Annotated in this window: 58 protein-coding genes, 3 tRNA genes and 1 other RNA gene (2 of these 62 only partly in view); 43 read left to right on the forward strand and 19 right to left on the reverse strand. The window is 60.2% G+C overall.

All coding sequences use genetic code 11. The features are described 5' to 3' along the window. On the reverse strand, positions 1-38 hold the 5' end (the start) of the coding sequence (locus J4E08_RS09405; RefSeq protein ID WP_349538247.1) for a PHA/PHB synthase family protein. It extends 1,774 nt beyond the left edge of the window; the window shows 38 of its 1,812 coding nt (coding positions 1-38); its start codon is at positions 36-38; the stop codon falls past the left edge of the window. 133 nt (positions 39-171) lie between these two features. Here J4E08_RS09405 and phaZ point away from each other — a divergent pair, with 133 nt between their 5' ends. Both phaZ and J4E08_RS09415 read left to right on the forward strand, forming a co-directional pair. Beyond that, positions 172-1,446, forward strand: coding sequence for a polyhydroxyalkanoate depolymerase (gene phaZ, locus J4E08_RS09410; RefSeq protein WP_349538248.1), 1,275 nt, complete (start codon positions 172-174; stop codon positions 1,444-1,446). Positions 1,447-1,677: 231 nt separating this feature from the next. Further along, the gene (locus J4E08_RS09415) at positions 1,678-3,036 is read left to right on the forward strand and encodes a dicarboxylate/amino acid:cation symporter (protein WP_349538249.1); all 1,359 of its coding nucleotides are present in this window, start codon (positions 1,678-1,680) and stop codon (positions 3,034-3,036) included. Between the two features lie 229 nt (positions 3,037-3,265). Here the strand turns inward: J4E08_RS09415 and J4E08_RS09420 are convergent, their stop codons facing one another. The 3 genes from J4E08_RS09420 to J4E08_RS09430 are packed head-to-tail and all read right to left on the reverse strand — an operon-like array spanning position 3,266 to position 5,460. Beyond that, entirely contained in the window at positions 3,266-3,892 is a 627-nt protein-coding gene (locus J4E08_RS09420; RefSeq protein WP_349538250.1) for a LysE family translocator, read from the reverse strand. 4 nt (positions 3,893-3,896) lie between these two features. Next, positions 3,897-4,580, reverse strand: coding sequence for a DUF2927 domain-containing protein (locus J4E08_RS09425; RefSeq protein WP_349538251.1), 684 nt, complete (start codon positions 4,578-4,580; stop codon positions 3,897-3,899). A gap of 10 nt (positions 4,581-4,590) precedes the next feature. Further along, the gene (locus J4E08_RS09430) at positions 4,591-5,460 is read right to left on the reverse strand and encodes an S-methyl-5'-thioadenosine phosphorylase (RefSeq protein WP_349538252.1); all 870 of its coding nucleotides are present in this window, start codon (positions 5,458-5,460) and stop codon (positions 4,591-4,593) included. Between the two features lie 189 nt (positions 5,461-5,649). Here J4E08_RS09430 and J4E08_RS09435 point away from each other — a divergent pair, with 189 nt between their 5' ends. After that, a complete protein-coding gene (locus J4E08_RS09435) occupies positions 5,650-7,278 on the forward strand; it encodes a SulP family inorganic anion transporter (RefSeq protein WP_349538253.1) in 1,629 nt (542 codons plus the stop codon). Positions 7,279-7,350: 72 nt separating this feature from the next. On the opposite strand, the gene J4E08_RS09440 is transcribed toward J4E08_RS09435, so the two are convergent. Both J4E08_RS09440 and J4E08_RS09445 read right to left on the reverse strand, forming a co-directional pair. After that, positions 7,351-8,028 (reverse strand): CatB-related O-acetyltransferase, encoded by a 678-nt coding sequence (locus J4E08_RS09440; protein ID WP_349538254.1) that lies wholly within the window; start codon positions 8,026-8,028, stop codon positions 7,351-7,353. Between the two features lie 145 nt (positions 8,029-8,173). After that, the gene (locus tag J4E08_RS09445; protein ID WP_183963348.1) at positions 8,174-8,779 is read right to left on the reverse strand and encodes a flavin reductase family protein; all 606 of its coding nucleotides are present in this window, start codon (positions 8,777-8,779) and stop codon (positions 8,174-8,176) included. Positions 8,780-8,916: 137 nt separating this feature from the next. Here J4E08_RS09445 and J4E08_RS09450 point away from each other — a divergent pair, with 137 nt between their 5' ends. Beyond that, positions 8,917-9,402 (forward strand): GNAT family N-acetyltransferase, encoded by a 486-nt coding sequence (locus tag J4E08_RS09450; RefSeq protein WP_183963340.1) that lies wholly within the window; start codon positions 8,917-8,919, stop codon positions 9,400-9,402. 44 nt (positions 9,403-9,446) lie between these two features. Next, positions 9,447-10,208 (forward strand): EcsC family protein, encoded by a 762-nt coding sequence (locus J4E08_RS09455; RefSeq protein WP_183963338.1) that lies wholly within the window; start codon positions 9,447-9,449, stop codon positions 10,206-10,208. 315 nt (positions 10,209-10,523) lie between these two features. Here the strand turns inward: J4E08_RS09455 and ptsP are convergent, their stop codons facing one another. After that, complete coding sequence (gene ptsP / locus J4E08_RS09460) at positions 10,524-12,764, reverse strand: phosphoenolpyruvate--protein phosphotransferase (RefSeq protein ID WP_349538255.1); 2,241 nt, start codon at positions 12,762-12,764, stop codon at positions 10,524-10,526. A 553-nt stretch (positions 12,765-13,317) separates the two neighbouring features. On the opposite strand from ptsP, the gene J4E08_RS09465 reads away from it, so the two are divergent. From J4E08_RS09465 to J4E08_RS09480, 4 genes are all read left to right on the forward strand, one after another. Continuing rightward, positions 13,318-14,502: a 3-deoxy-D-manno-octulosonic acid transferase gene (locus tag J4E08_RS09465; protein ID WP_349538256.1), complete on the forward strand. Its 1,185-nt coding sequence runs from the start codon at positions 13,318-13,320 to the stop codon at positions 14,500-14,502. 48 nt (positions 14,503-14,550) lie between these two features. Then, on the forward strand, positions 14,551-14,979 hold the full coding sequence (locus J4E08_RS09470) for a DUF1178 family protein (protein ID WP_349538257.1): 429 nt from the start codon (positions 14,551-14,553) through the stop codon (positions 14,977-14,979). Between the two features lie 57 nt (positions 14,980-15,036). After that, the gene (locus J4E08_RS09475; RefSeq protein ID WP_349538258.1) at positions 15,037-15,681 is read left to right on the forward strand and encodes an SDR family NAD(P)-dependent oxidoreductase; all 645 of its coding nucleotides are present in this window, start codon (positions 15,037-15,039) and stop codon (positions 15,679-15,681) included. Between the two features lie 105 nt (positions 15,682-15,786). After that, a complete protein-coding gene (locus J4E08_RS09480; RefSeq protein WP_183963328.1) occupies positions 15,787-17,022 on the forward strand; it encodes an aspartate kinase in 1,236 nt (411 codons plus the stop codon). A gap of 71 nt (positions 17,023-17,093) precedes the next feature. Here J4E08_RS09480 and J4E08_RS09485 read toward each other — a convergent pair whose 3' ends face one another. Further along, positions 17,094-19,685, reverse strand: coding sequence for a M10 family metallopeptidase (locus tag J4E08_RS09485; protein WP_349538259.1), 2,592 nt, complete (start codon positions 19,683-19,685; stop codon positions 17,094-17,096). A gap of 1,117 nt (positions 19,686-20,802) precedes the next feature. Further along, positions 20,803-20,877, reverse strand: a tRNA-Thr gene (locus J4E08_RS09490). A 246-nt stretch (positions 20,878-21,123) separates the two neighbouring features. Between J4E08_RS09490 and J4E08_RS09495 the strand changes: the two genes are divergently transcribed. From J4E08_RS09495 to J4E08_RS09575, 17 genes are all read left to right on the forward strand, one after another. Next, positions 21,124-21,297 carry a hypothetical protein gene (locus J4E08_RS09495; protein ID WP_349538260.1) on the forward strand — a complete coding sequence of 58 codons (174 nt, stop codon included), beginning with the start codon at positions 21,124-21,126 and terminating at the stop codon, positions 21,295-21,297. 13 nt (positions 21,298-21,310) lie between these two features. Beyond that, positions 21,311-22,582: a UDP-N-acetylglucosamine 1-carboxyvinyltransferase gene (gene murA / locus J4E08_RS09500; RefSeq protein WP_349538261.1), complete on the forward strand. Its 1,272-nt coding sequence runs from the start codon at positions 21,311-21,313 to the stop codon at positions 22,580-22,582. Next, positions 22,579-23,058, forward strand: coding sequence for a DUF2948 family protein (locus J4E08_RS09505; RefSeq protein WP_349538262.1), 480 nt, complete (start codon positions 22,579-22,581; stop codon positions 23,056-23,058). The genes murA and J4E08_RS09505 overlap by 4 nt, the downstream gene beginning before the upstream one ends. A 229-nt stretch (positions 23,059-23,287) precedes the next feature. After that, on the forward strand, positions 23,288-24,589 hold the full coding sequence (gene hisD, locus J4E08_RS09510) for a histidinol dehydrogenase (RefSeq protein WP_349538263.1): 1,302 nt from the start codon (positions 23,288-23,290) through the stop codon (positions 24,587-24,589). A 163-nt stretch (positions 24,590-24,752) separates the two neighbouring features. Further along, positions 24,753-25,232 carry a UPF0262 family protein gene (locus tag J4E08_RS09515; RefSeq protein ID WP_183963318.1) on the forward strand — a complete coding sequence of 160 codons (480 nt, stop codon included), beginning with the start codon at positions 24,753-24,755 and terminating at the stop codon, positions 25,230-25,232. Between the two features lies 1 nt (position 25,233). After that, positions 25,234-25,677 carry an arsenate-mycothiol transferase ArsC gene (locus J4E08_RS09520; RefSeq protein ID WP_349538264.1) on the forward strand — a complete coding sequence of 148 codons (444 nt, stop codon included), beginning with the start codon at positions 25,234-25,236 and terminating at the stop codon, positions 25,675-25,677. Positions 25,678-25,783: 106 nt separating this feature from the next. Next, positions 25,784-26,179: a ketosteroid isomerase-related protein gene (locus tag J4E08_RS09525; RefSeq protein ID WP_349538265.1), complete on the forward strand. Its 396-nt coding sequence runs from the start codon at positions 25,784-25,786 to the stop codon at positions 26,177-26,179. A 19-nt stretch (positions 26,180-26,198) separates the two neighbouring features. Continuing rightward, positions 26,199-26,780 (forward strand): GNAT family N-acetyltransferase, encoded by a 582-nt coding sequence (locus J4E08_RS09530; protein WP_349538266.1) that lies wholly within the window; start codon positions 26,199-26,201, stop codon positions 26,778-26,780. A gap of 15 nt (positions 26,781-26,795) precedes the next feature. Next, positions 26,796-27,674 carry a carbon-nitrogen hydrolase family protein gene (locus J4E08_RS09535; RefSeq protein WP_349538267.1) on the forward strand — a complete coding sequence of 293 codons (879 nt, stop codon included), beginning with the start codon at positions 26,796-26,798 and terminating at the stop codon, positions 27,672-27,674. A gap of 99 nt (positions 27,675-27,773) precedes the next feature. After that, positions 27,774-27,992: a translation initiation factor IF-1 gene (infA, locus tag J4E08_RS09540; RefSeq protein ID WP_023849011.1), complete on the forward strand. Its 219-nt coding sequence runs from the start codon at positions 27,774-27,776 to the stop codon at positions 27,990-27,992. A gap of 272 nt (positions 27,993-28,264) precedes the next feature. Beyond that, entirely contained in the window at positions 28,265-28,852 is a 588-nt protein-coding gene (locus J4E08_RS09545) for a Maf family protein (protein ID WP_349538268.1), read from the forward strand. Then, positions 28,849-29,880: a ribonuclease E/G gene (locus J4E08_RS09550; protein WP_349538269.1), complete on the forward strand. Its 1,032-nt coding sequence runs from the start codon at positions 28,849-28,851 to the stop codon at positions 29,878-29,880. The genes J4E08_RS09545 and J4E08_RS09550 overlap by 4 nt, the downstream gene beginning before the upstream one ends. Beyond that, on the forward strand, positions 29,877-30,077 hold the full coding sequence (locus tag J4E08_RS09555; RefSeq protein WP_183963308.1) for a DNA gyrase inhibitor YacG: 201 nt from the start codon (positions 29,877-29,879) through the stop codon (positions 30,075-30,077). Before J4E08_RS09550 ends, J4E08_RS09555 begins: the two co-directional genes overlap by 4 nt. A 73-nt stretch (positions 30,078-30,150) precedes the next feature. After that, on the forward strand, positions 30,151-31,395 hold the full coding sequence (locus tag J4E08_RS09560; RefSeq protein WP_349538270.1) for an aminotransferase class V-fold PLP-dependent enzyme: 1,245 nt from the start codon (positions 30,151-30,153) through the stop codon (positions 31,393-31,395). A 75-nt stretch (positions 31,396-31,470) separates the two neighbouring features. Further along, positions 31,471-32,190: a 5-oxoprolinase subunit B family protein gene (locus J4E08_RS09565; RefSeq protein ID WP_349538271.1), complete on the forward strand. Its 720-nt coding sequence runs from the start codon at positions 31,471-31,473 to the stop codon at positions 32,188-32,190. Beyond that, positions 32,187-33,191: a 5-oxoprolinase subunit C family protein gene (locus J4E08_RS09570; protein WP_349538272.1), complete on the forward strand. Its 1,005-nt coding sequence runs from the start codon at positions 32,187-32,189 to the stop codon at positions 33,189-33,191. The genes J4E08_RS09565 and J4E08_RS09570 overlap by 4 nt, the downstream gene beginning before the upstream one ends. Next, on the forward strand, positions 33,188-33,964 hold the full coding sequence (locus J4E08_RS09575; protein WP_349538273.1) for a LamB/YcsF family protein: 777 nt from the start codon (positions 33,188-33,190) through the stop codon (positions 33,962-33,964). Before J4E08_RS09570 ends, J4E08_RS09575 begins: the two co-directional genes overlap by 4 nt. 13 nt (positions 33,965-33,977) lie before the next feature. Here J4E08_RS09575 and J4E08_RS09580 read toward each other — a convergent pair whose 3' ends face one another. Beyond that, on the reverse strand, positions 33,978-34,985 hold the full coding sequence (locus J4E08_RS09580) for a zinc ABC transporter substrate-binding protein (RefSeq protein WP_349538274.1): 1,008 nt from the start codon (positions 34,983-34,985) through the stop codon (positions 33,978-33,980). 84 nt (positions 34,986-35,069) lie between these two features. Between J4E08_RS09580 and J4E08_RS09585 the strand changes: the two genes are divergently transcribed. From J4E08_RS09585 to J4E08_RS09595, 3 genes are read left to right on the forward strand one after another with little or no spacing between them, the layout of a single operon-like run. Next, positions 35,070-35,555, forward strand: a complete 486-nt coding sequence (locus tag J4E08_RS09585; protein ID WP_183963299.1) for a Fur family transcriptional regulator — start codon at positions 35,070-35,072, stop codon at positions 35,553-35,555. Next, positions 35,552-36,313, forward strand: coding sequence for an ATP-binding cassette domain-containing protein (locus J4E08_RS09590; RefSeq protein ID WP_349538275.1), 762 nt, complete (start codon positions 35,552-35,554; stop codon positions 36,311-36,313). The genes J4E08_RS09585 and J4E08_RS09590 overlap by 4 nt, the downstream gene beginning before the upstream one ends. Further along, positions 36,313-37,101 carry a metal ABC transporter permease gene (locus J4E08_RS09595; RefSeq protein ID WP_349538277.1) on the forward strand — a complete coding sequence of 263 codons (789 nt, stop codon included), beginning with the start codon at positions 36,313-36,315 and terminating at the stop codon, positions 37,099-37,101. The genes J4E08_RS09590 and J4E08_RS09595 overlap by 1 nt, the downstream gene beginning before the upstream one ends. Before the next feature lie 800 nt (positions 37,102-37,901). Here the strand turns inward: J4E08_RS09595 and J4E08_RS09600 are convergent. Beyond that, positions 37,902-37,985 (reverse strand) — tRNA-Tyr (locus tag J4E08_RS09600). Between the two features lie 137 nt (positions 37,986-38,122). On the opposite strand from J4E08_RS09600, the gene rlmB reads away from it, so the two are divergent. After that, positions 38,123-38,899 (forward strand): 23S rRNA (guanosine(2251)-2'-O)-methyltransferase RlmB, encoded by a 777-nt coding sequence (gene rlmB / locus J4E08_RS09605; protein WP_349538278.1) that lies wholly within the window; start codon positions 38,123-38,125, stop codon positions 38,897-38,899. Positions 38,900-38,988: 89 nt separating this feature from the next. Here the strand turns inward: rlmB and J4E08_RS09610 are convergent, their stop codons facing one another. Then, positions 38,989-40,296: a short-chain fatty acid transporter gene (locus tag J4E08_RS09610; RefSeq protein WP_183963294.1), complete on the reverse strand. Its 1,308-nt coding sequence runs from the start codon at positions 40,294-40,296 to the stop codon at positions 38,989-38,991. Positions 40,297-40,522: 226 nt separating this feature from the next. On the opposite strand from J4E08_RS09610, the gene J4E08_RS09615 reads away from it, so the two are divergent. From J4E08_RS09615 to J4E08_RS09635, 5 genes are all read left to right on the forward strand, one after another. Next, positions 40,523-40,843, forward strand: a complete 321-nt coding sequence (locus J4E08_RS09615) for a hypothetical protein (RefSeq protein ID WP_183964069.1) — start codon at positions 40,523-40,525, stop codon at positions 40,841-40,843. A gap of 111 nt (positions 40,844-40,954) precedes the next feature. Then, positions 40,955-42,082 carry a 3,4-dihydroxy-2-butanone-4-phosphate synthase gene (gene ribB, locus J4E08_RS09620; RefSeq protein WP_349538279.1) on the forward strand — a complete coding sequence of 376 codons (1,128 nt, stop codon included), beginning with the start codon at positions 40,955-40,957 and terminating at the stop codon, positions 42,080-42,082. Next, the gene (locus J4E08_RS09625; RefSeq protein ID WP_349538280.1) at positions 42,082-42,630 is read left to right on the forward strand and encodes a 6,7-dimethyl-8-ribityllumazine synthase; all 549 of its coding nucleotides are present in this window, start codon (positions 42,082-42,084) and stop codon (positions 42,628-42,630) included. The genes ribB and J4E08_RS09625 overlap by 1 nt, the downstream gene beginning before the upstream one ends. Beyond that, complete coding sequence (nusB, locus tag J4E08_RS09630) at positions 42,627-43,148, forward strand: transcription antitermination factor NusB (protein ID WP_349538281.1); 522 nt, start codon at positions 42,627-42,629, stop codon at positions 43,146-43,148. Before J4E08_RS09625 ends, nusB begins: the two co-directional genes overlap by 4 nt. A 362-nt stretch (positions 43,149-43,510) precedes the next feature. Then, positions 43,511-43,834, forward strand: coding sequence for a hypothetical protein (locus tag J4E08_RS09635; RefSeq protein ID WP_183963286.1), 324 nt, complete (start codon positions 43,511-43,513; stop codon positions 43,832-43,834). Positions 43,835-43,985: 151 nt separating this feature from the next. Here the strand turns inward: J4E08_RS09635 and ssrS are convergent. From ssrS to J4E08_RS09645, 3 genes are all read right to left on the reverse strand, one after another. Then, positions 43,986-44,142: non-coding RNA, 6S RNA (ssrS, locus tag J4E08_RS24510), on the reverse strand. Positions 44,143-44,184: 42 nt separating this feature from the next. Further along, complete coding sequence (locus J4E08_RS09640) at positions 44,185-44,937, reverse strand: COG3904 family protein (protein ID WP_349538282.1); 753 nt, start codon at positions 44,935-44,937, stop codon at positions 44,185-44,187. Between the two features lie 114 nt (positions 44,938-45,051). After that, the gene (locus tag J4E08_RS09645) at positions 45,052-46,347 is read right to left on the reverse strand and encodes a hypothetical protein (protein WP_349538283.1); all 1,296 of its coding nucleotides are present in this window, start codon (positions 46,345-46,347) and stop codon (positions 45,052-45,054) included. A gap of 126 nt (positions 46,348-46,473) precedes the next feature. Here J4E08_RS09645 and J4E08_RS09650 point away from each other — a divergent pair, with 126 nt between their 5' ends. Beyond that, complete coding sequence (locus J4E08_RS09650) at positions 46,474-46,920, forward strand: MmcB family DNA repair protein (RefSeq protein WP_349538486.1); 447 nt, start codon at positions 46,474-46,476, stop codon at positions 46,918-46,920. A 13-nt stretch (positions 46,921-46,933) separates the two neighbouring features. Here J4E08_RS09650 and J4E08_RS09655 read toward each other — a convergent pair whose 3' ends face one another. Both J4E08_RS09655 and J4E08_RS09660 read right to left on the reverse strand, forming a co-directional pair. Further along, positions 46,934-47,221 carry a hypothetical protein gene (locus J4E08_RS09655; RefSeq protein WP_349538284.1) on the reverse strand — a complete coding sequence of 96 codons (288 nt, stop codon included), beginning with the start codon at positions 47,219-47,221 and terminating at the stop codon, positions 46,934-46,936. A gap of 139 nt (positions 47,222-47,360) precedes the next feature. Beyond that, entirely contained in the window at positions 47,361-47,579 is a 219-nt protein-coding gene (locus J4E08_RS09660; RefSeq protein WP_183963280.1) for a DUF6324 family protein, read from the reverse strand. A 268-nt stretch (positions 47,580-47,847) separates the two neighbouring features. On the opposite strand from J4E08_RS09660, the gene J4E08_RS09665 reads away from it, so the two are divergent. The 4 genes from J4E08_RS09665 (at position 47,848) to J4E08_RS09680 (ending at position 50,642) form a co-directional block, all read left to right on the forward strand. Then, a tRNA-His gene (locus J4E08_RS09665) sits at positions 47,848-47,924 on the forward strand. Positions 47,925-48,432: 508 nt separating this feature from the next. Next, entirely contained in the window at positions 48,433-48,861 is a 429-nt protein-coding gene (locus J4E08_RS09670; protein WP_349538285.1) for a hypothetical protein, read from the forward strand. Between the two features lie 51 nt (positions 48,862-48,912). After that, on the forward strand, positions 48,913-49,863 hold the full coding sequence (locus tag J4E08_RS09675; RefSeq protein ID WP_349538286.1) for a L,D-transpeptidase family protein: 951 nt from the start codon (positions 48,913-48,915) through the stop codon (positions 49,861-49,863). Next, the gene (locus J4E08_RS09680; RefSeq protein WP_349538287.1) at positions 49,860-50,642 is read left to right on the forward strand and encodes an extensin-like domain-containing protein; all 783 of its coding nucleotides are present in this window, start codon (positions 49,860-49,862) and stop codon (positions 50,640-50,642) included. Before J4E08_RS09675 ends, J4E08_RS09680 begins: the two co-directional genes overlap by 4 nt. 90 nt (positions 50,643-50,732) lie before the next feature. Here J4E08_RS09680 and J4E08_RS09685 read toward each other — a convergent pair whose 3' ends face one another. Next, positions 50,733-51,275, reverse strand: coding sequence for a peroxiredoxin (locus J4E08_RS09685; RefSeq protein WP_349538288.1), 543 nt, complete (start codon positions 51,273-51,275; stop codon positions 50,733-50,735). Positions 51,276-51,555: 280 nt separating this feature from the next. Between J4E08_RS09685 and J4E08_RS09690 the strand changes: the two genes are divergently transcribed. From J4E08_RS09690 to hpaH, 3 genes are read left to right on the forward strand one after another with little or no spacing between them, the layout of a single operon-like run. After that, on the forward strand, positions 51,556-52,950 hold the full coding sequence (locus tag J4E08_RS09690) for a pyridoxal phosphate-dependent decarboxylase family protein (protein ID WP_349538289.1): 1,395 nt from the start codon (positions 51,556-51,558) through the stop codon (positions 52,948-52,950). A 1-nt stretch (position 52,951) separates the two neighbouring features. After that, positions 52,952-53,806: a fumarylacetoacetate hydrolase family protein gene (locus J4E08_RS09695; RefSeq protein WP_349538290.1), complete on the forward strand. Its 855-nt coding sequence runs from the start codon at positions 52,952-52,954 to the stop codon at positions 53,804-53,806. Further along, positions 53,803-54,600, forward strand: coding sequence for a 2-oxo-hept-4-ene-1,7-dioate hydratase (gene hpaH / locus J4E08_RS09700; RefSeq protein ID WP_349538291.1), 798 nt, complete (start codon positions 53,803-53,805; stop codon positions 54,598-54,600). The genes J4E08_RS09695 and hpaH overlap by 4 nt, the downstream gene beginning before the upstream one ends. 26 nt (positions 54,601-54,626) lie before the next feature. Here hpaH and J4E08_RS09705 read toward each other — a convergent pair whose 3' ends face one another. Further along, positions 54,627-54,794 carry the 3' portion of a DUF6476 family protein gene (locus tag J4E08_RS09705; protein ID WP_349538292.1) on the reverse strand. Its footprint extends 132 nt past the window's final position, so only the last 168 of its 300 coding nucleotides appear in the window; the start codon falls outside the window, past its right edge — the gene reads right to left on this strand; the stop codon is at positions 54,627-54,629.

A 54,794-nucleotide genomic window follows, 5' to 3' on the forward strand; every position in this document is an offset into this window, starting at 1 on the left:
TCGCGGTTTTCACCTGCGACAACCGTATTTGTTGTCATTTAACTATTCCCCCCTTATGCTTTGCAGTTGCAGAATTACCGTCGCCGGGTTCGGGAGGCAAAGCGACGAATTGGCTTTGGTCCGAGGTGCCGATCACGGTGCAACGACCCCATGATAATAGGAGTGGCTGTTATGCGCTACATGGCGACGTACGATCTTATGGAAACGATGCGGAATACCAACCAATGGCTCGGGGCGACCGCACGCACCATGGCATCCTACCCGGCCCTGGCGCTGGTGCCGAACCCGGCGCTGCAGTGGGCTGCGGCATGGGGTACAGTCACGGAGCGCACGTTCGAACGCATGGTGGTCAAGCCTGATTGGGGCATCCGCACGTTCACCTGCGCCGACGGCCAGGATCATCTCATCGACATAAATACAGTTGTCGAAAAGGATTTCGGCAACCTGATCCACTTCGACGTAACGGGCCGTGAGGAAATGCCGCGCAAGATCCTGCTGGTCGCGCCGATGTCCGGGCACTACGCGACGCTGTTGCGGTCCACGGTTCTGTCGCTGATCCCCGACGCAGAGGTCTACATCACCGATTGGCACAACGCGCGGGACATTCCCGTCTCCGCCGGGTCGTTCGACGTCGAGGATTATACCCTCTACCTGATGGACTTCATGAAACATCTCGGCCCGGACAGCCACGTCATCGCAGTCTGTCAGCCCGCGCCGCTGACGCTGGCGGCAACGGCCTATCTGGCCGAGCTGGAGCCGGACGCGCAGCCGCGCACGTTGACCTTGATCGGTGGCCCGATCAATCCCGATGCCGTGCCGACGGACGTCACAGACTTTGGCGCACGCGTCACGATGGGCCAGCTCGAAGAGACGATGATCCAACGCGTGGGCTTTAGCTGCAAAGGCGTCGGCCGCATGGTCTATCCGGGCCTGCTGCAGCTTGCGTCGTTCATGTCGATGAACGCGGAGCGTCACGGCAAAGCGTTCCAGGATCAGATTCTGCGCGTGTCGCGGGGCGAAGCATCGGACCATGACGCGCATAACCGCTTTTACGACGAGTATCTCGCCGTCATGGACATGCCGGCCGAGTTCTACCTGTCGACCGTTGAGCGGATCTTCAAAAACTGCGAAATCGCCAAGAACGAATTCGTCGTGAAGGGCCACAAAGTCGATATGGGCGCCATCACCAAGGTCGCGGTCAAGACAGTCGAAGGCGCAAAAGACGACATCACGGCCCCAGGCCAGTGTATCGCGGCTCTGGACCTGTGCACCGGCCTGCCGGCGTCGAAGAAGGCCAGCCACGTCGAACCCGGCGCGGGTCACTACGGGATCTTCGCGGGCAAAAGCTGGCGGAACAACATCCGTCCATTGGTTCTGGAGTTCATTGACGCCAACGCGAGCGACGCACAGACGGATGACGGCAACGTGGTTCCGATGAACGCATGAACACACGGCGGGCGCTGTCCCGCCGCATCGATTGAGACAGGCGTCGAGGGAAACCTCGGCGCTTTTTTCGTGAGCAGCTCTGCAGAGGTTTACGAAAAGCTTTGGTTTCCGCCTCTTGATTGTGCAGACTTCGTTGTATTCGCGTTTTTCGGGCGGCCCTGCTGATGTTGCCAATGGCGGTACATTACCGGTGCAACGCAACATAGGGGTCTGACAGAAGGAGACACCGTCATGGGCGCCACTCAGACACAGAGCGACGGCAAGATGTCGTTAACGACAAAAATCATGATCGCCATGGGCGCGGGCCTCGTGGTGGGTGTTTTGTTCAACACCATCGGAAATGAGTTCATCAACACGCACATCGTCGGCGGTCTGTTCTACATGATCGGGCGCATGTTCGTGAACGCATTGCAGATGCTGGTGGTGCCGCTGGTGTTTTTCTCGCTGATTTGTGGGGTCGCAGGCATCGGCGATATTCGTATTCTCGGGCGCGTCGGGGGCAAAAGCTTTGCGTTGTACCTCGCTACCACGGCGACGGCCATCGCTGTCGCGATCCTGATCGCGCTGGTGGTCGGGCCGGGAGAAGGCTTTCAGATCGAAGGCGCGGATCTGGCGGGCGTCGCGGCAAAGGAGGCGCCCTCCGTCTGGGACACCTTCGCAAGCATTGTCCCACGCAACCCTGTCGCGGCATACGCCTCCGGCGAGATGCTTCAGATCATATTTTACACCATTATTCTGGGCGTCGCGGTGTTGATGCTGGGGGCGCGATCCACCCCGTTTGTCGAAGCCTGCGAATACATGAACGAAGTCATGATGAAGATCGTGCAGATCGTGATGGCGTTCGCGCCCTATGGCGTCTTCTGCTTGATCGCAAAGACCTTTACCGAGCAGGGGCTTGGGCTGTTCCTGCCGGTTCTGACCTATGTTCTTGTGCTGGTGGGGGCGTTGCTGCTGCACATGTTCGGGACGCTTATGCTTTTCCTGAAAGTGTTGTCGGGTCTCAACCCCTTCACTTTCATGAAAAAACTTCGCCCGGCACAGATCTTCGCCTTCTCCACCGCATCGTCGAACGCAACGATCCCGGTTACATTGCGCTGCGTGACAGAACGGATCGGGGTAAAGAACTCGGTGGCGTCCTTCACCGTGCCGTTTGGTGCGACGATCAACATGGATGGCACGGCGATCATGCAAGGCGTGGCGACTGTTTTTCTGGCGAACGTGTATGGCATTGATCTGGGCATAACCGGATACCTGACGGTTATCGCGATGGCGGTCCTGGCCTCCATCGGAACCGCCGGTGTGCCGGGCGTCGGACTGGTCATGCTGACCATGGTGCTGGGACAGGTTGGTCTGCCGATTGAAGGCATCGCGCTGATCCTAGGCGTGGATCGTCTGATGGACATGATCCGCACAGTGGTGAACATCACTGGCGATGCGGTTGTTTCAACCATTGTGGCGAAGTCGGAAGGGCAGGTGGATATGAACGTCTTCAATGATCCCAATGCCGGGGTGGTGGCGAACGACGATCTGCATATCGACCCGGCGGAAGAGGCCATGCTGGCGCAGGCTGCACATCGCCCCGCAGAATAAGTCCGATACGTGAAACGATGGCGGCGTGCTCTGTAGGGGCGCGCCGTTTGCGTTTTCGGGGTCATGAGGGGGTGCATATCCATTGGCCACCTTCGCGCTGGCTTTTGATATCATTCTTGATAGCGGATGGACGCAACGGAAGCGCCGGATAAGGGTATGGACACCTCAGCGTCGCGGGAGGTGTGGCGGTTCAACCGTCATTTCCTGAAGGAGAATAAAGCCCAGGTGCCTATGTCGCGCGGCGCAGACTGGCGGTCAAAACACCCATGCCTATAAGCGTGGCACCACCAGCCCGAGTGATCCATGTCAGCGCCGAAGGACGGGAGATCCAGCGACGCAGACGGTCAGCCGCGAGCGCATAGGCGAGGGCGTTCAGTGCGGCGAGGCTGACGAAGGTGCCCACGAGGATCGCAAACTGAGGCAGAAGCGCCGCCTGATGGTCAACAAACTGAGGCACGAAGGCGATAAAGAAGGCGATGCTTTTGGGGTTGAGCGCGGTCACGGCGGCGTTGTGCCAATAGACGCCGTTTGCGGACACGCGGACGCTGTCCGGGAGGTTTAGCCCAGCCGCTGGCGCGGTGCGGATGAGCTTTATTCCCAGCCAGATCAGATAGATCGCGCCGACCCATTTCAGCAGGGTGAACAATGCGGCGGATGTTGCCACCAGTGCACCCAGTCCGGCGAGAGACAGGCTCATGGCCAACAGATCGCCCGTCGCCACGCCGAGGGCAGAGGCCAACGCAACAGACCGCCCTTGAGACAACGCATAGGACAGCACCAGCAAAATGGTGGGGCCGGGGATCAGCAGCAGCGCGCCAGAGGCGGCGGCGAAGGTCAGCCAAGTGGTCAGGTCCATGAGGTCACTCCGAGGGGTAATGGCGGCGCAGGGCCATGCGGTCCTGATCCGAGAATTGTTTTGTGTCGTTGCTGTCCTGACTGAAGATGGACACCCCTTCGTACACCGGATTACGGATGTCGGTCAGCAGTCCCAGCGCCTGTGTCAGTTCTTCGAGCATGGCGGATTCGTAATGGCGGATGTGCAGGCGCGTGCCGAAAAGGATCGTGGCACGCTGGATCTTGTGGGTGTCTGTTCGCGACCAGACGATGACACGCGCACCTGTGACGGTCAGCCCATCTGCCCCGTCTATGCCGCTGTTTTTCAGGGGAGAATTGCCATCAGTGTCGATGAAATGGATGTTTACATCCGCTTGCGCACTGGTGGTTTGCGCGACACGAATCCCAGCTTTGGCGTTGTTGATATACTGAATGGCCCTCACGAGGGCAGCCTGCGCACGTTTGCGTTTTCCGCCCAGGAAGGCGCGGTCCATGGAGAGGATGCGCACCGTCACGGGCTGTACGGTTGGCCAATGCAGCAAAGGGCGAGCGCAAGGCGCACCGGGCGGGGCAGCGCAGGCAACCAGCCGATAAAAGTCATCATCAGACAGTACGCCGCTGCTTTCTACAAAGTCCTGCGCGCCGCTCGCCGTGCTCAGCGGAAGGCTGGCAAGTGTGGCAACCAGAAACGCTGCGCTGCGGTTTGGCATGGTGTCTCCGTCAGAGGACGCGACCGGCCACGGCATCGAGCTTGGCCAGCAGGGCGGGGTCGCGTTTGTCGGGCGCGGTCATCAGCGCGTATTCCAGCGCCCGGTCGCAGTGATGCGGGCAGGGCGCGCGGTCAGACCCGAGCAGCGCCGGCAGGCGGCGGACCATCTCGCGGCCCTTGTCGGCATTGCCGGTGAGCACCTTGATGATGTCGTTGATGTCGACTGCGCCGTGATCCGGATGCCAGCTGTCATAGTCCGTGACCATAGCAATGGACGCATAACAGAGCTCCGCCTCGCGGGCGAGCTTGGCCTCCGGCATGTTGGTCATGCCGATCACATCACAGCCCCAGCTGCGGTACATCCTGGATTCCGCAGTGGAGGAGAACTGCGGCCCCTCCATCGCGAGGTAGGTGCCGCCTGTGTGGACCGTGATTCCGGCGTCTTTGGCGGCTGTGAAACAGGCGTCGCCCAAACGCGGGCAGGTCGGGTGCGCAACGGAGACATGCGCCACCAACCCCTCGCCGAAGAACGACTTTTCGCGGGCAAAGGTGCGGTCGATGAAGTCATCCACCACCACGAAGTGACCGGGAGCCATTTCTTCGCGGAACGACCCGCAGGCGGAAACCGAAATCACATCGGTCACGCCCAGCCGTTTCAGGGCGTCGATGTTGGCACGGTAGGGGACGGTCGTCGGTGAATGGTAATGACCGCGCCCATGACGCGGGAGGAAGGCCATCTTGACCCCGTCGAGGCGGCCGGTCAGGACCTCGTCCGAGGGGGTTCCCCAAGGGGTTTCAACCGCTTGCCAGGTCGCGCCCTCCAGCCCGTCGATGTCATAAATGCCGGAGCCGCCAATGACGGCGATCATGGTGTCGGTCATACCTGTTTCCCTCGCAGAGTGTTGAGACCACTAAGCCATGGGCCTTTCAGGGGTGCAAGGCGGGCGCTGTCACATCCATGGGCCTCAAAAGGTCTTGGAACGGGCGGTTTCGCGCTAACGGGTGGCATTTTGCGCTGCAGTGCAGTAAGGGCAGGCCAAACTTCCGCGATATGATGAACAGGATACCACATGGCCAAGGCCCTATTGGCGCGATACGCCGACAGCATTACGATGCCCGATCTGAGGGTCTCTCCCACCGCTGCGCTGACACCGGGGCAAGTCAAAACTGACGTGCTCTCCGGACTGACCGTTGCGTTGGCGCTTGTCCCCGAAGCGGTCGCTTTTGCCTTTGTGGCGGGTGTGCACCCTCTGGTCGGGCTCTACGCCGCGTTTATGGTCGGGCTCGTGACAGCGATCTTTGGCGGGCGCCCGGGCATGATTTCTGGCGCAACGGGCGCGTTGGCGGTGGTCATGGTGGCGCTGGTGGCGGAACATGGGGTCGAGTATCTGTTTGCCACTGTTGTGCTGATGGGCGTTTTGCAATTGATCGCCGGCGCGTTGCACTGGGGGAAATTCATCCGACTGGTGCCGCATCCGGTCATGCTGGGCTTTGTCAACGGCCTGGCCATCGTGATCTTTCTTGCGCAAATGTCGCAGTTCAAGGTGCCCGGCACGGCGGAGGTTTCTGGCCACGGCGCGGCCGGGGGCGAATGGCTGTCCGGGCTGCCGATGGCGGTCATGCTGGGGCTTGTTGCCTTGACGATGGCCGTCGTCTGGCTGCTGCCGCGCCTGACGAAAATCGTGCCTGCGCCGTTGGCCGGTATCGCGATCACGGCCGGTGTGGTGATCCTCTTTGGCCTTGATACGCCGCGCGTGGGTGATCTGTCGTCCATCGAGGGCGGGTTTCCGCCGTTCCACATTCCTTCGGTGCCGCTCACCCTGGAGACGTTGCAGATCATCCTGCCATATGCGGTCATCCTGGCGGCGATTGGCCTGATTGAATCGTTGCTGACGCTGAACCTTGTGGGCGAGATGACCGGCCAGCGTGGAGGTGCCTCGCAGGAGTGCATGGCGCAGGGCGCGGCGAACGTTCTTACCGGGTTCTTTGGCGGCATGGGCGGCTGCGCCATGATCGGTCAGTCGATGATCAACGTGAAATCCGGCGGCCGTACGCGGATCGCAGGCATTGCCGCGGCGCTGTTTTTGCTGAGCTTCATCCTGATCGCATCGCCCTTGATTGAGCTGATCCCGCTGGCCGCGCTGGTCGGTGTCATGTTCATGGTGGTGATCGGGACATTCGCGTGGAACTCCTTGCGGATCCTGTTCAAGGTGCCGTTGACGGACGCGTTTGTCATCATCCTCGTGACCGTGGTGACAGTCTACGAAGACCTCGCGGTGGCGGTTGTGGTCGGTGTGATCGTGTCCGCACTGGCCTATGCGTGGAACAACGCCCGGCGCATTCACTCCAAGACCTATATCACGCCCGAAGGTGCCAAGGTGTATCAGGTGCAGGGGCCGCTGTTCTTTGGCTCCTCCGAAGGGTTTGCGGAAATGTTTGACGTGCCCGGTGATCCGTCGCTGGTGGTCGTGGACTTCGCTGACAGCCGCGTGGTGGACCAGTCCGCTCTGCAGGCAATCGAGGCGGTCGCAGCCAAGTATGAGGCCGTCGGCAAGCAAATCCAGCTGCGCCACCTGTCGCGTGATTGCCATAAGTTGCTGTCCAAGGCGGGCCACCTGATGGTGGATTCAGAGGATGACCCGAACTATGCATTGGCGGTGGATTACAATGTGCGCACAGGGATCCTTGGCGATCATTGAGGCGCGTTGGTCTTGTATTCAAAAAGGGCGGTCCAATGGGCCGCCCTTCTCATATCTCCGCTTCGACGGGCGTCAGCTCGGGGAGCTCGACACAGTCGCGGAGTGTTTCTGTGCATGACGGCTGAGGGCTGACACATCCCCGGCCTCTAGCAGGGGGCGGGCCGCGGCGATGACCTGCGGCGGCCAATCCCACCATGCAAGCGCGTTGAGGCTTGCGATATCCTCGTCCGAAAAGCGCATGCGGTGCACCTGCGCGGGGTTGCCTGTCACGATGGCGTAGTCGGGCACTGTGCCGCGCACCACGGCACCGGCGCCTACAATGACGCCATTGCCGATGCGCGCCCCGGGCAGGACGGTGGCACCATATCCCAGCCAGACGTCGTTGCCGATGACCGTGTCCCGGGTGTCGGGCTGATAACCGATCATTGTTTCGGGATCAAACACGGTAAACGGAAACGTGGTCAGCGCATCTGTGGCGTGATTGGCCGATGAGCCGATGAAGCGCACACCATGTGCGATTTGGCAGAACTTCCCGATGGTCAGTTGTTCCTGGCTGAAGGGGAAGAGATAGGGTGCGAGACGTGCGGCCCAGTCCTCAGGCGGATCAAAGTCCGAGGCATAGGTGAAATCGCCGATGTCCATTCGAGGATGATCGATGACAGTCTTCAGATAGACGGTGCCCGCGTGGGGCGTGCCGTCAGGCAAGGTGATGGGATGCGCCACATGCGCAGGGGGGATTTGGGCCGGCATAGGACCTCCTTTGCGTTCTGATGTTTGGTCAGGGTGTCAAAGGTGCTGGTCCATTGGTGCCTCCATTATGCCTGGACAGCCTAGCAAATCGTCAAAGGAGGCGCCATGCAATCTTCCATATAGTGCTGCATGGCGCCCATGCGGATCACTCGCCGGGGCGGTTCAAAGCGAATTTCTCGCGCACCACAGTGTAGTCGCGGTAGCCCATGCGTGAGAGCGGATTGAACGTCAGCACGTCAAAGATCCCGTCCACAAGACAATTGTCGCGAATGTGCACGCCGGTGACTTCGCCAAAAACCGCAAAGTTCGCGGCGCCGGGCAGTTCAACGATTTTCGTCAGCTTGCATTCCAGGTTTGCGGGAGCGGACGCGACGCGGGCGCAGTCGATTGTCTCGCATTGCATCTTTTCGATGCCCGCTTCGATGAATTCATCGGTGCCGGCGGGGAAAGGGGCGGAGGTGGCATTCATGGCATCGCGGGCGGCGTATTCGACGATGTTGACGCAGAATACGCCGGTGTCGCGAATCTGGGCGAGGCTGTCCTTGGTGTCGCCACGGTCGGGCTTGGCCGATGTGGAGGAAAACATAACCTGCGGCGGGACATAGGCCACGGCGTTGAAGAAGGAATAGGGGGCGAGGTTGTCCGCCCCGTCGCTGCCTCGCGTGGAAATCCAACCGATCGGTCGGGGCGAAACAATGGCGTTGAACGGGTTGTGGGGCAGATCATGGCCGTCTTCGGGGCGGTAAAACAAGGAAGCCTCCTGTTTGCAGGTGATTTTCCCGAGTGATAGGCGGTTTGCAGGGCAAGTGCACGCGTCCTGTCTTTGCAAGGACGCAAAGACATGCGCCGAACCTGCACAGCACTGGGACAGCACGAGGGGCAGGGACCTTGTACACAACTGCGGTGGAACGACCCGAGGATTGGTGGGAGGTCGAGGCGCTCTATGACAGCGCCTTTGCGCCAGGACGGTCGGCGTTGTCGTCGTACCGACTGCGCGAGGATGTAGATCCGGTTGCGCCGCTATGTAGGGTCGCACGGGACAGCTCTGGCGCGGTGGTGGCGGCGATCCGGTATTGGCCGGTGCGCGTGAATGGCCAGCGCGTTCTGCTGCTGGGGCCGATCGCGGTGCACCCTGTGACCCAAGGTGCGGGACTTGGCGGGCTGCTGATGCGGGAAACGTTGCACGCCGCGGCAGAGATGGGGTTCGAGCGGGTGTTGCTGGTTGGCGACCCTCCCTACTACCAGCGCTTCGGTTTTACGCGACTGGAGGCCGTCGAAATGCCGCCGCCGACAAACCCTGAACGGGTTCTGGGTCTGGCGCTGGTGCCGGGCGCATGGGACAACGTCGCAGGCGAGGTAACGCGCGCGGCTTGAACCGTCCGAGATCAAGGCCATCTTTAACCGCAGGAGGATCTCTGATGACCGAAATCGTGCAAGTTGTTCCCGTCGAAACCGAGATTCGTACTCTGGCGAAACGTTATAAGTCCGCAAATTCCGTAGGGATGCAGCTGCTCAATATTGTCGGTGGCCAGGCAGAGAACCTGCTGGAAAAGCTGCCAGACAGCGTAAAGGACCGGCTGGAGGTCGTGGCTGAGCGTGCGCTGGCCTCGGCACTGACGACGGCCAATCGGTCGCGTACCATCGTGCCGGATCAAAAGGGGTGGCTCAGCACGGCAATGGCGACGGCCATGGGCGCGGCGGGGGGCATCGGTGGCCTGCCCTCGGCCATGGCAGAGATGCCCGTCACGGTGACAGTGTTGATGCGTGCGATGCTGGCCATCGCGGCCGAGCACGGGTTCGATCCGGATAGCCCGGACGTGATGAAGGAATGCCTTGCGGTCTTCGCTGCGGCAGGGCCTTTGTCAGAGGAAGACGGGGCCGACATCGGCTTTCTTGCGGCGCGGGTGTCCATCAGCGGCGCGAGCGTGAATGCGCTGATTGCCAAAGTCGCGCCGAAGGTTGCAACTGTTCTTGGTCAGAAGCTGGCCGCGCAGACGGTGCCGGTCTTGGGCGCCGCAGCCGGAGCGGCCGTGAACTACGCCTATACGTCCTATTATCAGGAAATGGCGCATGTGCATTTCGGTCTGCTGCGGCTTGCAGAAGACAGTGGAAAGACGCGGCTGGAACTGTTGGATGGGCTGCGCGCCGAACTTGGTCAACCGCAGATCAACAGAAGCTGATCGAGGAAACAATCGAGGTCGCTTTAATTGAAAATCGTATTTTCGGTAACTTGTTCTTAGCAGTCCAAGTGTAGAACATCAGGCATACGGGGCGCAGAACGCTTCGCATAATCGCCCGGCCCCAGAGCCAATATGACAGGCCGCTGAGAATGAACGCGGGACCTGCGGGGAGACGGGCTTCTGTCGCGCAGAAGCGTGCACGGAGCTCTCGGCCAGAAGGTAGAGGGCAATTGAAAGACGTCGGAACCTTTTGCGCTCCGATCTGGTGCAAAACGCCCGGATCGGGGCGCTTTTTCGTTGCGCGGGGCCAATACCTCAGGAGTAATCGCGGAGATATTCCATCACGGCCTGGCGCACCGACTGCTCGCCGCGCAGCTTTGCTTCTTCGATCACATCACGGATCTCTGTCAGCGAATATCGCATAAGCAGCGATTTGACCGGTCCGATGGAGGCTGGACGCATGGACAGTGTCCGAATACCGATAGCGGCGAGGCAAAGCGCCTCGATCGGGCGGCCGGCGTCCTCGCCACAAAAGGATAGCGGGGTTTGCGTCGCCTCGCACCGCTTCACGATGCTTTCAAGAAAGGTCAGGAAAGAGACGTTCAGAGAGTCATACCGGCGGCGCACACGTTCGTTTTCGCGGTCGGCGGCAAAGAAGAACTGCTTCAGATCGTTGCCGCCGATTGACAGGAATTCCACCTCGCGGAAAAACCGTTCAGAGGCGAAGGCGAGGCTGGGGGTTTCCAGCATACAGCCGATTTCCAGCTTTTCGGGAACCGAATGGCCAAGCCGCTTTTCGCGCACGAGCACGGTATCCACCTCGGCGCGCGCACGCGCGTATTCTTCGTACTGCGCAATGAAGGGAAACATGATCGTCAGTGGGCGACCGTCGGCGGCGCGCAGAAGTGCCTGAAGTTGCATCCGCATCACTCCGGGCCTGTCCAATGCCACTCGGATCGCGCGCCAGCCCAGAGCGGGGTTCGGCTCTTCCTGCGGCTTCATGTAGGGCAGAACCTTGTCCGATCCGATGTCCAGCGTGCGAAAGATGACGCGTTTGTCCTTTGATGCGTCCAGCACGCGGGCATAAAGCGCGGCAAGCTCCATGCGGCGGGGCATCTTGTTTCGCACGAGAAATTGCAACTCGGTACGGAACAGGCCGACGCCCTCCGCGCCCGAACTTTCCAGCGAGGGCAAATCCGCCATCAAGCCAGCGTTCATCAACAGCTGCACATGCCTGCCATCGGCAGTCACGCATTTCTTGTCGCGCAGGACGGAATAGCGTTCCTGGGCTTTGGCTTGCATCGCCATCTTGTCTCGGAAAGCGCTGACCACCGTGTCATCGGGACGGAGGTGGACCACGCCCTGATCGCCGTCCACCAACACGAGGTCGCCGTTCAAAGCCTCGTTGGTGATGCGTTCTGCGTTAATGACCAGCGGGATCGCCAATGCGCGGGCGACAATGGCCGCGTGAGAGCCGACGGACCCCTCTTCGAGGACGACACCCTTGAGACTCCGCCCGTATTCGAGCAGCTCGCCCGGACCGATGTTGCGCGCGATCAGGATAGGGTTGTCGGGCAGTTTTGCCCCGGTCTCGTTGCCCTGTCCGGTCAGAATGCGAAGCAACCGGTTCGACAGGTCATCAAGGTCGTGCAGCCGTTCACGCAGATACCCGTCGGTCACCTGCGCCATGCGCGCACGTGCCTGGGACTGCTCCTTTTCCACGGCCGCCTCGGCAGAGAGGCCGCGATCGATGTCCTCCTCCATCCGCTTTAGCCAGCCTTTGGAATTTGCGAACATTCGGTAGGCTTCCAGCACCTCGACCTGATCCTGATCTCCCACAGCGCGCGAGACCATTTCGTCAACGGAGATACGCAGCTTGCCGACGGAGTCCTGCAGACGTGTGCGTTCGGTGTCGGGATCGTCGCCAACGAGGTTGGTCACGACGACGCGCGGCTCGTGCAGCCAAGCCTGACCCATGGCGGTGCCTTCCTGACCGGTGCCGCACCGGAACAGCACCGCTTGCGTGTGGCGCTGTTTCAGCGCAGCCCCTTCGCCGACAAACGCGCCAAGCTCTGCCATTTCGGCAAGGACCATGGCGACCACTTCGAGTGCGTAGACCTCATCCTCGGAAAACAATCGGCGGGTCTTGGATTGCACCACCAGAACGCCGAGTTTCTCGCCCAGACGCTGGATCGGTACACCGAGGAAGCTGGAGTAAATTTCTTCGCCTGTTTCGGGCATGTAGCGGAAGCCACGCTCTGACGGCGCGTCGGCTGTGTTGATCATTTTGCCGCTGCGCGCCACACGTCCAACAAGACCTTCGCCCATCTTCATGCGCGTGTGGTGAACGGCTTCTTCCTTCAGACCTTGGGTTGCGCACAATTCCAATGTCTCGGGATCGCGGAACAAATAGATCGAGCAGACCTCTGTTTTCATGCTGTCTGCTGTCAGGTAAGTGATTTTGTCGAGGCGCGCCTGACCGGCGGCATCCTCTGCCATCGTATCCCTGAGCCGGCCTAGAAGCTTGCGGCTTTCCGATTCTGAATTGGGCGCCATGTTTTGCCGAACTCCCCTGAGCTGCGGTGTGAAGAGATAGAACATCACGAGCGGTTTGGGAAATGGCTTTTCCGAATGCATGTAGAAATTTTCCCGCTATGCGGGAAAATCGGGGCGATTTGCGTGCGCATTGAACACTTTTGACGCAGGAATTACAGGGGTCGCGTAAGTTTTTGAAATTGCGACGCTTTGCGAGTTATCCACAGTTGAGATGGGCGCTTTTTTGAGACTTTCGAGAAGAGTTGTGGGTAAATATGGGGGTAGATCTGGAAAGTATAAGAAATTTGCATTTATGGCCTGAAATTTGATATTTTTATCGTATTTGTGGCATCCTGAGAGCCCGGCGCCAGGAGGGGAATAGCGACCTGTGATCGAGGGCGGCCGCAAGCTGCCTGAAATATTGGAGCCTTTCCGTTAATCCACACTCTGTTCGTGAAGAAGGTCTCAATCGCCGCCTTCGCTGAATTTACTATCAGTGCGCAGGTCCAGCCTGCGTCTTGCGCGTCGCCGTGGAGCCGCCTACTCGTCACCTATCAATTCCATGAGAGGGATCATGCTGCGGTATCGCTGCCTCATCAGCCTGTTTGCCATTGTCGTTTTGCTTCGCCATGGGATGTCGCGCTTGCGCGTGCCCAAGGGGCGTCCGGGCGCGCATATCTGGTTGCACGGCGCGTCGAATGGAGAACTGAATTCGGTGCGCCCGGTGTTGGAGCGCTTGGTTGAGGAACGTCCCGAAACTCAATGGCTCGTTACGGCGAACACAGAAACCGGGCGGAAGATGGTTGCTGGCTGGGGTTTACCCCGCGTGCATGCGCGGTTGGCGCCTCTCGACCTGGGGTGGCTGACACGACGGGTTCTGCGCGACTGGACTGTCACGGCTCATTTGACACTTGAATCAGAGGTGTGGCCGCACCGGGTCTTGTTCTGTGGCGGTCCGGTTTTAATCCTTGGCGCTCGGATGACCCCCGGCACGGCTCGCGGTTGGGCGCGTTTGGGCAATTTGGCGAAACGGGTTTTCGGTCGCGTGACCTTCGCGTCGGCGCAGGATGCCGGGTCTGCCAAGCGTCTGAAGGGGTTGGGCGTGCCCGCAGAGGCTGAGGGCCCGGTTGTGGATTTGAAAGCGTTTTACTCCGCACCCGAGGTGGCGCCTGTGGAGGGCGTTGAACGTGGGCGAACGTGGCTGGCGGCCTCGACGCACCCGGGAGAAGAAGCGGTCGTTCTGGCTGCGCACAAGATGGCTCGGATTCTTGAGCCGGAATTGAGGCTGATCCTTGCGCCACGCCACCCTCGTCGCGCCAGTGAAATCAGAGCCATGATCGCAGCAGAAGGTTTCACTGTCGGGCAACGGAGCGCGGGGGATACGCCTGCCACCGGCGAGGTCTATCTCGCGGATACCATGGGCGAGATGGCGCTTTGGTATGCGGCCTGCGGTAGGGTCTTTGTCGCCGGAACGCTGACGGATCGCGGCGGCCATACGCCTTATGAGCCGGCCGCTTACGGGGCGTCATTGATCCATGGGCCGGACGTCCGCAACTTTGCAACTGCCTATGCGAGATTAGATGAAGCGGGAGCTGCGCAGAAGGTAACGGATGCGGCCAGCCTTGCGCAGGCTCTGGAAAAGCTGGGGGATCCCACCACTCAGGCGCGTGCGGGGCGTCGCGCAAAAGCTCTGTTGCGTCCACAGGTTGGGCCGGAGGCGCTTTGCGCCATGGTGCTGGACGCGCTTCCGCATCCTTGAAGTCTTTGTTAATACAGTTACCTTACAGTGATGTTCTGAGGGTTCGGAATGATCCAATACGCCTTAAAATGCACCGAAGGTCACAGCTTTGACAGTTGGTTCCAGTCTGCGACCGCCTACGAAAAACTGCGTTCCGCAGGGCATGTGACCTGTGCAGTGTGCGGCTGTGCCGACGTGGAGAAAGCTCTGATGGCTCCGCGCGTCAGTCATGGCGACACCGCAGCACCAAAGAAGCCTTTGACCGAAACGCCGGTCTCTCCGGCGGAGCAGGCGTTGGCCGCTCTCAAAGCCCATGTTGAGAAGACGTCTGATTATGTTGGTCCGTCTTTTGCCAAAGAGGCACGTAAAATTCACGAAGGTGAGGCGCCCGAGCGCGCAATCTGGGGCGAGGCCAAGCCTGAGGAAGCGCGCGCGCTGGTGGAAGAGGGCATCAAGATAGCGCCGCTTCCCTTCACCCCGACCCGCAAGAGTAACTGACCCTTTTCCAAGACGCCGGATCGCTTATGCTCACTCGCACTAAGTGAGGAGACACAGATGCGAATCCTGATCACCGGGGCAAATCGTGGAATCGGCGCCGCCATGGATCGCGCCTTTCGCAATGAGGGGCATGAAGTGCTCGGCACGGCGCGTAGCGATCCAGGCTATTTGCCTTTGGACGTGACCGACATTGCGTCGCAGCGTGATTTGGCCAAGCTTTTGGAGGGGCAGGCCATCGACGCTGTGGTCTGTAATGCAGGGGTTTTCCTGGACAGGGAGGAAAGGTTGGCCGATGGCTATCCGCCCGAAATGTGGGCCGACTCCTTTGCGGTGAACGTGACGGGCGTTTTTCTGACCGTGCAAAGCCTGCTTCCCAACTTGCAACTGTCGGAGTCCCCGAAAATTGCCATTATCAGCTCGCAAATGGCTTCGCATGAGCGCGCGCCCGGTGGCAGCTACATCTACCGCGCCTCGAAAGCGGCGGCGCTGAATCTTGGTCGGAACCTCGCGGCGGACCTGAAGGGGATCGGTGTGGCCGTGGGCATCTACCATCCCGGTTGGGTGCAGACAGATATGGGGGGCAGTACGGCGGAAATCACGCCGGTGCAGGCGGGCGAGGGGTTGCTTGCGCGAATCATGGCTTTGTCGGTGGAGACCACCGGCTGTTTTGAGACTTGGGACGGGCGGCCACATCCTTATTGAACGCAGGTTCGCAGCGGCGTTTATTCCGTCGTGGACAAACGGTTGACACTTGCGCAAGGGCATACAGCGGCGTAAAGCCGCTCCCGACCCAAGGAAAGGGAAACCATGCCCGTTCTCGTGATGAAATTTGGCGGGACGTCCGTCGCCACGCTGGACCGCATCCGGCGCGCCGCAAAGCGCGTCGGCGTAGAGGTGGCCAAGGGATATGACGTCATCGTCATCGTCTCGGCCATGTCCGGCGAAACCAACAAGCTGGTGAAATACGTCGAGGAAACCTCGCCGTTGTTCGATGCGCGGGAATATGACGCTGTCGTGTCCTCTGGCGAGAACGTGACCGCCGGTTTGATGGCGCTGACGTTGCAGGAAATGGACGTGCCCGCGCGCAGCTGGCAGGGCTGGCAAGTGCCTTTGCAAACCACTGGAACCCACGCCAATGCGCGGATCGAGTCGATCCCGACGGATAATATTGCGGCCAAGTTCGGGGAAGGCATGCGCGTGGCTGTTGTTGCTGGTTTTCAGGGGATCTCTCCTGAGGGGCGCATTACGACTTTGGGTCGTGGCGGGTCCGACACGACAGCCGTGGCCTTTGCCGCCGCGTTCGAAGCGGAGCGTTGCGACATCTACACCGACGTGGACGGGGTTTATACGACCGACCCGCGCATCTGTGAAAAGGCGCGCAAACTGGACAAGATTGCCTTTGAAGAAATGCTGGAGCTGGCGTCGCTGGGTGCCAAAGTGCTTCAGACACGCTCGGTCGAGCTGGCGATGCGCTATAAGGTTAAGCTGCGTGTATTGAGCAGCTTTGAGGAAATGAACGACGCGGCGGGCACGCTGGTCTGCGACGAGGAGGACATCATGGAAGACAAGGTTGTGGCCGGTGTGGCCCATTCGCGTGACGAGGCGAAGATGACCCTCGTGTCCGTCGCTGACCGCCCTGGCATCGCTGCGGCGATCTTTTCACCACTGGCCGACGCTGGCGTGACCGTTGACATGATCGTGCAGAACATCTCCGAGGATGGGCGCACGGATATGACGTTCTCCTGTCCGACGAACCAGGTGTCGCGCGCCGAGAAGGCGATGGAAGAGGCGAAGGCCGCTGGTGCCATCAACTTCGCCGCAGTAAAGGCGGACACCGGCGTCTGTAAGATTTCAGTCGTTGGGATCGGGATGCGGTCAGCGACCGGTGTGGCGGCCAAGATGTTCAAGGTGCTCGCCAATGAGGGTATCAATATAAAGGTCATCACCACGTCGGAGATCAAGATCTCTGTGCTGGTGGAGCGCAAGTATATGGAACTCGCCGTGCAGGCGCTTCACGATGCTTTCGAGCTCGACAAGGCCTGACATCAGTTCACTGCCGAAAAGTGGCATTCATAGCTGGGCTGCTACGCGCAGTCCGGCTTTTTGTATCGCCCTCAGCCCAAGCCTACATCCGGTTCCATGTAGCTGAAGATGTATTCGTCTCCGTCATCCATGGTGAGCACGCGTTCGACGGCGTGACCCGTTGCCGTATTGAAGTTGGTTGTATAGCTTGACCACCCGTAAAGATCGCCCCCATCGGTCACTGTCACCGCGGTGCGCAGGTTCTCTGTAAACGTGGTGTCAATTTGCAACCCGTCGTCACGGGTCAGCACATGCCTCTCGCGATCTCCGTTGTCGCCGAAATGATGGGTGTAACTCGCCCACACGAAAGCATCGTCTGTATCGGTTACTGTGGTCGCCGTTTCGAGGCCATTCGAAAATGTTCGGGTAATTTCACGCCCGTCGTCCATTCTCATGTGCTGAGCCTGGAGAGTTCCGGACGCATCATAGGACTTCGTCAAAGTTTCCCATCTGTAGATGTCACTGACGTCCGTCGAGATGACCTGAATGCGCTGACCGTTTTCATATAGACTTTTGATTTCCAGCCCGTTGTCGTTGACAAGAACCCGGCTGACACGTTGCCCATTTTCATCAAAGGCATCGACGTAGCTGTCCCAGCGGTAGAGATCTTCGTTGTCAGTGACGGAGGTGGTCACAACCGTGCCGTTGGCGTATGCCTTTTCGATTCCCAAACCGTTATCCAGCACCATGTTTTGCGACACGCGCTGGCCATCCGCGTCGAACCTGTCAGTGTAGCTGGTCCACCGCATGACGTCGTCCCCGTCAGTGGTGGTGACAGAGGTCTTTCGCCCGTTTTCAAAGGCAGTTTCACGGCAGATTCCGTTGTCTAAATCCAGCCTGCTTTCAAACAAGGCGCCGGATGAATCGTAGGTTTGAGTTTTTGTCCCCCACGCCAGGACTTCTGCGACATCCGTGGACGTCACCCGTGTCCGAACGCCATCAGTGTACGTCGTGACCCGTTCAACGCCGCTGTTCAACGTCATTGTGTTGCTGGCGAGTGCTCCTGTCGAATCGTACGCGACCACGTAGCTGGACCAGCCATGTGCATTGAGGGTGTCTACTGCTGTCAGGGTGGAGGCAACACCATCGGTGTATACTGTGGTGCGAACAACGCCATCGTCCATGACGATTTCGCTGCTTTGCAAGATGCCGTTCTCGTCACGGGTTTGGGTCCAGGTTTCCCATTTCTGTGTTCCGGTGGTGTCCACCAGAGTTTCTGTTGTGGGACCGCTTGGGTCGCCTGAGCCTGTAAAATCCTCTTTATCGATGCGCCCATCGTCAAAGACCGTGACGCGTGTCAGATGCTTTCCGTCAGCGTCGAAGGCATCGGTGCGAGAGGTCCAGTCCTGCGTGTTAGAAGTATCAGAAGTGACCACTTGAGAGACAAAGGTCTCACCATCGGCGATATAGCTCAGAGTGGTTTCATTTGCCGACTCGGCGATTGTCGCGGCACCGTCAGCAAAGATGACGGCTTCGATTCCTAGCAGGATCGTGGTGTCGTCCCCATCCTCAATTGAGAGGCCCTCTTCTGCGCCAAATCTGTAGTCGCTGAAGTTTCCATTCATGATCACTTCGTCGGTGCCTGCGCCGCCGCTCAATGTGTCATCGCCGGTTGAGGCGACAATCGTATCGTCCCCACTGCCGGTTTCCAGAAAGTTATTGCCTTCGTTGCCAGTGATATGGTCGTTGCCGCTTCCGGTGCGGGCGTTTTCAATGACGGTGCCGCGCATGATCGCGAGGTTGCCGACTTCGCCGTCCACATCGGAAAAGTGCTCGCTGCGAAGGTCGATGCGCTGCGAAGAGGACCGGCTGTTCAAGTCAATGGTGTCGATCCCCCCATTGTCATTGATTGTCACGGCCCAGGACCGAGAGAGGTCCATGCCTTCCTGCGAAAGCGTCGTGCCATCGCCGTAAACGGTGTTTCCCGTATTTACGGTCGTCGACGCCCCATAAAGCCAAGCCATCGCGGTCATGTCTGCGAGTTGCGCCGTGGCAACGTAGTTCGCGGAGGCATTGGTGTAGGGATTCTCCCACTGGCCGAAATAGGACATGATGGAATACTGCCAGCTGTCCTGCTGATAGTGCGCCTGAGTTCCAAAATTCGCGGAGCCGTTGTAATTGCCGGCGTGGCCAAGGCCCATTGCATGGCCAATTTCGTGAATGAAGGTCTGTAGATAATAGCCGCCATACGTCTGCCAGCCCGTATTTACGTTGACGTAGGACTGGGTGATCTCGTGACCTGCCACATAGGAGTAGGAGTAAGCACCTGAATAATCGTCCGTAAAGACGATATCCGCCGATCCGCTGGTGCTTACGCTGAAGGAAATGCCCGTGGCCAGTTCCCATGCCTCGAATGCCTGGAGCGCAGTTGCTTGCCCTTTGGTATCCAGTTGAGAGACATCGTAACTGAGCGTGCCGCCGCTTTCGACATCGAATGCGCGCCAATCTCGCCCGGTTTGATTCCAGTAGCCGTGGGTCAATTGACGTGCGACCTGGTCCAGGGTGTAGCTTGGCAATGTTGCCGAAACGGAGGTCTCGGTTCCATTTGAGGCTGCCATCTCATCGGAGATGTGGCTTTCATAGGTCGTGATGCTGGGATCTCGTGCTTGGCAAATGGTGCACATCGGACGGGCTCGTTTCGCTTGGCAGCGCTCCCGGAGGGTGGCGCGGCAGGTTGTCTAAGCGACCGTTCTGATCTGCGAGAGGCGACGTTGTTCAGGCGCCAGCTTGATGCGCCTTTCGCGCATTGCATGGCACTGGTAGCGACCGAATCCGGGCTCTGTTTGGCTGAAAAGCGGTGTCCTCAAGGCATTGGCTCTGAGGCGCGGACACTTGCGTGCCGACGAGGTCTGCTGTTTCCAGAACCGTGCAGTGACAACAGGAAAATTCGAACAAAAACGGCAGAACCTTCATGGAAACCGTTGATCGACGCCGTTGGCAGTTCAAGTGGGAGCTAACGGTCCAAACTTGAGATTCTTGTTTGACCAAGCGCCGCTGCGTAGGTCGGATTTCCGTCATGGTTCCGATTGTCTCGGCCGCAGGTGTCCCTCGGCCTCTGTGACGGAAATACCGCGTGCGGTGCAGCCGTGCATTTGGGCAACACACACTTGGAAGTCAGCGACCTGACAGTCTCCATTGCCCGAAGGGGCGTTTCGCAGGGATGTCCCTTTAGGGGATAAGCAGGTGTAGCGGCCGCTTCGCCCCATAGTCGGGATGTCTACCGACAAGGGCTTCGGCTGAGGGCTGAGTTTCTTCGATATCTATCGCGCGCCTCATTCCTCTCGGGGCGTTTTGACGTTTTGAGGAAAGGCGCAAGTCATTGCTGCGCGACAATATGGAACGAGCAATCGCTGACATCTTGCGAAGTTGGCGCAATTCTTCCAACAGCTTTTGCGGGCCACCAATTTCCGCCAGTGGGTCCCGGTCCTTCAGGCGCGTAACTTTCATTTCCCGCCGCGCGAAGATTGCCTTTCGCTCGCGGACCTTTCTTACGGAACCGAACGCGTCCGCAGTGCCCATCGCGTGACGTAGCATTCTGTTTTTGGCGGTAGGCGCAGGTGTGGTGTCTTTTCCTGGACGATCAGAATGAAAGAAAAGCGATCTTTGCGCTGCTTCGTGCCATCAACCTTGCCAAGAGTACGTTCATGACCATTGTGCCAAGCCCGGTTGGCATATGGACTGGCACATATCAGCGGCGTACAGTGCCGTTGTCTTACTGCCTCGAAAGTACCGGGAAATAAATGGTGCTGTGAGAGAGGATTGAACTCTCGACCTCACCCTTACCAAGGGTGTGCTCTACCACTGAGCTACCACAGCACTTTATCTCTAGATCATGTTGCCGATTTTAGTTCGACACATCTGAGCTCTAGTAGGGCTCGTAAACCAGATCTGCCTCGCAAATAGAGCTTCCCATCTAATCGGGAAGGCTCTGCATGTTGGCTGAAGCAGCGCCGTGGCGGGCTTCTAGCCTTGGAGGCCCAAGGGCACAAGAGGCTTTTTCGAAAAATTTTCACCAACTCGCGCGCACTGGACCGGATACCCTTAACAGGCTAAATCCGATCCATGAACAAAGGCACTCGTAAGACCGGACAGGATGGCGCGGCTGCGCGCGAGGACCGCCTCAAGGCGGCGCTGAAGGCCAATCTTGCCCGGCGCAAAGCGCAGGCCAGGGCGCGCGCCGCCGAACAGGCGGGCAAAGACGTCGGCCCCGGTGATCAGAGTGACGACAAGGCTTAGGAGCAGGACTGCAATGGATTCGATTCTGGTGAAGGGTGGCGGCCCGCTGAACGGGGATATCCCAATCGCAGGCGCAAAAAATGCCTGCCTTACGCTTATGCCGGCGACGTTGTTGTCCGAGGAGCCACTGACGCTGACCAATGCGCCGCGCTTGTCGGATATACGGACAATGACGCTGTTGCTGCAATCGCTGGGGGCCGAGGTCACGGCATTGCAGGACGGCAAGGTGCTGGCGATGTCGAGCCATGCGCTGACGTCGCAACGGGCCGAGTATGACATCGTGCGCAAGATGCGTGCCTCGATTCTCGTGCTTGGACCGTTGTTGGCGCGCTATGGCTATGCAGAAGTTTCGCTGCCCGGCGGCTGTGCCATTGGGGCGCGCCCGGTGGATCTTCACCTCAAGGCGATGGAAGCGCTGGGCGCTGAAATGGATCTGCGCGACGGTTACGTGCATGCCAAGGCGCCCGCGGGCGGCCTGCGCGGCGGCGAGTTCGAGTTTCCGTTTGTGTCCGTGGGGGCAACCGAAAACGCCTTGCTCGCCGCGACGCTGGCCAATGGAACTACGGTTCTGAAGAATGCCGCACGTGAGCCTGAAATCGTTGACCTTGCGCATTGTCTGCAAAAGATGGGCGCGCAGATCGAGGGGGAGGGCACATCCACCATCACGATCCAGGGCGTCGACCGTTTGGGCGGTGCCACCCACAGCGTTGTCACCGACAGGATCGAGCTGGGCACCTATATGCTGGCCCCGGCAATCTGCGGCGGCGAAGTGACGTGTCTGGGCGGACGCATTGAGCTGGTCGAATCCTTTTGTGAAAAGCTCGACGCTGCCGGTATTTCCGTTGAGCAAACCGAAAAGGGCCTAAAGGTCGCACGCCGCAATGGCCGGGTGCAGGCGGTGGATGTCACCACAGAGCCTTTCCCCGGCTTCCCAACGGACCTGCAGGCACAGATGATGGCGCTGATGTGCACCGCCGAAGGGACCTCCGTTCTTGAGGAAAAGATCTTTGAGAACCGCTTTATGCATGCGCCGGAGTTGATCCGCATGGGCGCGCGCATCGACGTGCATGGTGGTCACGCCACAGTGAACGGGGTCGACCGGCTCAAAGGCGCGCCTGTGATGGCGACGGACCTGCGAGCGTCTGTTTCTTTGATCCTTGCAGGTCTTGCGGCCGAAGGGGAGACCCTGGTCAGCCGGGTTTATCATCTTGATCGTGGATACGAAAATGTGGAGGAAAAGCTCTCTGCACTTGGGGCCAATATCGAGCGGGTGCAGGGACAATGACCGAAGATGCGCGTTTTGAAGATGGCGGCGAACGTCCGCTGAACCTTGGCGCGCTGGACGTCGATGACCTCGGCGTTCTGTCGGCCCTTGTGCAGGATGCGGTCCTGCCTGTGACTGAAATTCGCTGGCAGAAAGGGGTGCGTCGCCTTGGCCTGCTGATCAATCGTGTCCGGTGGGAGGACGTGGAGATCGCAAAGCGCTTTGATCGCCCCGTTGAGCGGGTGCAATCTGTTCTGGTGGTGGACAATGTGCTGAGCGTGTCGAGTCAAGGTGTCGATCGAGCGGACAAGGACCTCATCCTGCAGGTGCTCGCTGTCTCTTGGGAGCCAGGTGACGACGCGGAGGGCTTTGTCGTTCTGACATTGGCAGGGGACGGCGCTTTGCGGGCCAAGGTCGAAGCGCTCGAAGTCGGTTTGCGCGATGTCACGCGCCCCTATGCCGCGCCATCTGGTACATTGCCCGATCACGAAGATTAATACACAGCCCGTCATTTCGGGCTGTGGACATTATGAAAGTTCGCGTCAGGGCAAAGGTCTGCCGGGCGTTCATCATGCAAAGCGGCAAGATTCATGAATCTTAACCTGTCAATTCCGCTCTAGCGATTATCGCCTTGTTTCTGAGGGTCAGTGTTTGCGGAAGAACGAGTGCGGTTGAGTGCGCCCGTCGCGCGCGCTATCAGGTCCCACCCGTCACGGAGGAATGCCCATGCCTGTCTTTCTGAACACCGCCGAACTGGATTTCGAAAGCCATTTCACCGCGCTTTTGACTGCCAAGCGTGAGGACAGCCCGGACGTCGACGACACGGTGGCGGGTATCATCGCTGATGTTCGGGCGCGCGGCGACGCAGCGGTTCTGGAGCTGACAAGTAAATTTGATCGGCTGGATCTGAGCTCTGACCAGTTGCGCTTTACTGAGGCAGAGATCGAATCCGAATGCGCCAAGGTGCCTGAGGACGAGGTCCGTGCCTTGGAGCAGGCGGCTCAGCGCATTCGCGCGTATCACATTCGCCAAATGCCAGAAGATGCGTCGTGGACCGATCCGGAAGGTGCGACATTGGGCTGGCGCTGGACAGCGGTCTCGGCGGCGGGGCTCTATGTGCCGGGGGGATTGGCGTCATATCCATCCTCTGTGCTGATGAACGCGGTTCCGGCCAAGGTCGCCGGTGTCGAGCGGCTTGCCATATGCGTCCCTACGCCAGATGGCATTGCGAATCCCGCCGTTTTGTTGGCTGCGCGCATTGCTGGTGTCGACGAGATTTACCGCATCGGCGGCGCTCAGGCGATTGCCGCGCTTGCCTATGGCACGGAAACGATTGCGCCCGTCGATAAAATCACCGGGCCGGGAAATGCATTCGTGGCCGCCGCGAAGCGCCGTGTTTTTGGCAAGGTGGGCATCGACATGATTGCGGGCCCTTCCGAAATCCTTGTGATTGCGGATGGTGACAATGACCCTGACTGGATTGCGCTGGATCTGATGAGCCAAGCTGAACATGATGAAAGCGCGCAGTCCTTGCTGATCACCACCGACGCCGATTTCGGCCAGGCCGTGATGCAGGCTGTGGACGCGCGGCTTCAGACCCTTGAGAGGCGCGCTATCGCTGCGGCTTCCTGGCGAGACTTCGGCGCTGTAATCATTGTGAAAGACTTGGAAGAAGCCGCTGCCTTGTCCAATAGAATCGCGCCGGAGCACCTCGAGCTTTGTGTTGCGGAGCCGGATAAGCTGGCGGAAAAATGTATCCATGCGGGCGCGATATTCCTTGGTGCATGGACGCCGGAGGCGATCGGCGACTACGTTGGGGGACCGAACCACGTTCTACCTACGGCGCGCTCGGCACGGTTTTCCTCGGGTCTGTCTGTGATGGATTTTGTCAAACGCACGACCATGGCGCGCATGACGCCCGAGGCTTTGCGGGCCGTTGGGCCAGCGGCGGAGACACTGGCGCGGTCCGAAAGCCTCGAAGCGCACGGATTGTCTGTCTCGGCACGGCTGGAAAAGTTGAACCGTTGATGAGCACGGGTTTCCGGAGGGTTCATCCAATGGCCTTTTTCCCGCGTTTGGGGTGTCAGCAGCGCATTGAGCTTTGTGAACCTATCAGAAAGTACTAAGCGTCACGCTTGCCAAATATCGTGCCCTTGGGTTAACTTTTTCTGCACCTGCGAAAGAGCCTCAAATGTCACATATTGCGCATATTGATCTGGATGACGGCAATTTGCCGCCTTCGACTCCCGAAATTGATCAGGAGCGGCGCGTTGCCATGTTTGACCTCATGGAGGAGAACAGCTTTTCCCTTCCGTCGCGGGATGATCGAGTTGTGCCGCCCGGTCCCTATAACGTGGGCCTGTCCATAAAAGACAAGCGACTGGTCTTTGATGTGACGACCGAAGGTCATGAGAAAGCGGCAGAATTTCACCTTTCTCTCTCTCCGTTCCGCCAGGTTGTGAAGGACTACTTCCAGATCTGCAAAAGTTACTTTGACGCCGTGAAAACCGCGGCGCCTAGCCAGATTGAAACCATTGATATGGCCAGGCGTGGCATTCACAATGAGGGCGCCCGCATTCTGCAGGAGCGGCTGGACGGCAAGGTAGAGGTGGACGACGCCACGGCGCGCAGGCTATTTACGCTTGTCTGCGTTTTGCACTTCGGGGGGTGACTTGGGTCAACTGCCGCAATCTGTCCTTTTTAGCTGCGATCACAATGCCGTGCGGTCTCCCATGGCCGAAGGAATCATGAAGAAATTTTTCGGCACCGACGTCTATGTTCAGTCAGTAGGTGTCGTGAATGACCTTGAGATCGACGGTTTCGCCATCGCGGCCTGCAAGGAGATTGGGGTCGAGTTGGAACGGCACCGATCGCGCTCCTTTGAAGAGATGGAGGAAATGGGCGAAACCCTGTCGGGTTTCGACTGTGTTGTGACCATGTCACCTGCCTCGCAACGGCGCGCTTTGGATCTAACGCGCTTTCACCACCTTACCGTTGAGTATTGGCCAGTGATGGACCCGACGGGTATAGGCGAAACCCGTGAGCAAAAACTTAATGCCTATCGGCAAACCCGCGATCAGATTGTTAAAAAGCTACGCGAAACCTGGCATTTTTAACGGTCCCTTCTGTCGTGGATGAAGTCACGAATGCCGACTTCCGACGGTGTGGATGAGCCAGTCACGTTAGGGTATGCGACCAGAAAACATGTTAACGGAGGGTGCAATGACCCAGGATGTGATCGCGCGGTATTTCGAAGCTTTCAACGCAGGTGATAACGAGGGCATGTTGGCCTGCCTCACGCCCGATGTGGAACACCACGTCAATGAGGGGCAGATTCGTGTAGGCAAGGTCAAGTTTGGCGAGTTTCTTGCCCATATGGATCATTGTTACTCGGAAAATCTTACTGACATGGTTTTTTTCGCCAATACAGACGGCACGCGCGGTGCCGCAGAATTCATCGTGAACGGCACCTATAAGGCGACAGACGAAGGATTGCCTGAGGCGCGTGGCCAAACCTATCGTTTGCCCGCAGGGTCTTTCTTCTCCTTGAAGGGTGGGCAGATCAGCCGTGTGGTCACCTATTACAACCTTGCCGACTGGGTGCGTCAGGTTTCCTGATCACGAAGAGAGGCTTCGCATGCTTGAGGTGACACGGTTGACCGGGGAAGCGCTGGATGCCGCGCTGCCTGAATTGGCGCGGTTAAGGATCGACGTTTTCCGGGCTTTTCCGTATCTCTACGAGGGTGATCTGGCGTATGAGGCGAAGTATCTGCGCTCTTACCGGCAGAACCAGAACGCAATTTTGGTCGCTGTACGCGACGGTGACCGAATCGTGGGTGCAGCGACCGGTATGCCCTTGGCAGACCACGCAGATGCCTCGGAGTTGACGGGGCCAATGCCGCCCGTGGAAAAGATATTCTATTGCGCCGAAAGCGTGCTTTTGCCCGAGTATCGCGGTCACGGTCTGGGTCACGCGTTTTTTGACGCACGCGAAGCCGAGGCGCGGCGGCAAGGTTTTGACTATACGTTGTTTTGTGGGGTGGTACGATCAGAGGATCACCCCGATCGGCCAGAGGGCTATCGTCCCTTGGACACGTTCTGGCGTAATCGGGGATACGCCAAAGCGGAAGGTGTCACCGCGACTTTTTGCTGGACAGACCTTGGCAATCGGGAAGAGACGCCGCACCTGTTGCAGGCTTGGATCCGGCAACTTGACTGATGTGATGAGGCTTTGATGAAAATCGCGACCGCTGCTTACAACATGGATTTTTTGCCTGACTGGTCCGCCTACGCGACCAAGCTCGATACTTGGGTCAGCGAGGCTGCGGGGCAGGGGGCCGATCTTCTGGTTTTTCCTGAATACGGTGCGATGGAATTGGCAACCTTGGCGGGCCGTGAGGTCGCAATGGATTTGCAGGCGTCGATTCGTGCTGTGTCAGAGCGTATCCCAGAGGTCGACGCGCTCCATTCGCAATTGGCGAGGCGCTATGGCGTACACATCCTTTCGGCCTCCGCTCCGGTAGAGATCGCGGGCGGACCGGTGGTGAACCGTACAAGGTTTTTCGGCCCGGAAGGGGGAGTCGTCACGCTCGACAAGCAGATAATGACCCGGTTCGAACGCGAGGATTGGGGCATCAAGGGTGGAGATGGCCTGAAAGTGTTCGACACCGTGCTTGGACGAATCGGTGTGCTGATCTGTTATGATTCGGAATACCCGTTGCTTGGGCGGGCGCTCGCGGAGGCTCAGCTTTTGCTTGTCCCGTCTTGTACCGAAGCGTTGGCCGGGTATTGGCGTGTACGGATCGGCGCGATGGCTCGGGCGTTGGAAAATCAATGTGTTGTGGCCATGTCCTCGACCGTGGGTGACTGCGACTGGTCCGAGGCTGTGGACACGAATTGTGGCGCCGGGGGGGTCTTTGGCCCGCCAGACAAGGGCTTTCCGTCCACAGGTGTTATCGCCGAAGGCATTCTGGATCAGCCTGGCTGGACCTATGCAGATGTGGATTTGGCGAAGGTCGATGCGGTGCGGGCCGATGGTGTGGTGCTGAACCGATTGCATTGGGATGACCAGTCGGGTCGGGACGCGCCTGCGCCGTTGACGGAATTGAAATGATCGTCTGCCAAGATGTGACTTGAAAATCCCGAAAGATAAGACCATATCGTAGCTCGCCTTGCCCCTGTCTTTGCAGGGGCGGTTATTTTAGGAGAGACCATGGCCAAGGAAGATACGCTCGAATTTCCCGGTGTCGTGAAGGAACTCCTGCCGAATGCGACGTTCCGGGTCGAGCTTGACAACGGCCATGAGATCATCGCGCACACGGCAGGCAAGATGCGCAAGAACCGCATCCGAGTTCTGGCCGGCGACCGGGTCCAAGTAGAAATGACGCCCTACGATCTCACAAAGGGCCGCATCAACTACCGCTTCAAATAAGCGGTTTCGCGTTTCGGCGCGGAGGCAGCGCTGCCAAGTCACGCTTTGAAGCGAGATCAGCTGCCGGATACCAAAACACCGGGTGTTAGCGACCTGAGCACTTTGCAGGCTTGTTGCTGGCGTCCACCGATGCGATCAAATGCCGGGCCTTGCCCGGCGTTTTCGTGTCTGGCTTTGACAGCCGCTTTCGGCAAACTCTTTCCCATCCGTTTAAACTGGCGTAGGGCGTGGCTCGCCCCGACTTTCTTGTGCAGTTGCGACAAAGGCCTCTCATGACCAAACCTCGCCTCATTCTTGGATCTGGCAGCCCGCGCCGCCGTGATTTGCTTGCCCAACTTGGCGTGACCGCTGACGATATACGCCCGCCTGACATTGATGAGGACCCGAAGCCACGCGAGCTTCCGCGGCCCTATTGCGTGCGTCTTGCACGGGAAAAGGCGCAAGCGATCCTCTCTGACCCGGAAGACATCGTGCTATCAGCTGACACCACCGTCGCGCTGGGCCGTCGCATTCTGGGCAAGCCGGCGGATGAAAAAGAGGCGGCCGGTTTTCTGACGGCGCTGTCCGGGCGTCGTCATCGGGTCATTACCGCCGTTGCCGTGCGCAGGGGGGACCAAATTTGGGAACGGGACGTTGTCACACAGGTCAAGATGAAGATGCTATCGAACGAAGAGCTGAACGCTTACCTTGCCTCTGGCGATTGGCGCGGCAAGGCGGGCGGTTACGGCATTCAAGGGATGGCGGGTGCGTTTATCCCGTGGATTTCAGGCTCATTCACCTCTGTGGTCGGGCTGCCATTGGCGGAAACCGCAAATCTGCTAAACACGGCAGGATACCCTCTGTACAAGGACGCGTCATGAAGGGCAGCACCATCGCATTGGACACGTGGAACGGTCGGGAGGCCGCAGCACATGTCGTTGACGGCCAGCTTGAAGATCTGCTGATCGAGGATGACCGGCCCAGCCCCGGCAACATCTACCGCGCCATCGCGCAGCGGCCAATGAAGGGGCAGGGTGGCATGTTCCTCGACACCCCCGACGGCAGCGCCTTTCTGCGTCAGGTAAAGGGACTTCGCCCCGGTGCGCCGATCCTCGTGCAGGTCACGGGGTTTGCGGAGCCTGGCAAGGCGATCCCGGTCACGCAGCGGCTGTTGTTCAAGTCGCGCTACGCCATCGTCACGCCGGATGCGCCGGGGCTGAATGTCTCGCGGCAGATCCGTGATGACGACATGCGCGATTCGCTGTTGGAGCTGGTGCATGAGGCATTGGCCGAGGTCAGCCTGCCAGAAGGCGCGGGGCTTATCCTGCGGTCGTCCTGCGTGCATGGCGCAGAAGATGAGATCACCGAGGACATCATTGCCATGGCAGAGCTGGCGCGCAACGTGCTTGCGGACACCACCGGTGGAGCAGAATTGCTCGTCGCGGGGGAGGGGCCGCATGCTCTTGCCTGGCGCGAGTGGACCGACCCGGCAGAGGTGGACGCGGACAGTGGCAGCTTTGCCCGTCATGGCGTTGACGAAATGCTGGAGGATTTGAAAAGTCCGACGGTGCAACTGGGCGGTGGGGCCTCCATGGTGATCGAGCCGACCACGGCCCTGGTCGCAGTGGACGTGAACACCGGCAATGACACGTCGCCGGCCGCAGGGCTGAAGGCCAATCTGGCGGCCTTTCGCGATCTGCCACGGCAGTTGCGTTTGCGCGGCTTGGGCGGTGTTGTGATCATCGACCCCGCGCCCATGCCCAAGAAGGACCGCCGCGTGGTCGAGGGGGCGCTGAAGGCCGCGCTCAAGAAGGACAAGGTGGAAACCATTGTGTCTGGATGGACCAACCTTGGGATGCTGGAACTTCAACGCAAAAGGGATCGGGTGGCGATCAGGGGGCTGCTGTGAGCTGTCCGATTTGCAATCGAAAGACTGACGCGACGTACCGGCCCTTCTGTTCCAAACGCTGTGCGGATGTGGATCTGGCGAAGTGGTTTGGCGGCGACTACGCTGTCCCCTCGCAGGATCCGGACGACATCGAGGAGGCCGCGCAGGCCGCCATCGACGCTTTGGACGCTGCGGATACCGACGGCAAACCCCACTGATGTCTTGAGGTTGCCGGGCGTTCTGCGCGGCGGCCTCTTTTCTTTCTGCGGGGCGCGGGCTACGCCTAGGCTTATGTTCGATGACACGCTTCTTTCCGCCATTCGCGCGCGCTTTGTCCATGTGGAGGAATGCCCCTTCACCGGGCCGCGCATTTTCTTTGAAAACGCAGGCGGTGCTCTGACGCTGAAGTCAGTGGTCGAGACTTCCGCCCGCTTTGCTGCGATCCCGGACAATCAGGGGCGCGACAATCCTGCGAGCCAGGCGCTGGTCAAGGTGATTGATCGGTCACGCAGCGATGTGCGCAGGTTTTTCAATGCGGATGGCGGCACGGTCGTCTTTGGCGAAAGCGGTACGGAGCTTTTGTTTCGTCTGATCAAAGACGCCTGCCTGGGTGCGCCCGAGGGTGTGGTGCTGGGATCGACCGTGGAGCATCCTGCCTCGCGCAGTGCAGCGGCCCGCTGGGCAGCGCAATCGGGTCGGCGGCATGTTCTGGTCGCGCATGATGACGCCAAAGGCTCCGTTACGGCGGAGGCATACGCCGCTGAAGTTGCGCCTGATACGGCTGTTGTCACGATCCTGCACACCTCTCCGGTCACCGGCATGTCCATGGATCTGCCTGCCATTGTTGCGGCGGTGCGGGCTGTGGCGCCCGACGCCTACATCATCGCGGACGGTATCCAGCACGCGTGCCACGGCGGAATTGACCTCACCGCTGCGGGTGTCGATGGCTATGTGATCTCGCCCTACAAGGTTTTCTCGCGCCACGGCTACGGCGTGGCATGGTTGTCGGACCGATTGGCCGCGCTGGCGCATGACACGCTGATCGGCGGGCCGGAAGGCAACTGGGAACTGGGCACACGCGATACCGGGGCCTATGCGACCTTTTCCGACGTGATCGATTACTTCGACTGGCTGGGCGCCCAGGTCAGCGATGCGTCTGATCCACGCGCGCGGATTGTAGCTGCCGGAGAAGCGATCCACGAACATGAGACCGCCCTGACGCAGGCGATGGTTCACGGCACTGGCAATCTTGCGGGGCTGGCGACACTGCCCGGGGTGCAGATCGTTGGCGGCGCGGACAATCCAGCGCGCGAAGGGCTTGTCAGCTTCTGGGCGGAGGGCCTGCCATCGGCGAAAATCGTCGAACAGCTCAATGCCGCGGGGGTGCGCACGCATCTGCGCAAGGCGGATCATTATTCCGGCAACATCCTCGCCCCTCTGGGGCAGGATGCCTGCGTTCGGGTGTCGCTCGCCCATTACAACAGTATGGGAGAGGTGCGCCGTTTCCTGACCGCGATGCAGGAGATGTTGCCATGATGCAGGCCGCCTGGTCCTCTGGATCTCCGGTCGAGCGGCTGAACAGGGGCGCGCACACATGATCGGTCCCGGCGCATGACCAGCTTTCCCCGAATAGACCCGGTTGGGCTGGACGGGCTGCTCGTGAGGTTTGGCGATGCCCTGTCCGAGCCTGCGAACCGCGCGGCCTTGGCTTTTCGAGCGGGTCTGGAGCGGGACGCACCGGCCGGGATCGAGGAATGCGCCACCTCTCTTGTGTCAACCTTCGTGCGGTTTGACCCGCTTGGCATTTCCCTGGACGACCTTCATGCAACTTTGACCGAGCGGCTGACGGCGCAGGATTGGTACAGCGCGGACCTTCCCGAGGGGCGGCGACGGTTGCACATCCCCACCGTCTACGGCGGTGATCACGCGCCGCAATTGGCCGAGGCAGCAGAGGCCGCCGGCCTGACCGAGGTGGAGGCCATCGCGTCCCTTTCTCAGTCCGAGGTGCGCGTGACCACCATCGGGTTTGCCCCCGGTCAGCCCTATCTTGGCACATTGCCGGAGGCCTGGGACATTCCCCGGCAAACTGCGCTGACCCCGCAGGTGCCAGTGGGCGCCCTGGTGGTGGCGATCCGACAGCTGGTGCTGTTTTCCGTCACCACACCGACCGGTTGGCGGCATGTGGGGCAGACCAAGGCCAGGTTGTTTCAACCCGAAAGCGAGACGCCTTTCCTGCTGCGTGCGGGCGACGTGGTGCAGTTTCCTGCGATCTCTGCGGAGGAGTTTGCCAATCTGGAGGGTGACGGCATCCGAGTGGAGCGTTTGACATGAGCGCGCTGGAGATCCTGGAGGTTGGGCCGGGCGTCACTGTTCAGGACAGTGGGCGGCCCGGCTACCTTGGGGAGGGTGTGTCGCGCGGCGGTGCGGCGGATCGGCTTGCGCTGGCCGAAGGGGCGGCGCTGCTGAAGCAACCCGTTGGCGCGGCGTTGGAGATGGCCGGATTGGGCGGGCGGTTCCGCTTTGGGCGGGCGGCGCGAATTGCCCTGACCGGGGCCCCGATGCGCGCAACGCTTGACGGTGTCGTACTGCGCTGGAATGCGTCCCACACGGTGCCAGATGGCGCTGTGCTGGAGATCGGCGGCGTGACCCAAGGTGTTTACGGGTATCTGACCGTGGGCGGGGGGATCGACCTGCCGCTGATCCTTGGCGCGATGAGTGCGCATTTGGCGGCGGGCATCAGCGGACCGCTACAGGCGGGCGACCGGATCGCATTGAAAGATGATGCAGGCGGCGTTTCTGGCCTTGGGCTGGCGGTGTCGGACCGTTTCGAGGGGGGCACTTTGCGCGTTCTTCCGTCGTTGCAAACCGATGTCTTTCCCAAGCACATGCGCGACAGGTTCGAGACGGACCATTTCACCCGTGACACGCGGGGCAACCGCATGGGTGTGCGGCTGAAACCTTCGTCCGAAGGTTACGGTCTGGAGGCGGGCGGACGCATATTGTCGGAGGTCATCACCCCCGGCGACATCCAGATCCCGGGCGATGGGGCTCCCTATATCTTGCTTGGCGAATGCCAGACCACCGGCGGCTATCCTCGGATCGGGACGGTGATCCCGGCCGATTTGCCGCGTGTGGCACAGGCCGCGCCGGGGGCGAATCTGCGCTTTCGCTTCGTCAGCCGTGAGGAGGCTCTGGCTGCCGAGGGTGCCTATCGCACGGGACTTGATCGGCTGCGCGCACAGGTTGCCCCGCTGGTCCGGGACCCACATGACATAAACCTGCTGGCCTACGATCTGGTCAGTGGCGTGACGGACGGAGAGGTGATGCGATGAAAGTCGATCTGAATGCAGATATGGGCGAGAGCTTTGGCCCCTGGGTCATGGGCCAGGACGCGGATGTGCTGGAGGTCATCACCTCTGCCAATGTGGCCTGCGGCTTTCACGCGGGCGATCCGGAGGTGATGGCGCGGACCATGGGCTTGGCCAAGGCGCGCGGCGTGGGTATTGGTGCGCATCCGGGCTTTGCCGATCTACAAGGCTTTGGCCGGCGTCGCATGCACCTGCCGGAGAAGGCTCTGCGCAGCTTGGTGCAGTATCAACTTGGCGCGGCGCTGGGCATGGCAAGGGCCGTCGGGGCCGAAGTTCGACATCTGAAGCTGCACGGCGCTTTGGCCAATATGTGTGCCGAGGACGCCGCCATGGCCGAGGCTTGCTATGGCGCGGCGCTGGAGGTTGCACCGGAGATCATCGTCATGGTCTTGGCCGCGACACAGCAGCAACGGGTCATGGAGCGGCTGGGCGGCTTATGGGCCGGGGAGATTTTTGCCGACCGTGCTTATAATGCGGATGCGACGCTGGTGGACCGCAGTTTGCCGGGGGCGGTGATCCACGACCCTGACCACGCCGCCAGCCGGATCGTCAAAATGGTGCAGGCGGGGGCTATCTTGCCTGAAACAGGCGACGCGATCCCTTCGCCTGTGGACACCATCTGCCTGCACGGGGACGGGGCCACCGCGCTTCAGATCGCGCGACAGGTGCGCGCGGCGTTGGAGGCAGCAGGCATCACCGTAGAAAAGTTTGAAGGGCGGCGCGGCGTATTCACCTGACCGCCCCTCGGTCTTATTGCGTGGCGCAGTCGGCTATACGGGTGGCGAGGTCTTCGATGAGCGCAGGATAGAGGTCCGCGCCGCGTGGCAGGTCGCTGCCGAGAGGGTCCAAAACAACGCGGGGCGTGCCTTCGGGGGCCACCGCGTCCAGCAAACGCGCGTCCGTGCCCGGCTCCGTCAAGATGCAGACAGGCGGCTCCTCTGCCAAGTGATCACGCAGCTCGGCAAGACGCGCGGGTCCAGGCGCCGCATCATCCCCATCCGACAAAGCGCCGATCAAGGTCAGCTCGAAAGCCTTCTCGAAATATTGAAATGCATCATGAGATGTCGCAAGCGGCCGGTTCTGAACGGCGCTGAGAGTCGACTTGGCGGCGTCTCTCGCGGCTTTGATGCGCGCGGCCCCTTCGGAAGCGTTGGCCTGATAGCTGTCGGCATTTTCAGGATCAATCTCCGCCATGGCATCGGCGATGGCGTCCAGCCAGATCAAAGCGTTTTCGGGCGAGAGCCACATATGCGGATCGTAGGCCGCATCGGAATGGTTGTGGTCATCGTGATGCTCAGCGGTATGACCGTCGTGATCGTCGTGATCGTCGTGATCGTCGTGATCGTCGTGCGCGGCCGGGGCGCCGTGATCATGATCGTCCATCAAGCTGCCCTCGCGAAATGCCAGATGGAGCGTGCCTGCCACATCCGACAGCACGATCTGACGCGCGTTCGGGGCAAGGGCTGTGAATTGGTCCTCAAGCCCCGGTGAAAGCTCCGGCCCGATCCAGACCACCAGACTGGCATTGCCAATTGCACGCGCCTGGCTGGGCTTCAGTGCAATGGAATGAGCAGAACTTGCAGGGGTCCAGAGCAGGGCAACCTCCGCGTCATCGCCGCTGACCATTGACACCAGGCTGTGCACCGGGGGAATGTCCGTGACGCTGAGCAGCTCGTCTGCCAGAGCCATCGGTGCGCCCAGTGTCAGAACGGCGGCGCTGGCTGTAAGCGTGCGGAGCAGGGAGGGCATGAGGGGCATGATGGCGTTCCTTCTATCCATTCGCGCCGCTTGTAGTGAGTTACAGGATAACATATCAAGCCCAAAATGACGGAGGCTTCAACCATGGATATCAAGAGCTTCGAGGCGCATGACCACAAGCACTGCATCAAATCGGGGCTGAAAGCTGCCGAAGACATATGCGCCGAACGCAAGGCGCAGCTGACTCCTGTGCGCCGTCGCGTGTTGGAAATCTTGCTTGAGGGGCACCGCGCGATGGGGGCCTACGAGGTGCTTGACCATCTGCGGGCCGAGGGCCTGGGATCGCAACCGCCGGTGGCTTACCGCGCGTTGGATTTCCTCGCGGCGAATGGGTTGGTGCACCGCATCGAGCGGCTGAATGCGTTCATTGCCTGCAGCACGCCGGATGTAGACCACGCGCCGACCTTTCTGATTTGTCGCGAATGTTCGACAATCGCGGAAACCCCGGCGCCACGGGCCGGTCGTGTTGTGCGAAATGCCGCGCAGGAAGTGGGCTTTCATGTTGAAAAGGTTGTGATTGAGGCCGAGGGCCTGTGCCCCGCCTGCCACGAGAGCGAGGCGGCGGAGTGACGCGTGAAGGTGCGCTGATCCGTTCCGAAGGGCTGAGTATCCGCCACGGCGGACGAGAAGTGCTTCGCGATGTTAGCTTTGCAATCGAAGCCGGGGAAATTGTCACGGTTGTGGGCCCGAACGGGTCTGGCAAATCAACGTTGTTGAAGGCCCTGATCGGGGCGCTGCCCCCTGCAGCGGGTCGTGTGACACGCCGTGCCGGGCTGCGGCTTGGGTATGTGCCCCAGGGGTTGCGGCTTGATCCGTCAATGCCGATGACAGTCGGGCGGTTTCTGAACCTTCCGAAACGCGTGGCCGAGGAGGGTCGTACGCGGGCACTGGCAGAGGCCGGGGCGCAAGGGTTGGAAGATCGCCCTCTGACCGCGCTGTCCGGGGGCCAATTTCAACGTGTGTTGTTGGCGCGTGCGCTGCTTGATCGGCCGGAACTGCTGATCCTTGATGAGCCGACCACCGGGTTGGACCAGCCGGGACAGGCTGCTTTTTACCAGCGGCTCGAAGATGTGCGGAACAGTTTGGGCTGCGCTGTCTTGATGGTCAGTCACGAACTGCATGTGGTGATGAGCGCCAGTGACCGTGTGCTGTGCGTCAACGGCCATATCTGCTGCGAGGGGCGGCCTGAAGTCGTGGCGCAGGCCGAGGAATATCGCGCGCTGTTTGGCACAGGGACCGGCGGCGCGCTGGCCCTGTATCGCCACGAACATTCGCACCGGCATGACGAGACCTGTGAACTCGATCACACCCACGGAGAAGACGCCTGATGTTGGACGACTTTTTGGTCCGTGCGGTGCTGGCCGCGGTCGGAGCGGCCTTGGCAGCGGCGCCGCTTGGCGTCTTTGTGGTCTGGCGTCGCATGGCCTACTTCGGTGACGCTACGGCCCATGCGGCGGTGCTGGGCGTGGCGCTGGCCTTGGCGCTTTCCGTGCCGATTTTTGCGGCGACCCTGGCCACAGCGTTGCTGATGGCCTTGACCGTGGCGTGGCTGTCAGGGCGAGGGCATAGCGCGGATCTGGTGCTTGGCGTCGCGGCGCATGGCGCGCTTGCCCTTGGTCTTGTGGCCGTCAGCCTTGTGGAGGGGCCGCGACTTGACCTCGAATCCTATCTGTTTGGCGATATCCTTGCCGTCACAAAGCGAGACCTTGCGGTGATCTGGGGCGGTGGCGCCGTCGTGGCCGTTTTGATCGGCTGGCGTTGGGCGCGACTGGTGACCTCAACCGTGTCCGAAGACCTTGCTTGGGCGGCAGGAATCAACCCCAAGCGAGAGCAGTTGACCCTCATGCTTGCGCTGGCCTTGGTTGTAGCTGTGGCGCTGAAAGTGGTCGGTGCGCTTTTGATTGGTGCATTGCTGATCATCCCGGCAGCGGCGGCGCGGCCATGGTCGCGCACCCCGGAAGGCATGCTGGCGGGCACGGCGGCGCTTGGCGTTCTGTCGGCGCTAGGGGGCCTGTGGGGGGCTTGGGTCTTTGACACGCCCGCCGGCCCGAGTGTGGTTTGTGCCGCAGCGTTGTTCTTTGCGGTCAGCTTTTTGGCCGGGCGGCGCGCCGAATAGCCCTGCGCGGAGCGACATGAAATTCCCCGATCATCTGATGTCGGGAGTGGTTGTGTGGTGATTTTGTGTGGTTCCGCACGCTCGTTCAAATCACTTGGCTTTTAAGGGCTATGGTGGCCACGCTGTCTAATGTCGACGTCGCGGGTTATTGAGGCCGTTGATGTACGGGAAGATGACTGTCGCCCAGACATGGAAGATATCGACCGTCAATTTCCGGTAGAGCCATGATAGAGGTTTCGGCAAATGGTTCGCCAACAGCCTCGAGAGGCTTGCAAATGCAGGCGACATCGTCCGTGACGACCAGTGAGCCTTATGCGATTGGTGCCGATCCACAGCCGGAGCACAAAGTGTACTCCTATGTTGGATAAAAGAGGTGAATTCCTCATCCAGCCTCTTTGCAACAGCGTCGTCCCGCGCAACGCGCACGATTTTGCGGTCCATCTTGGTGGAGACGCATTCGACTCGATCTTGCAGTTCAGAAGATAAAGACAGGACATCTGGACCGAGATACATAGCGAATACCGTCGTCATAGGTCGCGGTATTTGTTTCAATCCATGTGGTGAGCGTATGACACGCGGCCGTCCGGATTCGGGCGTTTATGCTCAAGAGCGGAAATCCAACGCCTATTTAACGTGCTGCGGGACCTGGAGCTGGCAAAGATGGCGCTCGCGTTCAGGCAGTAATGATTGTGGTTCCGTCAGCATATCCATGCCTGCAAAGCCTCCAGAAGTACCGAAAATCGGACTGTGAACGCTTATTGCTGCAAGAAGCTCATTTAGATTTTGCTCTCTTGCAAAAATGGTGGGCGACCCTGGAATCGAACCAGGCGTGCGTCTCCGCGAGGGAGTTACAGTCCCCTGCCACACCTTGCGGCCTGTCGCCCACCGTGCGTTCCGAAGCATGTCGCCTCGGAGCGTGGGGGGCTGATTACAGCCGACCCTCGGGGGCGTCAACAAGAAAAATTCTTGGAATCCGACAAATGCACAGGCAAGAGGGGCGCAACGCAAAAAGGGCAGGTTCATGGCGAAGAAACCGAAGTGGGTGGTAGAGAAGGAACAGGCGCGAAAGGCCTCTGCGGCGGAGACCGTCTGGCTTTTCGGCCACCATGCGGTGCGGGACGCGCTGATGAACCCGCGACGAGAAAAGCTGCGGTTGATCCTGACGCCCAACGCCGCGGATAAATTGGCAGACGCGGTGGCAGAGGCCGGCATCGAGCCGGAGATTTCGGACCCCCGCCGCTTTAGCGCCCCGCTCGACCCGCAGTCCGTACACCAAGGCGCCGCGCTTGAGGTCAAACCGCTGGATTGGGGGCGGCTGGAAGATGTGGCGATCAGTGGTGAAGGGGTCTTGCGCCTTGTGCTTCTGGACCGTGTGACGGACCCGCATAACGTCGGAGCGATCCTGCGCTCGGCGGAGGTGTTCGGCGCGCAAGCGGTGATTGGAACACGACACCACGCGGCGCCGGAAACGGGCGCCTTGGCAAAAACCGCCTCTGGTGCGTTGGAGCGTCAACCTTATCTGCGGGAACGCAACCTGGCGGACACGATCACGTCGCTTCAGGAGATTGGGTATCTGGTGCTGGGTCTTGATGGTGAAGCGGAGTTGACCATCGAAGAAGCGGTGACCGGCAAGCTTGAGAAACCCATCGCTTTGGTGCTGGGGGCTGAGGGGCCGGGGTTGCGTCCCAAAACACGCGAGACCGTGGATATGCTGGTCAAGATTCCGTTCGCGCGCGAGTTTGGGTCGCTGAACGTGTCGAACGCCGCCGCTGTCGCGCTCTATGCGGTCAAAGGCTGATCGTTTCGCCGAATGGGCGCGCCCGCTTGATAAAAAGAACGACCGCCCGGCTTGCTACCGAGCGGTCGTTTTTTAGTAGGTGCCTGTTGTCAGAGGAACGTCAGCCCCACGGAGATGACAACCCCGGACAGGATCAGGTGCACAACGCAAAAGCCCATGATGTCCTTGGCTCGCAAACCGGCGATACCAAGAATCGGCAGGGCCCAGAAGGGCTGCACCATGTTTGTCCAGGCGTCGCCCCAAGCGACTCCCATCGCGGTGCGCGCGATGTCGGCACCCAGCGCCTCAGCCGCTGGCAGGATGACCGGCGCCTGCACTGCCCATTGGCCGCCACCTGAGGGCACGAAGAAGTTCACGATCCCTGCTGAAATGAAGGACCAGAAGGGCAGGGTGGCGGCAGAGGCCAGGCCTACAAGATGCTCTGAAATGCTGGCCGCGAGCCCGGACTGCACCATGATTGCCATGATCCCGGCGTAAAACGGAAACTGGATCACGATGCCCGCGCCGCCCTTTACCGCGTCAGTCAGGGCGTTGAGCAGGTTCTTTGGTGTGCCGTGCAGCAAAATGGCGAGCGTCAGGAACAAGAAGTTGATGACGTTCAGTGACAGCCCGCCGCCGGTGGCGAAATACTGGATCAGCCAGGCTGCTCCGCCCGCTCCGACCAGCACCGACAAGACCACGCTGTTTTCCAAACGTTCCGCCGGAGTTGGGTTTTCCGGGCGTGAGTAGCTGTTTTCCTCCAGCAGAGCAGGGTCGATGTAAACGGCCTCTTCTTCCTTTGGCATCATTGCGCGGTTGACCAATGGCACGACAATGAACAAGGCCGCGACGATGCATATGTTGAAGAGCGCAAAAATGGTGTCAGAGGTTGGTACGATCCCGATGATATCGGCAAACGGGTGGCCTTCGGTCGCGACGGACAGCGGAATGGATCCGGCAAGGCCACCGTGCCAGACGATGAAACCGGAATAAGCTGACGCCACCAATAGCCGGTAATCCACCTTGATCTTGCGCGCCAATTCCTTGGCGAACAATGCGCCGACCACAAGCCCGAAGCCCCAGTTGATCCAGGAAGCCGCCAGCGACACCAGGCTGACCAGAAGGATCGCGCCGCCTGCGCTCTGCGCCAGTCCCGCAAGCGCGGCCAACCCTCGGCGGACGAGCGGTGTCGATGCCATCATGTAGCCTGTGACCAGGACCAGGAGCATCTGCATGGAAAAGGTCAGCAGAGACCAGAAACCGTCTCCCCAATAGGTGATGACCTCAAGGGGGCCGGTGCCTTGTGTCAGGACAGCGGCAAGACCTGCGGCCAGGGTCAGGACCAGAACAAAAACAAATGGATCAGGCAGATAGCGGTCCACGATCCGAACCATGGGTCGAGATATGAAAGCGAGCATGCAGCTCTCCTTTAAGCAAAATTCCAGAGATCCCGTCTGAAGTACCAATGACAGGGTCTCGTGGGAAGCATCTACCTTGCCGGGTGTTGGTGGCTTCGAAAAGATCTGAGCGTGTGGCCGGCGTCCTTGCCCTGGTGTATGCGTCGCGGACGATAGGTGGTCCGACGTTGGGCGTATTGGGCGCTGCGACTTGAAATCAGCTCCACTGCTTGCCTATCTGCTGAGTATGCCAAACACCAAGATCGCCACTTGCTGCTATTGCGGCACCCGCGCGGCCCTCGTCCTGAAGGGGGAGGCGAGCCATGAACTGGCCTGTTCCTCTTGCGGGGCGCCGCTGCATGACCTGAAGAAACTTCGCAGCGATGCCGTGGACAAGGCCGCGCATAAAGTGCCGCGAAAAGGGCGAAAGGGTCATCGCACGGCCGCGCAGTCGCCGTTGGATCTTGTGGAAATGGCGTTGCGCAAGACGAAAAAGAAGAAGGCCAAGCGCAAGCGCAAAGGTCTGCTGCACGAGGCTTTCGACCTGATCGAGGATATCTTCGACTAAGGCTGCGCGGTCATTGAGCGTGGCAGATAAACTGCGCTGATGCAGGCGCGGGCCCTCTGGCCTTTCGTGGCGCTCTGGCGTATTTCGCCATTGATCAGGAGGCGAGGTGCCATGAGCGATTACGAGACCCCGGGTGAAGTGGAACAGAACTGGCGTGATGCGATCTCGTCTGTCGAGGAAATCATCGACGATGCGCGCAACGGGCGCATGTTCATCCTTGTCGACCACGAAGACCGCGAGAACGAAGGCGATCTTGTGATCCCCGCGCAATGGGCCACGCCGGATGCCATCAACTTCATGGCGCTGTACGGGCGCGGGTTGATCTGTCTGACGCTGAGCGCAGATCGTATTGAAGAGCTTGGGCTTTCTCTCATGTCGACGAACAATTCGTCACGTCATGAAACGGCTTTCACCACCTCCATCGAAGCGCGCGAAGGTGTGACGACAGGCATCTCGGCCGCGGACCGCGCGCGCACGGTGCAGGTGGCCATCGACGCTAGCAAAGGACCGCAAGACATTGCTACGCCGGGCCATGTCTTTCCGCTGCGCGCCAAGCGCGGTGGGGTGCTGGTCCGTGCGGGGCACACAGAGGCTGCCGTCGACGTGTCACGTCTGGCCGGGTTGAACCCGTCGGGGGTGATTTGCGAGATCATCAATGACGACGGCACCATGGCGCGGTTGCCGGAACTGGTGACATTTGCGCAACGTCATGGGCTGAAGATCGGCACGATTTCGGACCTGATCTCCTATCGCCGCCGTCACGACAACCTCGTGAAAATAGCCAAGGAAGAAGACATCACCTCCGAGTTTGGCGGCGACTGGCGATTGCGCATCTATACCGACGAGACGCATGGCGACGAGCATATCGTTTTGATAAAAGGCGATATTTCTGGTGATGCGCCCGTTCTCGTCCGGATGCACGCACAAGACCCGCTGCTGGACGTTGTAGGCACCGGCCCTGTTGGGCGCGCCGACGAGTATCGCAATGCGATGCGGGCTGTTGCCGAAGAAGGCCGCGGCGTTGTGGTGTTGCTGCGGGACACCGCGATGAAGCTGGATGTGGGCGAGGAAGTGTCGCCCAAGACACTGCGTCAATACGGCCTTGGTGCACAGATTCTGTCGTCGCTGGGACTGTCAAAGCTGATCTTGCTGACCAATTCGCCAAAGCCGAAGATTGTCGGACTTGAGGCCTATGGCCTCGACATTGTGGAAACCCGCAAGATCTCGGAGCTGGGCTGATGGCATCGAACGAAACGCATTATACTTTACCAAGCCCGGAAATCGACAAGTCGGTTAAGATCGCGATTGTGGTGGCGCCATACTACAAGGACATCGCCGACCAACTTGTTAAAGGTGCGGTCTCTGAGGTCGAAGCCGTGGGCGGCTGGTACGAGATCATCGAAGTGCCCGGCGCGCTGGAGGTGCCTTCGGCCATCGGCATCGCAGAGCGGCTGTCGAACTTCGACGGCTACGTTGCGCTGGGCTGCGTTATCCGGGGCGAAACAACGCATTACGATACTGTTTGCAACGATAGCTCACGAGCTCTGACGCTTTTGGGCTTGCAGGGGCTGTGCATCGGTAACGGTATCCTCACGGTGGAAAGTTATGATCAGGCTGCGGTGCGGGCTGATTCAGAAGGCCAGAACAAGGGCGGCGGCGCGGCAGCGGCAGCGCTGCATCTCATTGCTTTGTCACAGAAATTTGGCAGCCAGCGCAAGGGTGTTGGCTTCAAGCCTGTCAGTGGCGAATACCAGGTGGCGGGCGACGGAAAGGGACCGGTTGCATGACCGAAGAAGAGACGAACAACGAGACTGCGCCCGAGGCCGCCACGCCCAAGCCGCTGTCGGGCAACCAAAAGCGTAAGATGCGCTCTGCCTCGCGGCTTTATGCGGTGCAGGCGTTGTACCAGATGGAAGTGGGCGAAGCCGGGCTGGATCGGGTCAAGACGGAGTTTTTGAACCACCGGTTTGGCATGGTTACCGACGAGGGTGACGAGTTCATCGACGGCGATATTGATTTGTTTTCCAATGTCTTGAAAGAGGCAGTGAACTGGCAGGCGAAGGTCGACCAGATGACAGATCGTGCCTTGGTGGCTAAGTGGCCTATCGGGCGCATCGACTCTGTTTTGCGCGCTCTGTTCCGCGCGGCGGGCGCCGAATTCGTCGCCACGGATACGCCGCCCAAGATCGTTATCGTAGAATATGTGGACGTGGCCGCGGCCTTCTTTCCAGATGGAAAAGAGCCAAAATTTGTGAACGCTGTGCTGGACCACATGGCGCGCGAGGCCAAGCCAGAGGCATTCTGAAACGGTTAACGACCGTCAACACTGATACGAATTAATGCACCGCGCGGTGGGGTTAACCTGCCGCGCGTTTACGTTTTGGCGTGGGGTGTTGCGCGCTGCGCGGTCTGTTGGAAACCTTTTGAAGCGTCATGTTGGCGATTTTTTAATCGAAATGGAGGAGCGTTTACCTGCGAACCGACCGGTTTTCAGGGGCAAACCGGTCGGTTGTTAACCTTTTGGTGTGACGTTGCGTCAAAAATGGTAAATCCCGTGGCGCGGCGCGTGATGTCTTGCGGATTTGGTCTGGCGGGGTGCGGCAAGAGGTGCGCTTGCTTTTGTGCTGGCCGGATTTACCTTGTGTATTGATCGTAACGGAGGCGACCATGCCGAAACTCATCAAGATGTACATCACCCACTGCGTTGCCGGGTTCGGTCTGTCGGCGCTGTTTGTTGGTGCCCTGCTGTTTTACAACATCGCGAACCTTGGGCATCTGGTTAGCACGTCGCCTGTTGGCTGGATTGCTGTTGGTATGCTGTTCTTTGGGAATGGGATCGTCTTTGCGGGTGTGCAGTTTGCCATCTCCATCATGCGAATGGGCGAAGGCGACGGTCCGTCCGGTGGCCGTCGCGCACCGCGTATCACTGGTGAACGTGCGCGGGTGACGGCTGAGGCCGCGCCACGCCGGGATGTTCTGCGTCGTAGCTAAATCCAGACATGAGAGCTTACGAGCGGCATTCAGGCGACTGGATGCCGTTTTTGTGTGAACAGTGCATCGTGCAGATATGTTCAGGCGTGTCAGGTTTCGAAAGGCGCTGTGCCGATGTCCGCCGCCGCAAAACTCCCGAAGAAATTTTGCGGCGGGAACCACCTCGACCGTCTGGGTGACGCATTCCCGAGGACCTGTATATACAGGTGGGCGCCAGGTAGTATGACCACGGCCATAGCAGAGCCAGCTCCCTCGGAGTTGCTTAAGGCCACCGGAATGTACCCGTGTGACGAGAAGGGCAGAACCCGCCTGTCACGCAGGTAAGTCGCGCAAGGCGCGCTGGCAAGGGGTTAGCTGTCGGAAGGGTTCACGAAATTGTAACGCTCAAGCTCTTCGGGCAGCAGAATATAGATTTCATCGGCAGGCGTGGCGAGCGCGTGACGCATCACGCGGACATCGATCCCCATGTCGTCGAGGTAGGACATAACCTCTGCCTGACCGCGTTGAATGTCGTCGATGGCCGTAAACGCGGGCAGGAAGGTGTTTTCCCCAAAGCTATGTTGATGCACGCCGATGGAGGCGTTGGCCTCTGCCGTGCGGGTTTCTCCGCCGGCATACAGATAGGGGCAGGCGGAGTAGCAGATTTCCCCCGACAGGACCGTGGTGGCAATGCCGCGGTCGCGCAGATGCCGACCGATGTCGAGCGCGTCGCGGACCGAGCCGCCCGGGGATTGCAGCACGAGATCCGTGACGGGAGGGTCTGCGGCGTCGATTTGTGGGATCAGGCGCGCTGCGTCTTCGGCGGCGATTTGACCTTCGAGTCGCCATTGTGCGTCTTCAAACGTCAGAGTGAGCCGATCGGGAAGCTCGCCGGGATTGCGCGCGGGCTGGGTCGAGGGTCGGTCGCGTGACGGGTTGAACGTGCGCCGCTGATCGCCGGGGCGAACCGGATCCGACAGGCGTGGCGCGTTCGGCTTCAGGAAGGGCAGGGACAAGGGGGCGTCGCGGATGTCGCCAAGGATCAGCAGCGCGCCGATCAGAAGCTGAAACACCAGTACGGCCCCGAGGGTGCGCGCGATAGGATGGGGGGAGGTGTCAGCCATTGGGGCGCTCTGTGGATCTGGCCGGCGGGCCGCTCGCCTTGAGGTCTTGGTGAACCGTTGCCTCCGCAGCCCGATTGGACCGCAGAGTTTCTGAGTGTGCGGGGGTTGCTGAGATCATTCGGCGGCAGCCTTTGTCTCGGGTGCGGCGGCTCTGGTCGGGGGCGAGTCCGGGGTGGGTTGTGCGGCGGCGAGGGCTTCGACATCCCGCAGGGCGCCCACGGCTGCGCGCAGTTCGGCAAGCGTCATGGTGTCCTCGATCCCGGTGCCATCGCGGCTGTTGCGGATGGCCCCGTGCGTGATGGCGAGGATGAAGACCAGAACGGCGGGCAGAAGGTCGATGGCGATGGCTCCGGCCCAGCTTGGCACAAAGTTGCGGGCGTAGAGGATGACTGCATCTGCGGCAGAAATTGGGGTGTAGGTGACGTCCGTGGCCTGTTCCAGCGATTGTACGGTTTGAGCTGCGCGTTCAAGCGTGGCTGCACGCTGGCCCAGCACTTCGAGCACGGAGGTGATGGTGGCGGACTGATCGGCACGGCCTGCAGCGGTAGTGCTGTCCAGCTCGGGCAACACGACCGAGGCCGCGAGGTCTTGGGCTGCTCGCTCCACCAGTGGCGCGACGGAGAGCTGGCGGAGTTGCGTGATCAGGCCCTGAAGGCGAACGGCGGCTTCGGAAAACTCGACGGAGCGGGCTTCCACATTGCCGGGTTCGACGGTGAGGGCGCGCATCCGGGACAGGATTGTGTTGCCCTCGGTAAAGCTGCTTTCAACGAGCGGGGTTTGCGCGGCGATCTGGGTTTCCAGCGCCTGCAACTCGGCAGATTTCTGGCGCAGCACGCGAAAGACTGCGCCGCGACCGGCGAGGCCCGAGAGGGAGCCAGCGGCCTCCTGTTCGGAGAGGTCTTCGAAAGACTGGCGGGTGCGGGACACATCGCGTTCGAGGGCCTGACCGGTGAGGGCAATTTCGTGCGCGCGCTCCAGCGCCACTTGGTAATCCTGTACGGTCTTGGCGAGATGTTGTTCGACGGCGGCAGACCCGGCCAGCGCGGCGGCGTTCAGCCAAGACGACATGGCAACGATGGCGAGGCTGCCGATGCCCATCGCGCCCAGCAGGCCGGCGCGGGCACGATTGGTGCGCACAGCCGGAAACAGCCGCATCAGATAGGACCAAAACACGAAGATGCCCACAGAGACGGCCGTGGAATAGGCGATGGCGGCAAAAACAGACATGGCGCCGTTGTCGTCCAGCAGCGAGGACACGCCGAGATAGGTGTAAATGCCGGAGGCGACGGAGAGCACGCCAAGCGCCGTGCCAGAGAACGTGTCGAGCCAGTTGATATGGGCTTCGAGTTCGCGCGCATAGCGCACGCCCTGGGCGGCGTTGCGGGTCAGGGGGGCGTCGTCAGGCTGCATCGTGTCTCCGGGAATGGCTGTTTGGAAAGATGTCGTTTTGTCAGGGATTTGCAAGCAGTGGCCCGGCTGGGTTGCGTTTGTTCATGAAATGTCCATATTCTGAGCATGGAATTGCATGTAGATCCGATGGAGCCTGTTCTGACCCCTGGCCAGCTTTTGGCGCGCGGGGTGTCGCGGCATATGAGCAGCCTTGGCTTTGCCACGGTGGAGGAATTTGTGCCGGACAGGGGGCTGCGGGTCGATGTGATGGCGCTTGGGCCGAAAGGCGAGTTGTGGATCATCGAATGTAAATCGTCACGCGCGGATTTCATGAGCGACGGCAAGTGGCAGGGCTATCTGCCGTGGTGCGACCGCTATTTCTGGGCGGTGGATCAGGCGTTCGACACGGATCTGCTGCCAGAGGACACCGGGTTGTTGATCGCCGATGGCTATGACGCGGAAATTCTGCGCATGGGCCCGGAAGCCAAGATCGCTCCGGCGCGGCGCAAGAAACTGGTGCAAAAGTTCGCCTTTTGCGCGGCGCGGCGGTTGCAGGGCTTGCGCGATCCCGGCGCGGGATTGCAGTGGGGTTAGGTGTGCGGCTCGGTCAGGGCGGGTCCGAAACGGTGAAGCCATGTGCCCCGATTGCCAGGTTTACTGCAGGTGGCGAGAGCGGATGCGGCACCCGATCCGTCGCGCGATGGATGTCTATCGCGTCGGACCCGAGACAGTAGCCCGCCACGGACCACAGGAAGACCGAGCTGTGGTGTTGGGAGGTCATGGACGTGGGCGGCAGGATCAGCCCCAGCGCGGGGGTCAGCGCAAAGAGCGCGCGCCCTCCCCGAAGGTGAAACAGGCCGCGCGCCTCAAGCGGTGCAGATTTTCCTGCATTCACAGCGCGTTGGCATAGGAACTGGTATGCTTGCGTTCGATGGAGTGGGCACCTTACGCGCGCAGTGCGTTTATCGCCACAAAGTTGAAGACGCAAAACACAATCGACCAAGTGGCCATGCGGTCAAGTAACATGGAGGTGGTTACTTGCGCTTGCCCTTGCCAGGCTTGCCTGCCGCGGACATCTGGCGTGCGGTTTCGGCAGCGGCGCGCAGTTCCTCCGCGATGTCGTCGGCCTCGTCCGGTTCGAAATCCATCGGAATCTCCAGATCGCCAGCAAACATGAACAGCCGTACCATACCCTTATCGGTCGGCCCGATCTGGAGGTTTGCTTCGATGTCGGATTCGTCGTTGATGCCCATTGTCCTGCCCCTTGACGGTCGTTGTGCCAGTTAGCGCGCAGAGGGATTTATTGCAAGGAGAGAGGCCGTTCCACCGAAGCTGCATTTGGCAGGCAGGGAAGGGGATGCGCTCGCTGGAGACCTTCGGCGGCGACCCGATTTGGCGAAGGTCTATTTCGGTGCGACGGGCTTCAAACGGCGGATGGAGCCAAAGCTGTGGCCAAGATTGAAAATTTTGCCGGATTCGCGCTTGCAATCATGGTAGGGTCTCTGTAAATCGCCTGCCAGTGCCGCCTTAGCTCAGTAGGTTAGAGCGCCTGATTGTGGATCAGGAGGTCCCCCGTTCGAGCCGGGGAGGTGGTACCATTACTCTCCCAAAGTCATGACACTTCGTTTGCCAGTTACTCGAGGGCGTGGCTTTGTCGTGCCGGGACGCTCAGGATGGTCCGTCACGGGAGACGAGCACTGATTGGACGGCTGGACCCGGATGGATTTCCGCCTTTCTGACAAGATCGCCGATGATGTTTCCCGAAGTATGTTGGTTCCCGTGCTGGAGCAGGCTATCGCGGTGCATGAGTGGCGGCGGCTTCCGTGAGATCTTGGGGAACTTGAAGCATGTCAAGGGTTTGGCCGTTTGGGGCCAGTATTTGAAGCGGCTGTGCGACCATCGCGAAGCTGCTGTGAGGGAAGCCGTCTTGGGACTAGCTGACAGCGCGTTTTGGACGTCAGTTAAATTTTAACCAAGGTCTTATTCTTTCAACCCGGCGCGGTTGCCGTGGCGAAGGTCTGGTGGCAAGATGGCACAGTCTCAAAATCGTTTTAGAACAGAGGCTTGGTCGTGCCTGCGACGTTATGCGTGGGGTGGAATGCTGCAATGCAGCGAAAAAAAGGAACGTTTCCTTTCCGAATGTGGTTGTATGAGATGACCACAGGAGGTTCACGAATGTTCCAAGATATGATGAAGGCCACGACGGATTGGCAAAAAGTGGCGCTGTCCACTTCTCAGATGATGCTGTCGGCGGGGGTGGTGGTTCAGACGCGGATGGCCCAGATGGCAATGGGTGTGATGAAACCTCAGGAATTCACCCGCATGGTGCTTGAGAAGCCCTCAGCCTTTGCGCGCGGAGGTGAGATGGCAATGCGCGCCATGTCCGGCAACAAAGGGTACGCCATCGTGATGGCGGAGGCTTTGAAGCCAATTGAGGCAAGTGCAAGCGCCAATGCGCGACGTTTGTCCGGAGGCAGTGCAGCCAATGCACTTGCCTCGCCCCGTAAGAAGACCCGTAAACCCAAGAGCGGCTGAACCATATGGGGGTTCACGCGTTGGGGAGCTCCGACACATGGAGCACCTTAAATGCGCACCCTCACTCTGATTTTTCCGTTCTTGCTTGCCAGCCCCGCCTTGGCACTGACCCCAGAGGAGGTTCAGGTTGCGACCTACACCGGTGGTACGCTGCCCGAAGGGCAGTCCGGTCTTACGATGAAGTTGCAGATCTTGCTGGACCGTGCGGGGATCTCTCCCGGTGTGATTGATGGCTACAAGGGCGGTATGAGCGAAAGCGCCTTGCGGGCCTTTGAACAGCGCGAAGGCCTGCCGGTGGATGGGATCCTGGACCCTGAAGTTTGGATTCTGCTGGGGGGCAACACGGCTGAACCCGTTTTAGGGCAATATAGCGTAACGGCGGAGGATGTGTCCGGTCTGACCGCCTCTATCCCGGACAACGTTCGGGAAAAGGCGCAAATGAACGAGCTTGGTTACCTGCGTGTGTCCGAGAGGCTGGCCGAACGGTATCACATGGATGAAGACGCCCTGATCGCCATGAACCCTCAGGCGGTTTTTGCGGCGGGAGAGACCATCGTGGTGGCCAATCCCGGTGCATATGTCGAAGGTACGGTGGATCGTATCGAGATCCACAAGGGGTCGCAGCGCGCCGTGGCGCTGGACGCGGGCGGCGCAGTGCTGGCGAACTATCCGGTGGCAATCGGATCGAACAGCACGCCGTCGCCCTCTGGCACGATGCAGGTGAAGGCCGTCGCCATGAACCCAACTTACAGCTACAACCCGGACGTAAACTTCGAGGCCGATGGCGTCGAAGAAGCGCTGACGCTTCCGCCGGGTACGAATGGCCCGGTGGGGTCCGTCTGGATCGATTTATCGAAGCCCACCTACGGTTTGCACGGCACGGATTCCCCGGCGGAGTTGTTCGAAAACCATAGCCATGGCTGCGTGCGCTTCACCAACTGGGACGTGACCGAGCTGGCGCACATGGTGTCCGACGGCGTGTCCGTGGAGTTCCTGGAGTGAGACGCTGGGGTTTGATCCTGTGTTTGAGCGCTGTGCCGGTCTGGGCGCAAGAGGGGCCGGAGGAGTCGCTTCGTCCAAAGGCGCGCATCGTCGAAGCAGAGACGCCAGATGTCGAGGTGCCCGCGGAGGAGGCCCTGCCTGGCGGAGCCAATGAAGAGGCCTTGCCAAAAGGCATGCGGGACGAGTTGCGGGTCGATGATACCGAATATGCGGTATGCCTCGCAGCACTTGACCGCATGGGAGTGACGTACACCGAAGTTGATCCGATTATTCCCGACGATGACGCGGATTGCGGCATTCTTCGTCCGCTGGAGGTGACGGAGATCGCGCCGGGCGTGGCCGTGACCCCGCCGGCGGTGATCCGGTGCGAAACAGCGGAAGCGATGGCTCTTTGGGTGCACGATTTCGTCCTCCCCGCAGCTCAGCGGCTAGAGGAGCGGGGCGCACTGACCGAGGTCAGGAACGGCTCCGGCTATATCTGTCGTCGGCGCAACAATGCGGCCGATGGCAAGCTGTCGGAACATGCGTTTGGCAACGCTGTGGATGTTATGGGTTTCACGTTCGAGAATGGTCCGCCCATCCCCGTTGAGCCGCGCGAGGCGCAGGGATCAATGGCGGAAGCCTTTCAGGATGCGGTCCGCGCCTCGGCATGCATGGAGTTCACCACGGTGCTGGGGCCGGGCTCGAACGCGTCGCATGACGATCACCTGCATCTGGATGTCATCCGGCGCACGCGCGGGTGGCGGCTGTGTGAGCAGGGCGGCGCGACCTCGGATTGACGCGACCCCCGCGGCCATAAAAAAGCCCCGCCGGTAATTGGCGGGGCTTTCTCGTGCCCTTGAGCCGCGAGGGAGCGGCTTTCGGATAAGTTACTCGGCGGCGACGGCCTGCGTCAGGTGTGCCAGCAGAGTTTCGGGTGAGGATTCGCCATAAGGGTCGTCGGGGCAGTTGTCCATCAGGCCCGGCTCTTCGAACCATGCCTCGACCACACCGTCATTGATGATGGCCGCATAGCGCCAGGAGCGCGGACCGAACCCAAGGTTATCCTTGTGCACCAGCATGCCCATCTTGCGGGTGAATTCGCCGGAGCCATCTGGGATGACCTTCACGTTTTCGATGCCCTGCGCTTTGGCCCACTGGTTCATCACGAAGCTGTCGTTGACGGACAGGCAGTAGATTTCGTCGATGCCCTGTGCCTGGAAATCGCCGAAGTTGTTTTCGAATCCGGGGAGCTGGTAGGTCGAGCATGTGGGCGTGAACGCGCCGGGCAGGGAGAAGAGGATCACGCGCTTTCCAGCGAAGTAGTCTGCGGTGGATTTGTCTTCCCAGCGGAAGGGGTTGGGCCCTTCGATGCTGTCATCACGGACGCGGGTGCGAAAGGTGACGTCGGGGAGTTTGGTGCCGGTTTTCATCGGTCTCTCCTGTTCGCTACATTGCAGTTGTCTGACCCGTGAGTGCGCGGGATGCTGCACTGCGTCAATGCGTTGCGAATGCATAGCGGCTATGCGCTGGGCGGTTTCGTCCATAGTGGTCAGTCCGCATGCAGCGCTGCGGCATTTTCAAGCGGGTGGCGTACTTGTGGTTAACATGTTAAGTGTTTGCATGAGGGGTATGTGAGCTCGACGCAGAGGGGAAGCTGACTTTGGCGTCGGGAGCAGCTCAAAGCAGGACGGTTCGCCGTAGGAGGTCATGATGGATTGGGAGGAGTTCGCCCGTTGGGGGGAGCGCGCGGCGCAGTTTGGTGCCGATTATCACGAGGGCTTGAGAGACCGGCCTGTGCGTCCGGATGTGGCGCCGGGCGAGGCGGCTGCGCTCTTGGCGGATGTCCCCCCTGAGGCGGGCGAAGCGATGGAGGCAATCTGGGCCGATTTCCTCGACATCGTTCCCGAGCGGCTGACCCATTGGCAGCATCCGAGGTTCTTTGCCTACTTTCCCGCCAACGCCGCGCCGGTGTCCATGCTGGCGGAGATGCTGGTGAGCGTCATGGCACCGCAATGCATGTTGTGGCAGACTTCTCCGGTGGCGACCGAGATGGAAGGCGTCATGGTGGACTGGCTGCGTCAGGCGGTGGGCCTGCCTGAGGGGTGGTCTGGTGTGATCCAGGATTCGGCATCCTCCGCCACTCTATCCGCAGTATTGACCATGCGTGAGCGGGCCTGCGACTGGTCGGGCAATCGAGAGGGGCTGTCCGCCAAGGGCGCTTTGCGCGTTTATGTGTCTGAGCAGGCGCATTCGTCGGTGGACCGCGCTTGTTGGGTGGCGGGGATCGGTCAGGACAATCTGGTCAAGCTGCCCAGTGTAGGCGCGCCGACCTTTGGCGTCAATGCAGTGGCTCTGCGGCGGGCCATCGCCGAGGATCGCGCGGCAGGACACGTTCCCGCCGGGATCGTGGCGGTCACGGGCGGCACCGGCATCGGCGCATGGGATGATCTGGCGGCGGTCGGTGCCGTGGCCGCCGAGGAGGGGCTTTATCTGCATTGCGATGCGGCCTGGGCCGGGTCAGCCATGATCTGCCCAGAGATCCGCGACGAGATGTGGCGTGGAATAGAGACGTGCGATTCCGTTGTCTTCAACCCGCATAAATGGCTTGGGGCGCAGTTCGATTGCTCTGTCCAGTTCCTGAAAGACCCGCAGCAGCAGGTGGATACGCTGGAGATCGCGCCGGAGTACCTCAAGACCTCCGGTGCGGAGGTGGTGAACTACTCTGAATGGACGATTCCGCTCGGGCGTCGGTTCCGGGCGCTCAAGTTATGGTTCTTGCTGCGTTATTACGGGCTGGAGGGGCTTCGTGCACGTATGCGCAATCATGTGGCATGGGCGGGTAAGGTTTGCTGCGCCTTGCGCGATCATGGCTTTGAGATCGTGACGGAGCCGATCCTGTCGCTGTTCACCTTCCGGGGGCCGGGGGATGATGCAGCGCAGCAACGTCTGGTGGATGCGATCAATGCGGACGGTCGGATCTATGTGACGCAAGGCATGCACGCGGGCCGGAGGGTTGTGCGCTTTCAGGTTGGGCAGTTCGACTGCACGCGGGACGATGTGATGATGGCGGTCGACGTGATCGCCGAGATTTCAGGGAGACAATAGGATGGTGAAATTCGTCAGTTTTACCCATGACGGCGCAGCTAAATTCGGGCTTTGGACCGAAGATGGTCTGGTCGATCTGACTGGATTTGAAAGTCATTCAGGGCTGCGGCAGGTGATCAAGGCTGGGTCGCTCAAGGCGCTTGCACAAGCGGCCACGGGGCGCCCGGCGGAAATCGCGCATTCGGATGCGATTTTGGAAATCCCGGTGCGCGATCCGGAGAAGATCATTTGTGTCGGGGTCAACTTTCCCGACAGGAATGCGGAGTACAAGGATGGACAGGAAGCACCGGGGCGGCCGTCGCTTTTTATCCGCTTTGCGCGGTCATTTGTCGGTCATGGCAGCGCCTTGGTGCGGCCCCCGGAGTCCGAACAGCTCGATTACGAAGGCGAGGTCACCATCGTCATCGGCAAAGGCGGGCGTCGCATCGCGCGGGAAGACGCCTATGACCACATCGCGGCGATCACCCTGTGCAACGAGGGAACGGTTCGCGATTGGGTGCGCCACGCAAAATTCAACGTGACGCAGGGCAAGAACTGGGATCAGAGCGGATCCATCGGTCCGTGGCTGGTGCCGTTTACCCATCCTTCGCAACTTGATGATATCGCCTTGGAAACCCGCGTGAACGGCGAGGTGCGGCAGAAGGATCGAACGGGGCGGATGCTGTACGATTTTCGCTATATCGTGAACTACGTCAGCACGTTCACCACGTTGGTGCCCGGCGATGTGATCGTCTGCGGAACGCCCACCGGCGCAGGCGCGCGGTTCGATCCGCCGGTCTGGCTCAAGCCCGGTGACGTGATCGAGGTGGAAGCCGAGGGAATTGGTGTGCTGCGCAATACGGTGGTGGATGAATGACGGACGAGGAAATTCACGCTGCGGCACAGGCGCTTTTGGCGGCTGAAGACACGGGGCGCCAGATCGGGCTTTTGTCGGTGCAGTATCCGGGCATGACGATGGATGACGCCTATGCGGTTCAGGCGGCGCTTATGACGGCAAAAAGCGTAGCGGGCCGCAAGGTCATCGGCTGGAAGATCGGTTTGACATCAAAGGCGATGCAGGACGCGCTGAAGATCGACACCCCGGATTCGGGCGTGTTGTTCGATGACATGGTGTTCGAGTCCGGCGGCGTGGTGCCGGAAGGGCGTTTCATTCAGCCTCGTGTAGAGGCGGAAATCGCTTTCGTCATGAAGGCGCCCTTGGAGGGAAATGTGACACGGGAGCAGGTCGTGGCGGCGACGGATTTCGTCTGCCCGTCGCTGGAGATCCTCGACACACGGATCTTTCGCGCCGACCCTTCGAGCGGCAAGACGCGCGTCATCGTGGACACGATTGCCGACAATGCGGCCAACGCCGGGATTGTGCTTGGCAATCAGCGACATGACCCGCGTCTCGTGGACCTGCGCTGGGCGGGAGCGATTGTGGCGCGCGATGGCGAGGTGGAGGAGACGGGTCTTGGAGCCGGCGTGCTCAACGATCCCGTGATGGGCATCGTCTGGTTGGCGAAACGCATGGGGGTCTATGGTCAGTCAATCAAGCCGGGGCAGGTCATCCTGTCGGGGTCTTTCATCAGGCCCGTGGAATGCCCGCCGGGCTCACATGTGGAGGCGGATTTTGGCGCCTTTGGCCATGTGGAGGTCAGCTTTGCCTGACGCACATGCATTTGGTGGAAATGCTATTATTCTATATTTATCGTTTGGCGCAGACGTCCGGTGGCGCGGTCAAAAATGAGGATTTGATCGTCGTTCGTCACTACGGCGTACCAGTCCGAACCTTGGGTGTAGGCGGTGGCCTGCGTTCCGTCGGGCAGTGTGATGAGCTCTGGCAGAGGGGCCTGTGCCTTGCT

The organism is Sagittula sp. NFXS13 (assembly GCF_040148795.1).
Lineage (GTDB): Bacteria > Pseudomonadota > Alphaproteobacteria > Rhodobacterales > Rhodobacteraceae > Sagittula > Sagittula marina.

Excerpts from the sequence above, each read along its gene's own strand:
- phaZ (WP_349538248.1), top strand. The coding sequence starts at position 172 with ATGCGCTACATGGCGACGTACGATCTTATGGAAACGATGCGGAATACC.
- J4E08_RS09415 (WP_349538249.1), top strand. The coding sequence starts at position 1,678 with ATGGGCGCCACTCAGACACAGAGCGACGGCAAGATGTCGTTAACGACA.
- J4E08_RS09420 (WP_349538250.1), bottom strand. The coding sequence starts at position 3,892 with ATGGACCTGACCACTTGGCTGACCTTCGCCGCCGCCTCTGGCGCGCTG.
- J4E08_RS09425 (WP_349538251.1), bottom strand. The coding sequence starts at position 4,580 with ATGCCAAACCGCAGCGCAGCGTTTCTGGTTGCCACACTTGCCAGCCTT.
- J4E08_RS09430 (WP_349538252.1), bottom strand. The coding sequence starts at position 5,460 with ATGACCGACACCATGATCGCCGTCATTGGCGGCTCCGGCATTTATGAC.
- J4E08_RS09435 (WP_349538253.1), top strand. The coding sequence starts at position 5,650 with ATGGCCAAGGCCCTATTGGCGCGATACGCCGACAGCATTACGATGCCC.
- J4E08_RS09440 (WP_349538254.1), bottom strand. The coding sequence starts at position 8,028 with ATGCCGGCCCAAATCCCCCCTGCGCATGTGGCGCATCCCATCACCTTG.
- J4E08_RS09455 (WP_183963338.1), top strand. The coding sequence starts at position 9,447 with ATGACCGAAATCGTGCAAGTTGTTCCCGTCGAAACCGAGATTCGTACT.
- ptsP (WP_349538255.1), bottom strand. The coding sequence starts at position 12,764 with ATGGCGCCCAATTCAGAATCGGAAAGCCGCAAGCTTCTAGGCCGGCTC.
- J4E08_RS09465 (WP_349538256.1), top strand. The coding sequence starts at position 13,318 with ATGCTGCGGTATCGCTGCCTCATCAGCCTGTTTGCCATTGTCGTTTTG.
- J4E08_RS09470 (WP_349538257.1), top strand. The coding sequence starts at position 14,551 with ATGATCCAATACGCCTTAAAATGCACCGAAGGTCACAGCTTTGACAGT.
- J4E08_RS09475 (WP_349538258.1), top strand. The coding sequence starts at position 15,037 with ATGCGAATCCTGATCACCGGGGCAAATCGTGGAATCGGCGCCGCCATG.
- J4E08_RS09480 (WP_183963328.1), top strand. The coding sequence starts at position 15,787 with ATGCCCGTTCTCGTGATGAAATTTGGCGGGACGTCCGTCGCCACGCTG.
- J4E08_RS09485 (WP_349538259.1), bottom strand. The coding sequence starts at position 19,685 with ATGTGCACCATTTGCCAAGCACGAGATCCCAGCATCACGACCTATGAA.
- J4E08_RS09495 (WP_349538260.1), top strand. The coding sequence starts at position 21,124 with ATGAACAAAGGCACTCGTAAGACCGGACAGGATGGCGCGGCTGCGCGC.
- murA (WP_349538261.1), top strand. The coding sequence starts at position 21,311 with ATGGATTCGATTCTGGTGAAGGGTGGCGGCCCGCTGAACGGGGATATC.
- J4E08_RS09505 (WP_349538262.1), top strand. The coding sequence starts at position 22,579 with ATGACCGAAGATGCGCGTTTTGAAGATGGCGGCGAACGTCCGCTGAAC.
- hisD (WP_349538263.1), top strand. The coding sequence starts at position 23,288 with ATGCCTGTCTTTCTGAACACCGCCGAACTGGATTTCGAAAGCCATTTC.
- J4E08_RS09515 (WP_183963318.1), top strand. The coding sequence starts at position 24,753 with ATGTCACATATTGCGCATATTGATCTGGATGACGGCAATTTGCCGCCT.
- J4E08_RS09525 (WP_349538265.1), top strand. The coding sequence starts at position 25,784 with ATGACCCAGGATGTGATCGCGCGGTATTTCGAAGCTTTCAACGCAGGT.
- J4E08_RS09530 (WP_349538266.1), top strand. The coding sequence starts at position 26,199 with ATGCTTGAGGTGACACGGTTGACCGGGGAAGCGCTGGATGCCGCGCTG.
- J4E08_RS09535 (WP_349538267.1), top strand. The coding sequence starts at position 26,796 with ATGAAAATCGCGACCGCTGCTTACAACATGGATTTTTTGCCTGACTGG.
- infA (WP_023849011.1), top strand. The coding sequence starts at position 27,774 with ATGGCCAAGGAAGATACGCTCGAATTTCCCGGTGTCGTGAAGGAACTC.
- J4E08_RS09545 (WP_349538268.1), top strand. The coding sequence starts at position 28,265 with ATGACCAAACCTCGCCTCATTCTTGGATCTGGCAGCCCGCGCCGCCGT.
- J4E08_RS09550 (WP_349538269.1), top strand. The coding sequence starts at position 28,849 with ATGAAGGGCAGCACCATCGCATTGGACACGTGGAACGGTCGGGAGGCC.
- J4E08_RS09560 (WP_349538270.1), top strand. The coding sequence starts at position 30,151 with ATGTTCGATGACACGCTTCTTTCCGCCATTCGCGCGCGCTTTGTCCAT.
- J4E08_RS09565 (WP_349538271.1), top strand. The coding sequence starts at position 31,471 with ATGACCAGCTTTCCCCGAATAGACCCGGTTGGGCTGGACGGGCTGCTC.
- J4E08_RS09570 (WP_349538272.1), top strand. The coding sequence starts at position 32,187 with ATGAGCGCGCTGGAGATCCTGGAGGTTGGGCCGGGCGTCACTGTTCAG.
- J4E08_RS09575 (WP_349538273.1), top strand. The coding sequence starts at position 33,188 with ATGAAAGTCGATCTGAATGCAGATATGGGCGAGAGCTTTGGCCCCTGG.
- J4E08_RS09580 (WP_349538274.1), bottom strand. The coding sequence starts at position 34,985 with ATGCCCCTCATGCCCTCCCTGCTCCGCACGCTTACAGCCAGCGCCGCC.
- J4E08_RS09585 (WP_183963299.1), top strand. The coding sequence starts at position 35,070 with ATGGATATCAAGAGCTTCGAGGCGCATGACCACAAGCACTGCATCAAA.
- J4E08_RS09595 (WP_349538277.1), top strand. The coding sequence starts at position 36,313 with ATGTTGGACGACTTTTTGGTCCGTGCGGTGCTGGCCGCGGTCGGAGCG.
- rlmB (WP_349538278.1), top strand. The coding sequence starts at position 38,123 with ATGGCGAAGAAACCGAAGTGGGTGGTAGAGAAGGAACAGGCGCGAAAG.
- J4E08_RS09610 (WP_183963294.1), bottom strand. The coding sequence starts at position 40,296 with ATGCTCGCTTTCATATCTCGACCCATGGTTCGGATCGTGGACCGCTAT.
- J4E08_RS09615 (WP_183964069.1), top strand. The coding sequence starts at position 40,523 with ATGCCAAACACCAAGATCGCCACTTGCTGCTATTGCGGCACCCGCGCG.
- ribB (WP_349538279.1), top strand. The coding sequence starts at position 40,955 with ATGAGCGATTACGAGACCCCGGGTGAAGTGGAACAGAACTGGCGTGAT.
- J4E08_RS09625 (WP_349538280.1), top strand. The coding sequence starts at position 42,082 with ATGGCATCGAACGAAACGCATTATACTTTACCAAGCCCGGAAATCGAC.
- nusB (WP_349538281.1), top strand. The coding sequence starts at position 42,627 with ATGACCGAAGAAGAGACGAACAACGAGACTGCGCCCGAGGCCGCCACG.
- J4E08_RS09635 (WP_183963286.1), top strand. The coding sequence starts at position 43,511 with ATGCCGAAACTCATCAAGATGTACATCACCCACTGCGTTGCCGGGTTC.
- J4E08_RS09640 (WP_349538282.1), bottom strand. The coding sequence starts at position 44,937 with ATGGCTGACACCTCCCCCCATCCTATCGCGCGCACCCTCGGGGCCGTA.
- J4E08_RS09645 (WP_349538283.1), bottom strand. The coding sequence starts at position 46,347 with ATGCAGCCTGACGACGCCCCCCTGACCCGCAACGCCGCCCAGGGCGTG.
- J4E08_RS09650 (WP_349538486.1), top strand. The coding sequence starts at position 46,474 with ATGGAGCCTGTTCTGACCCCTGGCCAGCTTTTGGCGCGCGGGGTGTCG.
- J4E08_RS09660 (WP_183963280.1), bottom strand. The coding sequence starts at position 47,579 with ATGGGCATCAACGACGAATCCGACATCGAAGCAAACCTCCAGATCGGG.
- J4E08_RS09670 (WP_349538285.1), top strand. The coding sequence starts at position 48,433 with ATGCAGCGAAAAAAAGGAACGTTTCCTTTCCGAATGTGGTTGTATGAG.
- J4E08_RS09675 (WP_349538286.1), top strand. The coding sequence starts at position 48,913 with ATGCGCACCCTCACTCTGATTTTTCCGTTCTTGCTTGCCAGCCCCGCC.
- J4E08_RS09685 (WP_349538288.1), bottom strand. The coding sequence starts at position 51,275 with ATGAAAACCGGCACCAAACTCCCCGACGTCACCTTTCGCACCCGCGTC.
- J4E08_RS09690 (WP_349538289.1), top strand. The coding sequence starts at position 51,556 with ATGGATTGGGAGGAGTTCGCCCGTTGGGGGGAGCGCGCGGCGCAGTTT.
- J4E08_RS09695 (WP_349538290.1), top strand. The coding sequence starts at position 52,952 with ATGGTGAAATTCGTCAGTTTTACCCATGACGGCGCAGCTAAATTCGGG.
- hpaH (WP_349538291.1), top strand. The coding sequence starts at position 53,803 with ATGACGGACGAGGAAATTCACGCTGCGGCACAGGCGCTTTTGGCGGCT.